The 55,822-nt window shown below is 67.6% G+C and carries 56 protein-coding genes (1 of these 56 cut by a window edge); 26 read left to right on the top strand and 30 right to left on the bottom strand.

Annotated elements, in window-relative coordinates:
• Positions 1-537: 537 nt before the first annotated feature.
• The 3 genes from BLW38_RS03485 to BLW38_RS03495 all read left to right on the top strand — a co-directional run bounded on the left by BLW38_RS03485 (position 538) and on the right by BLW38_RS03495 (position 4,047).
• Complete coding sequence (locus BLW38_RS03485; protein ID WP_092814297.1) at positions 538-1,698, top strand: M24 family metallopeptidase; 1,161 nt, start codon at positions 538-540, stop codon at positions 1,696-1,698.
• A 28-nt stretch (positions 1,699-1,726) separates the two neighbouring features.
• Positions 1,727-2,911, top strand: a complete 1,185-nt coding sequence (locus BLW38_RS03490; RefSeq protein ID WP_092814300.1) for an MFS transporter — start codon at positions 1,727-1,729, stop codon at positions 2,909-2,911.
• Positions 2,912-3,027: 116 nt separating this feature from the next.
• Positions 3,028-4,047 (top strand): ornithine cyclodeaminase family protein, encoded by a 1,020-nt coding sequence (locus BLW38_RS03495; RefSeq protein WP_092814303.1) that lies wholly within the window; start codon positions 3,028-3,030, stop codon positions 4,045-4,047.
• 44 nt (positions 4,048-4,091) lie between these two features.
• On the opposite strand, the gene BLW38_RS03500 is transcribed toward BLW38_RS03495, so the two are convergent.
• Positions 4,092-4,604, bottom strand: a complete 513-nt coding sequence (locus BLW38_RS03500) for a DUF5797 family protein (protein WP_092814307.1) — start codon at positions 4,602-4,604, stop codon at positions 4,092-4,094.
• A 99-nt stretch (positions 4,605-4,703) separates the two neighbouring features.
• Here BLW38_RS03500 and BLW38_RS03505 point away from each other — a divergent pair, with 99 nt between their 5' ends.
• Positions 4,704-5,108: a CBS domain-containing protein gene (locus tag BLW38_RS03505; protein ID WP_092814310.1), complete on the top strand. Its 405-nt coding sequence runs from the start codon at positions 4,704-4,706 to the stop codon at positions 5,106-5,108.
• 75 nt (positions 5,109-5,183) lie between these two features.
• Here the strand turns inward: BLW38_RS03505 and BLW38_RS03510 are convergent, their stop codons facing one another.
• Positions 5,184-6,509: an MFS transporter gene (locus BLW38_RS03510; RefSeq protein WP_092814313.1), complete on the bottom strand. Its 1,326-nt coding sequence runs from the start codon at positions 6,507-6,509 to the stop codon at positions 5,184-5,186.
• Between the two features lie 96 nt (positions 6,510-6,605).
• Between BLW38_RS03510 and BLW38_RS03515 the strand changes: the two genes are divergently transcribed.
• A complete protein-coding gene (locus BLW38_RS03515) occupies positions 6,606-6,932 on the top strand; it encodes a transcription factor S (RefSeq protein WP_092814317.1) in 327 nt (108 codons plus the stop codon).
• Positions 6,933-7,007: 75 nt separating this feature from the next.
• On the opposite strand, the gene BLW38_RS03520 is transcribed toward BLW38_RS03515, so the two are convergent.
• From BLW38_RS03520 to BLW38_RS03530, 3 genes are all read right to left on the bottom strand, one after another.
• Positions 7,008-7,853 carry a 50S ribosomal protein L11 methyltransferase gene (locus BLW38_RS03520; RefSeq protein WP_092814320.1) on the bottom strand — a complete coding sequence of 282 codons (846 nt, stop codon included), beginning with the start codon at positions 7,851-7,853 and terminating at the stop codon, positions 7,008-7,010.
• Complete coding sequence (locus tag BLW38_RS03525; RefSeq protein ID WP_092814323.1) at positions 7,850-8,260, bottom strand: nascent polypeptide-associated complex protein; 411 nt, start codon at positions 8,258-8,260, stop codon at positions 7,850-7,852. Before BLW38_RS03525 ends, BLW38_RS03520 begins: the two co-directional genes overlap by 4 nt.
• A gap of 78 nt (positions 8,261-8,338) precedes the next feature.
• Entirely contained in the window at positions 8,339-8,806 is a 468-nt protein-coding gene (locus BLW38_RS03530) for a DUF5796 family protein (protein WP_092814326.1), read from the bottom strand.
• A 189-nt stretch (positions 8,807-8,995) separates the two neighbouring features.
• Between BLW38_RS03530 and BLW38_RS03535 the strand changes: the two genes are divergently transcribed.
• Positions 8,996-9,892, top strand: a complete 897-nt coding sequence (locus tag BLW38_RS03535) for a shikimate kinase (RefSeq protein WP_092815606.1) — start codon at positions 8,996-8,998, stop codon at positions 9,890-9,892.
• Positions 9,893-9,987: 95 nt separating this feature from the next.
• Positions 9,988-10,284 carry a chorismate mutase gene (locus BLW38_RS03540; protein WP_245710039.1) on the top strand — a complete coding sequence of 99 codons (297 nt, stop codon included), beginning with the start codon at positions 9,988-9,990 and terminating at the stop codon, positions 10,282-10,284.
• 1 nt (position 10,285) lies between these two features.
• Here BLW38_RS03540 and BLW38_RS03545 read toward each other — a convergent pair whose 3' ends face one another.
• The 7 genes from BLW38_RS03545 to folP form a co-directional block, all read right to left on the bottom strand.
• Entirely contained in the window at positions 10,286-10,639 is a 354-nt protein-coding gene (locus BLW38_RS03545; protein WP_092814329.1) for a type II toxin-antitoxin system PemK/MazF family toxin, read from the bottom strand.
• Positions 10,632-10,868, bottom strand: coding sequence for a hypothetical protein (locus BLW38_RS03550; protein ID WP_092814332.1), 237 nt, complete (start codon positions 10,866-10,868; stop codon positions 10,632-10,634). The genes BLW38_RS03545 and BLW38_RS03550 overlap by 8 nt, the downstream gene beginning before the upstream one ends.
• A 76-nt stretch (positions 10,869-10,944) precedes the next feature.
• Positions 10,945-11,853 carry an FAD-binding protein gene (locus tag BLW38_RS03555; protein ID WP_092814335.1) on the bottom strand — a complete coding sequence of 303 codons (909 nt, stop codon included), beginning with the start codon at positions 11,851-11,853 and terminating at the stop codon, positions 10,945-10,947.
• A 90-nt stretch (positions 11,854-11,943) separates the two neighbouring features.
• On the bottom strand, positions 11,944-12,801 hold the full coding sequence (gene psmA / locus BLW38_RS03560) for an archaeal proteasome endopeptidase complex subunit alpha (RefSeq protein ID WP_092814338.1): 858 nt from the start codon (positions 12,799-12,801) through the stop codon (positions 11,944-11,946).
• A 6-nt stretch (positions 12,802-12,807) separates the two neighbouring features.
• The gene (locus tag BLW38_RS03565; protein WP_092814341.1) at positions 12,808-13,293 is read right to left on the bottom strand and encodes an Rpp14/Pop5 family protein; all 486 of its coding nucleotides are present in this window, start codon (positions 13,291-13,293) and stop codon (positions 12,808-12,810) included.
• Positions 13,290-14,057 carry an RNase P subunit p30 family protein gene (locus tag BLW38_RS03570; protein ID WP_092814344.1) on the bottom strand — a complete coding sequence of 256 codons (768 nt, stop codon included), beginning with the start codon at positions 14,055-14,057 and terminating at the stop codon, positions 13,290-13,292. Before BLW38_RS03570 ends, BLW38_RS03565 begins: the two co-directional genes overlap by 4 nt.
• Before the next feature lie 129 nt (positions 14,058-14,186).
• A complete protein-coding gene (gene folP / locus BLW38_RS03575) occupies positions 14,187-16,898 on the bottom strand; it encodes a dihydropteroate synthase (RefSeq protein ID WP_092815613.1) in 2,712 nt (903 codons plus the stop codon).
• Positions 16,899-17,074: 176 nt separating this feature from the next.
• Here folP and BLW38_RS03580 point away from each other — a divergent pair, with 176 nt between their 5' ends.
• Positions 17,075-18,145 (top strand): MBL fold metallo-hydrolase, encoded by a 1,071-nt coding sequence (locus tag BLW38_RS03580; protein WP_092814347.1) that lies wholly within the window; start codon positions 17,075-17,077, stop codon positions 18,143-18,145.
• Positions 18,146-18,239: 94 nt separating this feature from the next.
• On the opposite strand, the gene BLW38_RS03585 is transcribed toward BLW38_RS03580, so the two are convergent.
• The 3 genes from BLW38_RS03585 to trkA all read right to left on the bottom strand — a co-directional run bounded on the left by BLW38_RS03585 (position 18,240) and on the right by trkA (position 22,849).
• On the bottom strand, positions 18,240-19,781 hold the full coding sequence (locus tag BLW38_RS03585; protein ID WP_394327069.1) for a TrkH family potassium uptake protein: 1,542 nt from the start codon (positions 19,779-19,781) through the stop codon (positions 18,240-18,242).
• 159 nt (positions 19,782-19,940) lie between these two features.
• On the bottom strand, positions 19,941-21,494 hold the full coding sequence (locus BLW38_RS03590; protein WP_092814350.1) for a TrkH family potassium uptake protein: 1,554 nt from the start codon (positions 21,492-21,494) through the stop codon (positions 19,941-19,943).
• 14 nt (positions 21,495-21,508) lie between these two features.
• On the bottom strand, positions 21,509-22,849 hold the full coding sequence (trkA, locus tag BLW38_RS03595) for a Trk system potassium transporter TrkA (protein ID WP_092814353.1): 1,341 nt from the start codon (positions 22,847-22,849) through the stop codon (positions 21,509-21,511).
• A 280-nt stretch (positions 22,850-23,129) separates the two neighbouring features.
• Here trkA and BLW38_RS03600 point away from each other — a divergent pair, with 280 nt between their 5' ends.
• The 5 genes from BLW38_RS03600 to BLW38_RS03620 all read left to right on the top strand — a co-directional run bounded on the left by BLW38_RS03600 (position 23,130) and on the right by BLW38_RS03620 (position 26,439).
• Entirely contained in the window at positions 23,130-23,597 is a 468-nt protein-coding gene (locus tag BLW38_RS03600; RefSeq protein ID WP_092814356.1) for a 30S ribosomal protein S15, read from the top strand.
• A 118-nt stretch (positions 23,598-23,715) separates the two neighbouring features.
• Positions 23,716-24,993: a hypothetical protein gene (locus tag BLW38_RS03605; protein WP_092814359.1), complete on the top strand. Its 1,278-nt coding sequence runs from the start codon at positions 23,716-23,718 to the stop codon at positions 24,991-24,993.
• Complete coding sequence (locus BLW38_RS03610) at positions 24,990-25,409, top strand: KEOPS complex subunit Pcc1 (RefSeq protein WP_092814362.1); 420 nt, start codon at positions 24,990-24,992, stop codon at positions 25,407-25,409. Before BLW38_RS03605 ends, BLW38_RS03610 begins: the two co-directional genes overlap by 4 nt.
• Positions 25,406-26,047: a 30S ribosomal protein S3ae gene (locus BLW38_RS03615; RefSeq protein WP_092814365.1), complete on the top strand. Its 642-nt coding sequence runs from the start codon at positions 25,406-25,408 to the stop codon at positions 26,045-26,047. Before BLW38_RS03610 ends, BLW38_RS03615 begins: the two co-directional genes overlap by 4 nt.
• Positions 26,048-26,160: 113 nt before the next feature.
• Entirely contained in the window at positions 26,161-26,439 is a 279-nt protein-coding gene (locus BLW38_RS03620; RefSeq protein WP_092814368.1) for a DNA-directed RNA polymerase subunit L, read from the top strand.
• Positions 26,440-26,547: 108 nt separating this feature from the next.
• On the opposite strand, the gene hisF is transcribed toward BLW38_RS03620, so the two are convergent.
• Together hisF and BLW38_RS03630 are read right to left on the bottom strand one after the other, a co-directional pair.
• Positions 26,548-27,363 (bottom strand): imidazole glycerol phosphate synthase subunit HisF, encoded by an 816-nt coding sequence (gene hisF / locus BLW38_RS03625; RefSeq protein ID WP_092814371.1) that lies wholly within the window; start codon positions 27,361-27,363, stop codon positions 26,548-26,550.
• Between the two features lie 105 nt (positions 27,364-27,468).
• Complete coding sequence (locus tag BLW38_RS03630; protein ID WP_092814374.1) at positions 27,469-27,945, bottom strand: DUF5793 family protein; 477 nt, start codon at positions 27,943-27,945, stop codon at positions 27,469-27,471.
• Positions 27,946-28,083: 138 nt separating this feature from the next.
• Between BLW38_RS03630 and BLW38_RS03635 the strand changes: the two genes are divergently transcribed.
• The 4 genes from BLW38_RS03635 (at position 28,084) to BLW38_RS03650 (ending at position 33,099) form a co-directional block, all read left to right on the top strand.
• Positions 28,084-28,635: a DUF7549 family protein gene (locus tag BLW38_RS03635; RefSeq protein ID WP_245710040.1), complete on the top strand. Its 552-nt coding sequence runs from the start codon at positions 28,084-28,086 to the stop codon at positions 28,633-28,635.
• A 133-nt stretch (positions 28,636-28,768) separates the two neighbouring features.
• Positions 28,769-30,466: a type II/IV secretion system ATPase subunit gene (locus BLW38_RS03640; protein WP_092814377.1), complete on the top strand. Its 1,698-nt coding sequence runs from the start codon at positions 28,769-28,771 to the stop codon at positions 30,464-30,466.
• Positions 30,467-30,506: 40 nt separating this feature from the next.
• A complete protein-coding gene (locus BLW38_RS03645) occupies positions 30,507-32,669 on the top strand; it encodes a type II secretion system F family protein (protein ID WP_092814380.1) in 2,163 nt (720 codons plus the stop codon).
• Positions 32,670-32,775: 106 nt separating this feature from the next.
• On the top strand, positions 32,776-33,099 hold the full coding sequence (locus BLW38_RS03650; protein ID WP_092814383.1) for a DUF5789 family protein: 324 nt from the start codon (positions 32,776-32,778) through the stop codon (positions 33,097-33,099).
• A 112-nt stretch (positions 33,100-33,211) separates the two neighbouring features.
• Here the strand turns inward: BLW38_RS03650 and aglJ are convergent, their stop codons facing one another.
• A complete protein-coding gene (aglJ, locus tag BLW38_RS03655; RefSeq protein ID WP_092815621.1) occupies positions 33,212-34,123 on the bottom strand; it encodes an S-layer glycoprotein N-glycosyltransferase AglJ in 912 nt (303 codons plus the stop codon).
• A 151-nt stretch (positions 34,124-34,274) separates the two neighbouring features.
• Between aglJ and BLW38_RS03660 the strand changes: the two genes are divergently transcribed.
• From BLW38_RS03660 to purM, 3 genes are all read left to right on the top strand, one after another.
• Positions 34,275-36,128, top strand: a complete 1,854-nt coding sequence (locus BLW38_RS03660; RefSeq protein ID WP_092814386.1) for a TraB/GumN family protein — start codon at positions 34,275-34,277, stop codon at positions 36,126-36,128.
• The gene (locus tag BLW38_RS03665) at positions 36,125-36,793 is read left to right on the top strand and encodes a zinc metalloprotease (RefSeq protein WP_092814389.1); all 669 of its coding nucleotides are present in this window, start codon (positions 36,125-36,127) and stop codon (positions 36,791-36,793) included. The genes BLW38_RS03660 and BLW38_RS03665 overlap by 4 nt, the downstream gene beginning before the upstream one ends.
• 112 nt (positions 36,794-36,905) lie before the next feature.
• Positions 36,906-37,928 (top strand): phosphoribosylformylglycinamidine cyclo-ligase, encoded by a 1,023-nt coding sequence (gene purM, locus BLW38_RS03670; protein WP_092814392.1) that lies wholly within the window; start codon positions 36,906-36,908, stop codon positions 37,926-37,928.
• 186 nt (positions 37,929-38,114) lie between these two features.
• Here the strand turns inward: purM and BLW38_RS03675 are convergent, their stop codons facing one another.
• Both BLW38_RS03675 and BLW38_RS03680 read right to left on the bottom strand, forming a co-directional pair.
• Complete coding sequence (locus BLW38_RS03675; protein WP_092814395.1) at positions 38,115-38,654, bottom strand: CBS domain-containing protein; 540 nt, start codon at positions 38,652-38,654, stop codon at positions 38,115-38,117.
• Positions 38,655-38,787: 133 nt separating this feature from the next.
• Positions 38,788-39,147, bottom strand: a complete 360-nt coding sequence (locus tag BLW38_RS03680; protein ID WP_092814398.1) for a DUF555 domain-containing protein — start codon at positions 39,145-39,147, stop codon at positions 38,788-38,790.
• Positions 39,148-39,539: 392 nt separating this feature from the next.
• Here BLW38_RS03680 and BLW38_RS16130 point away from each other — a divergent pair, with 392 nt between their 5' ends.
• A complete protein-coding gene (locus BLW38_RS16130) occupies positions 39,540-39,713 on the top strand; it encodes a hypothetical protein (RefSeq protein ID WP_177167409.1) in 174 nt (57 codons plus the stop codon).
• A gap of 214 nt (positions 39,714-39,927) precedes the next feature.
• On the top strand, positions 39,928-40,647 hold the full coding sequence (gene psmB / locus BLW38_RS03685; protein WP_092814401.1) for an archaeal proteasome endopeptidase complex subunit beta: 720 nt from the start codon (positions 39,928-39,930) through the stop codon (positions 40,645-40,647).
• A gap of 85 nt (positions 40,648-40,732) precedes the next feature.
• On the opposite strand, the gene BLW38_RS03690 is transcribed toward psmB, so the two are convergent.
• Complete coding sequence (locus BLW38_RS03690; RefSeq protein WP_092814404.1) at positions 40,733-42,283, bottom strand: type 2 periplasmic-binding domain-containing protein; 1,551 nt, start codon at positions 42,281-42,283, stop codon at positions 40,733-40,735.
• A gap of 177 nt (positions 42,284-42,460) precedes the next feature.
• Here BLW38_RS03690 and ligA point away from each other — a divergent pair, with 177 nt between their 5' ends.
• Entirely contained in the window at positions 42,461-44,344 is a 1,884-nt protein-coding gene (ligA, locus tag BLW38_RS03695; RefSeq protein WP_092814407.1) for an ATP-dependent DNA ligase LigA, read from the top strand.
• 103 nt (positions 44,345-44,447) lie between these two features.
• Positions 44,448-45,161 (top strand): MBL fold metallo-hydrolase, encoded by a 714-nt coding sequence (locus BLW38_RS03700; RefSeq protein ID WP_092814410.1) that lies wholly within the window; start codon positions 44,448-44,450, stop codon positions 45,159-45,161.
• A 39-nt stretch (positions 45,162-45,200) separates the two neighbouring features.
• Here the strand turns inward: BLW38_RS03700 and msrB are convergent, their stop codons facing one another.
• Entirely contained in the window at positions 45,201-45,659 is a 459-nt protein-coding gene (gene msrB / locus BLW38_RS03705; RefSeq protein WP_092814413.1) for a peptide-methionine (R)-S-oxide reductase MsrB, read from the bottom strand.
• Between the two features lie 89 nt (positions 45,660-45,748).
• Entirely contained in the window at positions 45,749-47,092 is a 1,344-nt protein-coding gene (aroA, locus tag BLW38_RS03710) for a 3-phosphoshikimate 1-carboxyvinyltransferase (protein ID WP_092814415.1), read from the bottom strand.
• Positions 47,093-47,177: 85 nt separating this feature from the next.
• On the opposite strand from aroA, the gene BLW38_RS03715 reads away from it, so the two are divergent.
• Positions 47,178-47,720, top strand: a complete 543-nt coding sequence (locus BLW38_RS03715; protein ID WP_092814417.1) for a multiprotein bridging factor aMBF1 — start codon at positions 47,178-47,180, stop codon at positions 47,718-47,720.
• Between the two features lie 17 nt (positions 47,721-47,737).
• Here the strand turns inward: BLW38_RS03715 and BLW38_RS03720 are convergent, their stop codons facing one another.
• Positions 47,738-48,532, bottom strand: coding sequence for a DICT sensory domain-containing protein (locus BLW38_RS03720; RefSeq protein WP_092814420.1), 795 nt, complete (start codon positions 48,530-48,532; stop codon positions 47,738-47,740).
• Positions 48,533-48,651: 119 nt separating this feature from the next.
• Here BLW38_RS03720 and tpiA point away from each other — a divergent pair, with 119 nt between their 5' ends.
• Positions 48,652-49,296 (top strand): triose-phosphate isomerase, encoded by a 645-nt coding sequence (gene tpiA, locus BLW38_RS03725; protein ID WP_092815624.1) that lies wholly within the window; start codon positions 48,652-48,654, stop codon positions 49,294-49,296.
• A 31-nt stretch (positions 49,297-49,327) separates the two neighbouring features.
• On the opposite strand, the gene BLW38_RS03730 is transcribed toward tpiA, so the two are convergent.
• The 6 genes from BLW38_RS03730 to BLW38_RS03760 all read right to left on the bottom strand — a co-directional run.
• The gene (locus BLW38_RS03730; protein WP_177167410.1) at positions 49,328-50,218 is read right to left on the bottom strand and encodes a rhomboid family intramembrane serine protease; all 891 of its coding nucleotides are present in this window, start codon (positions 50,216-50,218) and stop codon (positions 49,328-49,330) included.
• 109 nt (positions 50,219-50,327) lie between these two features.
• Positions 50,328-52,649, bottom strand: coding sequence for an AAA family ATPase (locus BLW38_RS03735; RefSeq protein ID WP_092814427.1), 2,322 nt, complete (start codon positions 52,647-52,649; stop codon positions 50,328-50,330).
• A 145-nt stretch (positions 52,650-52,794) separates the two neighbouring features.
• Positions 52,795-53,073, bottom strand: a complete 279-nt coding sequence (locus tag BLW38_RS03740; RefSeq protein WP_092814430.1) for a UPF0058 family protein — start codon at positions 53,071-53,073, stop codon at positions 52,795-52,797.
• 604 nt (positions 53,074-53,677) lie between these two features.
• Positions 53,678-54,961 carry an amidohydrolase gene (locus BLW38_RS03750; RefSeq protein ID WP_092814436.1) on the bottom strand — a complete coding sequence of 428 codons (1,284 nt, stop codon included), beginning with the start codon at positions 54,959-54,961 and terminating at the stop codon, positions 53,678-53,680.
• Between the two features lie 54 nt (positions 54,962-55,015).
• Complete coding sequence (locus tag BLW38_RS03755) at positions 55,016-55,759, bottom strand: hypothetical protein (RefSeq protein ID WP_092814439.1); 744 nt, start codon at positions 55,757-55,759, stop codon at positions 55,016-55,018.
• 1 nt (position 55,760) lies between these two features.
• Positions 55,761-55,822, bottom strand: partial view of a DUF5058 family protein gene (locus tag BLW38_RS03760; protein ID WP_092814442.1) — the 3' portion only. It continues 649 nt past the right edge of the window; the window shows 62 of its 711 coding nt (coding positions 650-711); the start codon falls outside the window, past its right edge — the gene reads right to left on this strand; it ends in the stop codon at positions 55,761-55,763.

Below are 55,822 nucleotides of genomic sequence, written 5' to 3' on the forward strand. Positions count from 1 at the left end.
TCGTGTGTTTCCTCGTCGTGTGTTTCCTCGTCGTGTGTTTCCTCGTCGTGTGTTTCCTCGTCGTGTGTTTCCTCGTCGCTCTTGTGTGTCTTCTCCGCTGTCTCGTGCTCATCAACGTGTTCGTCGGGGTGTGTGATGGGGTGATTGCTCATTTGCTGGGATCAGGGGCGGTGGCCGCTCGGATCGAACGGATCCGCCTGATGTCGGATCCGAGAGATGCGTCTCGACTTCGTCGTCCTCACTATAGTATAGGGCTCAAGCACGTATAAATGTATTTATATATTCCATATATATCCAAATAGAAAATTGATAGTAGACGGTCCCTATCTGTTATTCGATCCATATCGGTGTGGATCTCACTGAACGAGACGATCCGACGGATGGTAACATATAATGGTTTCGCTGTAAAGGCGACTATCGGACGCCACCGGTGGGGCCGCGATCTGGTGCCGCGTGACCGATGACGATCGGGGATGTCCACAGGCTAACGCTGTCCGGAAGCCAACCACTATAGGCGACGCCGCCGCAGCGATCCGTATGACTCGGGATCTGCCGGCGCTTGCGGAGACGATCGCTGGACGTGACGTGGATGGATATCTGATCGACGCCGACTGGGAGGACCCCACCCAGCTGTATCTCTCGGGCTTTACCGGACCGGACCCGTTTCTCACGCTGTACGCCGACGGCGGCGTCCACCTGCTCGTGTCCGGGCTCGAGTACGCACGCGCCAAACGCGAGTCGCGTGCTGACACCGTTCGCCGACACGCCGAGTACGATTTCCAGTACGGCGGTCGTGAACGGCGGCTCGATATGTACGCCGACTTTCTGGCCGACGTCGGCGTCGAGTCGGTGTTGATGCCGGATCGTGCTCCCGTCGGAACCGCGGACGGTCTCCGCGATCGTGGGATCACGGTCGCGGTCGACCACGAGGACGCCGTTGCGTCACTTCGAGCCGTCAAGTCCGACGATGAGGTGAACCGGATCCGGACCGCCCAGCGGGCGACCGAGTCCGCGATGGCGGCTGCGGAGTCCCTGCTCAGCGAGGCCACGGTCGAGGACGGAACGCTGGTTCACGGGGGCGACGTCCTGACGAGCGAACGGGTTCGTGAGGAGATCGAGGTGACCCTGCTGCGACACGGCTGCGCCTCCGAGGAAACGATCGTCGCCGGCGGTGCACACGCGGCTGACCCGCACGACCGCGGGTCCGGTCCTCTAAGCGCCGGCGACGCCATCGTCATCGACGTCTTTCCGCGGGACACCGACACGAAGTACTTCGCCGACATGACTCGAACGTTCGTCGTCGGCGAGCCCGGGGACGCCCTCCGCGAACGATACGACCTTACCGTATCGGCGCTGGAAGCGGCCATCGATGCCGTCGAACCCGGCGCGACCGGCGAGGACGTCCACGTCGCGGCCTGTGAGGTGTATGAAGACGCCGGCTACCCGACGCTGCGAAGCGATCCGGACACCGACACCGGATACATCCACTCGACCGGCCACGGCGTCGGCCTGGCGGTCCACGAGCCGCCGCGGCTCTCGATGGGGGCCGGCGAGCTCGAGCCGGGGAACGTCGTCACGATCGAACCCGGACTGTACGACCCCGACGTCGGGGGCATCCGGGTCGAGGACCTCGTGGTCGTGACGACGGACGGATGTGAGGTCATCACCGACTATCCGAAGCGGTTCGTGATCGAGTGATGCCGGCGATCGAGAGGGTGTCGAACCGATGACGCGGCGATACGCGTACACCGTTCTGGGACTGTGTACCCTTGCGTTCAGCGCGACGATGGTCGCCCGGCTGGCGATCAGCCCGGTCGTTCCGCTCGTGGCCGACGATTTCGGAGTCTCCTACGGGACCGTCGGGCTCGCGCTCTCGGGAATGTGGGCGGCCTACGCGCTCACCCAGTTCCCCTCCGGCGTGCTCGGCGAACGGTACGGCGAGCGCCGGATCATCCTCGTCGCGATCGGCGCCACGGCGGTCGCGGCGCTGCTCGTGGCGCTGTCGCCTTCGGTGTGGGCGTTCCTCGCGTTCACGGTCCTGCTCGGCGCCGGTGCCGGACTCCACTACTCGGTCGCGACGACGTTGCTCGCCCGCGAGTTCGACAGTATCGGGCGCGCGATCGGGATCCACGTCTCCGGCGGACCGGCCGCGGGTCTGCTCGCGCCGCCGGCAGCCGCACTCGTCGGGGCTCGGTACGGCTGGCGAGCGGCAGTTCTGCTGGGTGTTCTGGTGGCGGTTCCGGTGTTCGTCCTGTTCGCGTGGCGGGTTCGCCCGACCGAGCCGCTCCGGCCGGATCAGGCGATCGCGGAGCGGTTCGCGCTCGGACCGCTGGTGGAGCTCGTCTCGCGTCCGCCGATGGCCTACACGACCGGCCTCGCGATGCTCGGGGCGTTCGCGTGGCAGTCGACCGCGTCGTTCCTCCCGACGTTTCTCACGGATGCGGCGGGGCTGTCGACGGCGACCGCGAGCCTCCTGTTCTCGCTGTACTTTCTGGTGCACGGCGGCATCCAACCGGTTCTCGGTTCGATATCCGACCGCGTCGGCCGGGACGCCGTCGCAACGCTGACGATGGGAATCGGCATTTTTAGCTATGGCGGCCTCGTCTACGCCGCGATCGCGGACTTGGGACCGATCGCCCTCGCGTCGGCAACGGCCGGCGTCGGCGTCGCGATGTCGTGGGGGGCGCCGGTCCAATCCCGGTTCATGGACCTCCTCGGCGACGCCGAGCGCGGTGCCGGCTTCGGGCTCGTTCGCACCGTCTATATGGTGCTTGGTGCCTCCGGAAGCGTCCTCGTCGGGACCGTCGCCGACGTTGCGGATTGGACCGTCGCGTTCGGGCTGCTGGCACTCGTGATGGCGATCGGGACGACCGCATTGACGGCCAACCGGCTGTTCCGGCTCGGCCTGTGACCGTCGGCTGTTCCGGCTCGGTCGGTCCGGATCGGCTGGAGCCGTGTTTCGACACGGGACGGTCCGTCCAGGTCGTCGAAACGGTTTAGGAACGAGAACGCGTCTCGTGGGACGAGATGCGCATCCTCTCCGACGACGACGTCGCGAGCGTCCTCGACATCGAGACGCTGCTTGCGGTGGTCGATGAGGCGTTCCGGAAACAGGGTCGCGGCGAGGTCGAACGACCCGACCGGCCGCACTTCCCAGTCGGGGAGGGATTGACGCTACCGGCACCAACCGGCCCAGGATCCGACGACGCGGACCGCCCCGATTCCGTCGAGGGACCGTTCGGCACGGCCCTCGTGATGCCCGCGTACGTCCACGGAGCGGAGACCTACGCCACGAAGCTCGCGGCGGTCCACGAGGGGAACCCCGAACGCGGGCTCGACACGCTCAACGCCACGATCGCGCTCACCGACGCGGCGACCGGGGTGCCGGCCGCCACCCTCGCCGGGTCCCGAATCACGAACGCCCGAACGGGATGTATCGGCGGCGTCGCCGCCCGTGCGCTCGCGACCGACGGTCCGGCAACGCTCGGCGTGATCGGCGCCGGCCAGCAGGCGCACTGGCAGGTCCGGGCCATCGACGCCGCGATCGATCTCGACCGCGTCCGCATCTACTCGCCGAGCGACTCCCGGCTCGAGTGTGCGGACGCGCTTCGTGCGGAGGGGATCGACGCGACGGCCGTCGACGCGCCCCGCGAGGCGGTCTCGGGCGCGACGATCGTGGTCACCGCCACGCCCGCACGGGAGCCGGTCTTCGACGGGACCGACCTCGATCCCGGCACGCTCGTGGTCGCGATCGGGGCCTACGATGAGTCGATGCGCGAGCTCGACGCCGACACGATCCGTCGCGCCGAGCTGCTGTTCGGCGACGTTCCCGAGGAGGCCGTGGAGACGGGCGACATCCCGGACGACGTGACTGCCGAGGACCTGATCCCGCTTTCGGCCGCGCTCGCGGGGGCGGTCGGTCGGGAGTCCCCGACGGACGTCATCGTCGTCGAATCGGTCGGCAGCGCGGTGCTCGACGCCGCCGCTGCGACGCACGTCTACGAGGAGGCACGGCGACTGGGCGTTGGGACCGAGGTCGATATCTGATCCGTCTCTCGTCGATCGCTACGTGCTGACCGATCGCTCGACCGTTACTCGGCGATCTCGACGTCGACCGCGTCGCGCTCGACGGCACGCCGAAACGTAGGGACCGTTCGATAGACCACGTCGACGACGTTCTTTCGACGAAGGCTCTGTAGCGCCGCCCGGACGTCGTCCACGTCGGGATCGACGTCGAACTCCGATCGAAGCCCGTTGAGGACGCTCACGACCGATTCGGACCGCTCGTCCGGCCCCGGGACGACCGCGAACACGCGCGCCTGCAGCTTCGGAACCCGGATCACGCTCGGGATACCGTCGCCGTTCCCGTCCGCACCGCCGGCCTCGATCCCGGGTTCGACGTCGACCAGGTCGGCCGCCTCCTCGGTCGCACGGATGAGGCTGTTGTCGTCCCGGAAGTAGTACTCCTTCAGGTGGGACTCGAGGTAGCCGTGGACCTCGCTGCCGGAGTCCAGCTCCCACGCCGACTGCAGCTCGGCGTTCTTAGTCGGCTGCAGCCGGACCACGTCGGCGAGTCGGTCCCGCTCCTCGTCGGTGAGACTCATACCGCCGGCTATCCCGTCCGCGAGTAAGGACGTTCCGAATCCCGACCGGAGACGGCCGGTGTCGACAGCCTTATTCGGTGTGCTACCACACGACGGTGTATGGACGACATTCTCGTTGGACGCGTTATGACGAGCGAGGCGATCACCGTACATCCGGACACCTTCGTCGAGGAGGCCGCCTCGCTGCTGCTCGAGAACGACATCGGATCGCTCATCGTCGTCGACGACGACGGCCGGCTCGAGGGCATCCTGACGACGACGGACTTCGTCCACATCGTCGCCGCCAGCAAGCCGAAAGCCAAGACGACCGTGGAGCGATACATGAGCACCGACGTCACGACCGCCAGCGCACAGGACGCGATCACCGACGTTGCCGACGTGATGATCGCCGAAGGGATCCATCACCTCCCGGTCATCGACGACGAGGGCAACGTGATCGGCGTCGTCTCCACGACCGATCTGACCGAGTACATCTCGGGATTGAAACCGCGTCGAACGGCCTGACTGGACGGGACCGCACGAGGGTGTGCGGACATCGACGGGGCTACCGGGTCCCGTTTCGCGCCGATCCGCCCGCACTCACGCGCTCACCCCGAGCGTCTCCTCGACTTGCGTCACCACGGCGAGGAGGGCCCCCACTGCCAGCGCCGCTCCGACCGCGAACGGAACGATGAAGCCGTATTCGACGAGGAATCCGGAGGTCAAGGGACCGATCGCAACCCCCAGTCCGAACCCCATCGTGAGTACCGACAGCGTCGACCCGGACTCCCCCTCCGAGGCGATGTCGCCGGCGATCGCCAGCGACGGCGGGAACGCGAACGCGACCGCGATCCCCTGCAGGAGCCGAACGGCAAGCATCGTCACAGGCGTCGTGACGACCCCTTGCAGCAGCGTCGACGGCACGAGCAGCACGAATCCCGCGAGCAGGAACGGCCGCCGGCCGAACCGGTCGGCCGCACGCCCGACCGGGACCTGAAAGACGACGTTCGCGATCGTCACCGCCGCGAACTGGATCCCGAACCAGATCGGCGCCTGGTCGAGCCGAAGGTTGATCTGGTTCTGTAATGTGGCGAAGAGCGCGACGCAGATGCCCATCGCGACGGTCGCGAGTCCGAGCGCGAACACCGGGTCGAGGAGTCGATCGTCCCCGAACACGCGGATCGAAACGTCCGTGTCGCTCGACGCCGCCGACTCCTCGGTGTCGTGAACCAGCCAGTACACGAGCGCGAACGAGAGGTACGCGCCCGCACAGGCCGCGAGGAACGCGGCGTCGAAGCCGTCGATCACCGCCGGTCGTCCCAGGACGGTCTCGATCCCGAGTCCCGACAGGTCGTAGGGGCCGCCCTCGACCACGACGCCGGCGAGGATCGGGCCGAATCCGTACCCGAACAGCCGAAACGTGTTGAACACGCCGAAGTTCTCTCCGCGCTCCTCCGCGCCGGCCGCGTACTCGTTCACGAGCGCGACGACCGCCGGAATCGTCAGCGCCGCACCCAGGCCCTGTGCCGCCCGGAGCACGACGAGCGTCCAGTAGTCCGTGGCGAAGACGTACAGTCCGCTTGCGGTCCCCAACAGCGCGATCCCCGCCAGGATGAACGGGCGACGCGCTCCGGCGCGGTCGGACAGCCGTCCCGTCCACGGCTGGGACAGGCTGTTGAGGAACCCGAACAGCGAGAGCACGAACCCAATGAGCAGGGGCTCGGTGACCGGAACCGTCGCCGCGCCGACGCCGATCTGCCCGCCGAGCAGCCCCTCAAGGTTGACGATGCCACTGGCGATGTACAGCGGGAGGACGACGATCAGAAACGAGTTACCGATCGCTCCGACCATCCGGGCCGATCCCAACACGATCACTCGTCTGTCGCCACCGACGATCGGTGCGACCAGCCGTCCGAGCAGTCCCATCCGTCGAGGCGTTCGACGGTTGAGTTGAAGGGTCTTCTGAACGACGAAGCTGTCCGATCCCGTCGTTTATATATCGTGACGTGGCATTCACCGGGTATGGAGTTTTGCGACGAGTGCGGTTCGATGATGAAAGCCGGCGAGGGCGAAGACCACTGGGTATGTACCGCCTGTGGCTTCGAGAAGGGCCGCAACGAACAGGAGGAGGCGGCGATGGTGACCACGCAGGGCCAGGAGGCCTCGGAGATCATCGACGTCAGCGACGCCGAGGACAAGGGTCTCCCGACCACGACGGTCCACTGTCCGGAGTGTGGCAACGACAGCGCCTACTGGTACATGCAACAGATTCGGTCGGCTGACGAGTCGGAGACGCGCTTTTTCGTCTGCACCGAGTGCGAGCACAAGTGGCGCGAGGACGACCACTAATCGCTGCGCCGTCGCGCCGATCGACGACCCACACCTGCACACTCGCATACCCCCACACCTGTACACCTGTCCCGTCTAGGGTCGCCGCGCGAACGTCAAATAGCCGGTGTGGCCGACCCCCGCGGTCGAGGGGCGTGAGCCGCGCTCGGAGAAGTCCATCTCCCGTTGGATCGTCTCCAGCGTCTCGACGTCATCGAGACCGGCCGCACGGGCGGCGTTGACGATCTCGCTCGTTCCCTCAACGAACGGCGAGTACGCGGCCAGAAATCCGCCGGGAACGAGCACGTCCGGCGCGTGGGCGACGATTTCGGGCGCATCACCGGTGTCGAGGGTGAGCACGTCGAACCGGTCGTCGATGGGATCGGCGTTGGGGTCAGCGTCGGGGTCGGCGTCGGCGTCGGGGGCTTCCACGTCGTTTTCGTCGTGCATACCGTCCTCGTCGACCGTCCCTTCCTCCCCGGTCGGCTCCTCCGACAGGATCGTGGCGAGATCGCCGGTCCGGACGTCGACCTGGTCGGTCACTCCCGCGATCCGCATGTTCTCACGCGCCACGTCGGCGAACTCCGGGTCCCGCTCGTAGGTTCGCACACGTGCACCCGTGCGTCCGAGCGCTGCCGCGAGAATGCCCGTTCCGGTCCCGGCATCGAGGACACGATCACCAGCGGCGACGCCGACGTGACCCATAATCAGTCCGACGTCTCGGGGCATCATCGGGGCGCCGGTTCGGTCGAGGTGGTCGAAGAGGTCCGGCAGGCGCAGCTCACGAACCTCGAACGCCTCGCCGAGGTGCGTCTCGATCACGTCGCCGTGTTCGGCGTCCGCGGGGACTTCGAGCACGCCGAGGTCGGTGCCGAACTCCGCGCCCGGTTCGAGCAGGTACTCCCGACCGTCCCCGATCAGGAGGTAGGCGGGGTCGGTCACTCCAGGCGGGCGATGGCGGCCGCGAGGTCACCCTCCTCGGCCTCGAGCGCCTCGATGGCGTCCTCCTCGCTGACGCCGGCACGCTCGGCGACGATCATCACGTCGTCCTCGGGGATCGCCAGACCGGCCGCCTCCGCATCGCCGTCGCCGTCACCGGCGTCCAGCTCGGCAGCCGGTCCCGCGCCGCTGCCGCCGGTTCCCGGATCGACGGACTCGGGCTCGCCGACGACCTGGTAGGTCTCCTGGCCCTGGGCGTCCATTCGCGTGACCTGAGGACCGTCGAAGACGAGGTCCTCGTCGTCGGTTCGGATGACGACCTCCTCGACGTCGAGTTCGGTGACGTCGATCCCCATCTGTTTCATCATCTGTTTCATCTTCCGTGGGTTCATACCGCCGCCTCCAAGCATACCTTCGTCTCGCGCTCGTGGCAGCAAAAGGGTGACGAACGTGCGAAAGGTGGATCGACCGTCGACCGCCGATCGGCGTCAGTCGTCCGGCTCGAAGCTGCCGATCCCGGCCGCGGGCGGCGAAACGATCTCGAAGCTCCGCTCGCTCCAATCGTCCTCGACGAACACGAAAACGCGGCCGCCGGCGGTCTCGGGATCGGCCTCGATCTGCGTGCGTTCGCCGGCGCGTCTGGCCGCCACGCCCGGGAACAGTTCCTCGCCCTCGCCGGGTTCGAAGATCACGCGCCCGACGCCGGTGTCCTCAAGGATCTCGTCGTGCGTCTTCAGGTCGTTCACGTAGGTCATCACGCCCTCGGTCTCGGTCGGGTCGGTGACGAGCACGTGCGTCTCCTTGCCGGGACCGGCCGTCAGCGTCCCCTCGACGGTCGTGGGAACGCCGCGATAGAGCGTGGTTCGGCCGTCGAGGTACTCCACGACGACGCCCTCCTCCCGAAGCTCGATGCCGAGGGTGGTGGGCGGGATGTCGGACCGCGCTGACGAGGACATACCGGTAGGTGTGGTCGCGGCGGCAAAAAGGGACGCGTTCCGGCCGTGACTCCCGGCCTGGTCGCCGACCGGGACCGCCGATCGCGGCCGCTGACCGGGACCCCCGCCCGAAACCACCGACCGGGACCGCCGATCGAGACCGTCGACCGAGACCGCCACACCTATGGCCCCGCTCGGGAGTCCCTCGATATGGAGGGACGGGCAGCCGCGCTGGGCGCCGGAACGATTCTCAACGCGCTGGCGACCGGCACCGGGTCCGCGTTCGGCATTGACGTCGAGACGCGTGCGACCGTTACGCTTGATCCGGACGCTGACGGCGTGACGGGCACCATCGCCGAGGCGCCGGATGCGGACACGCGACTCATCGAACGCTGCGTCGACCTCGCGACCGAACGCTGGGGCGCCCGCGAGGGTGGCACGGTGCGGACCGACAGCGACGTCCCGCTTGCGGCAGGACTGAAAAGCTCCAGCGCCGCCGCCAACGCGACCGTGTTGGCCACCTGCGCGGCGCTCGGGCTCTCGGTGGGCGACGCGGACGATCCCACGACGGACGTCACCCGTCTGGAGGCGTGTCGGCTCGGCGTCACCGCCGCCCGAGACGCCGGCGTCACCGCCACCGGCGCGTTCGACGACGCCTCGGCGTCGATGCTCGGCGGCGTGACCGTCACCGACAACACGGCCGATGAGCTCTTCGACCGCGATACCCTCGAGTGGGACGTCCTCGTCTGGACCCCGCCCGAGCGAGCCTACAGCGCCGACGCCGACGTCGAGCGATGCGGCGCCGTTGCGCCGATGGCGGACCTCGTCGCGGAACTCGCGCTCGATGGCCGCTACGCCGATGCGATGTCGGTCAACGGCCTCGCGTTCTCGGCCGCGCTCGGGTTTTCCCCGGAGCCGGCCGTCGAGGCGATGCCCCACGTCACCGGCGTCTCCCTGTCCGGCACCGGCCCCAGCGTCGTGGCCGTCGCCGACCCGGCGGACCCCGAGACCGACCTCGACCGCGTTCACGATCTGTGGGCCGCCCGCGACGGGACCGTTCGAACCACGAGGACGCGCTCCGACGGCGCGACGATACATTCCCCCTGAAGACCGATGTGTCACGCCATTTCACCCACGCGATCGCCGATCGTGACCGTCCGGAACCAATCACTTCAAACTCCCCGACCCCGATCCACCACACAATGAGCACTGACGACATGAATCCCGAAGAGATGGACCTTGCGGAACTGCGCGCGGAGATCGAGGACATTGACCGCGAGATCGTCGAGCTGATCGCCCGGCGGACGTACGTCGCCGACACCGTCGCGGCCGTCAAAGACGATCGGGATCTGCCCACGACCGACGAGTCACAGGAGGCCCGCGTGATGGAGCGCGCCGGCGAGAACGCCGAACAGTTCGACGTCGACGCGAATCTGGTGAAGGCGATCTTCCGACTGCTGATCGAGTTGAACAAGGTGGAGCAACGGGAGAGCCGGTAGCTCAGTTGAGGCCGAGACTCAGTGTTAACGCCTCGTCGACTGCAGCCATCGTGGGTCCGTCGAGTGAACCGACGACCGAGTGAATCCGTTCCGGAACCGAGACGGTTCGAATCTGGTCGAGCCGGATTGACGAGTCCTTTTCGAGCGGTGACCCGTCCGCCTCGACGAACACCTCGAACGGATACTCTCGGTAGGTCCCCGTGACGGGCGCGACGATGGTCGTACTGGAGTTTCGGTTTCCGATATCGTTTTGAATAACCACGGCCGGCCGCGTCTTCTTCATCTCGTGTCCTTCGGCGGGGTCAAGCCGAACGATAACCACATCGCCCCGTCGCACATCCGTGCCGTCACTCATCGAGGTGCTCCCACGCTTCGCCGGACGCTTCGCTCCACTCCTCGGCGAGTTCCTCCGCGCTCTCGGAGGCCTTCCGATACGCGGTCGCTAGCTCGTCGTCGTCCGGCCGGTCGGACTCTACCTCAACGACGGCGACGGTTACGCGCTTGTTCGCGTACTCGGTGCCGAGGTAGACTCGACCCCGGTCGTCCGTCTCGTTCGTTTTGAGGTCTGTCGCGTCGACTTTCATCGAGGAACAGTACGGACCCGCGGCTGATATGTGTTGCCCACTATTACCCACGGATTTCCCTAGCAGTCACGGGCTGTCAACGGTCCGTCCCAGGAACGCGTCCGAGGTCGTCGTCGACGAGGCTGGGATGCGTTCGCTGGCGGTCCTCGTGTGGCGTCGCGAAGTACTCCTGCATCGCGGCGATCGACTCGCGTTCACGGGCGCGCCGCTCGGTCTCCGAGACCTCCTCACACCCCGGTGGAACCTCGCGGCCGCGGTCGGTGAAGTAGCCCTCGGGAGCCACCCAGTCGTGGTAGAAGGGGATCTCCGCGTCGTGGATCAGCGTGATCGCCGTTCTGGCGCCGTCACCGGCTGCAACCACCGCTTGGTGGTAGCGCTCGGCGAGTCGACCCGCGGCGTACAGCCCCTCGACGGTCGTTCGCCCGTCGCCGTCGTCCTCGAGGTACGTCTTCGAACCCGCCTCCCGGCGGTCGGGATCGACCGGATCCAGATAGCTCGCGTCCGCCCAGGAGGCCGCGATCACGCGCTCTGCGGCGATCGTCCGATCGGTCGCGGCGGTGGCTCCCGACCCAGCGTCTCCGGCCGCATCGTTCCCGGCCGCGTCGGCGTCGGTGTCCGCGTCCCCGGCGATCGTCGCGAGGAAGCGAGCGTCATCGCTCACGTCGAGATCCCCGTCGGCGGTCCCGACGTGTTTCAATCGCGTGACGCGGCCGTGCACCATATCGGCCCCGTTGCGGGTCGCCTGGGACCGCTGCATATCGATCAGGAGTCGCGGATTCACGCCCGCCGGGAAGCCGGGGTAGTTCTCGACGTGTGCGTTCCGTTTGAGTATCGACTCGCCGGCGGTTATCACGGCGGTGTCGAGACTCGCCCGCGCGGTGAAGGTCGCCGCCGATAGCCCGGCGACGCCGCCGCCGACGATCAGTACCTCATAGGTGTCGATGGCCGACTCGTCCGTGTTCGTGGGGTCCGTCGTCGTGCCCATACGACTCGCTGGAGGAGTTGCACCAAATAGTCCCGGATCCACGTCGAACGTCGGTCCCGGTGCGTTCGACACGGGACCGGTTGTTCCTCGTTACTCCTCGGCGTCTGCGTCGTCGGTGTCGTCGGTGTCGTCGGTATCGTCGGCGCCGGTGTCGTCCGCGGCGTCTGCCTCGTCATCGGCATCCTCCCCATCCGCGGCCTCCTCGTCTTCGTCCGTCGCGAGGAGGTCGTGTTCCTCGAGGATCGCTTCCTTCTCGGCGGCGGAACGCTCGTGGAACGTCGGGTCGTCGACGGTCACGGTGGCGACGCCGACGCCGTCCGGCGTCAGTCCGTCGTCCTCGTTCACCTCGGCGAGCGCCTCGAGCGCGAGGCCGACCGCCGCATCGATCGAGAGGTCCTCCTCGTAACGCTCCTCGAGGTATTCCCGGATGTCGGTTCGGTTCGACCCGATCGACAGCGCCTGCCACTCGTAGGGCGTCCCCGAGGGGTCCGTCTCGAACAGGCGCGGCTCGCCGTTCTCGATCCCGCCGACCACCAACGCGACGCCGAACGGGCGCGCGCCGCCGACCTGGGTGTACTGTTGGATGTGGTCGGTGATGTTCTTGGTCAGCGTCTCGATGCCGATCGCCTCGCCGTACCGCAGCCGGTTCACCTGCGCCTGGCGGCGGGCGAAGTCGATGAGTTTGCGTGCGTCGGCGACGTGGCCGGCCGACGCGACGCCGACGTGGTCGTCGGCCTTGTGTATCTTCTCGACGCTTTTCGGCTCCATCAACGGCGATCGGGCGCGCTTGTCCGCCACGAGGACGACGCCGTCCTCGGCGCGGACGCCGATGCTTGCGGTGCCGCGTTTGACGGCTTCACGAGCGTATTCGACCTGGTAGAGCCGACCGTCCGGCGAGAAGATCGTGATGCCGCGGTCGTACGCCTGCTGTTGGGCTTGTCCCTGCATATGGTATCACTCGAGATCGAGTCGCGTCGCGCCGACGTGGCCGGACTCCGCCGACACGTCGACCGCGTCACCGCGGATGACGGCCGGTCGGTCCGCCCCGTCGAGCGCGACGTCTCTCTGCCGTGACGGTCCGCCCGCGCGACCCATATATCTTTCTTCACACGCCCGGACCGTCCCCGAAACGCCGCGAACCCGTATGCCGACCGGGTCGTCATCGATCGCGGAGACGCAGGCGACCGCGGCACGCGCCGGCTCGACGTGGGCTCGTCGCACCTGAACCACCGCCTCCCCCTCGCCGACGGCGTCGTCGAAGGTGAACGACAGCACTGACAGCTTCGCGTCCGCGCTGCCCGGATCGCCGAGGAGGTTCCCCGCGGCGTACCACAGCGCCCGCTGGAAGTCGCGCCGACCGATGGATGTGGTCGGCCACGTCTCGAGCCCCACGCCGAGGTACCGCCACCGCGGCCGGAGGTGTTTCGGGAGGTGCTTCACCGGTCCACCCCCGATCCGGTGTCACCCTCACGTCCGTCACCCTCACGTCCGTCACCCTCACGTCCGGCGTCGTCGCCGTACCGGCCGCGTCGGACGCCCGGTTCGACGAACGACTCCGAGAGTCGGTGTCGGTTCCGCTCGGCGATCCGCTTCCACGCACGGAGCCCGTCATCGATCGCGTCCGCGTCGAACCCGATCGCCTCGCCGACGGCCCGCAGCTCCCGCGGCGCGCGAAGCTCGAGGTGTGACGCCGCGGTCGCGCTCACCACGTAGGGCGCGTCGTAGTGGTCGACGATCTCCCGGAGCTTTCGAAGGTCCGACAGCGCCTGCACCCGGCGGCCGCCGGTCGCCCGGAGGACCGGTCCGAGGTCGAACTCGAGGGCGACGCCGTGGTCGGCCGCGGCCTTCACGAGCACGTGGTTGACGTCCCCACGACCGGCCATCGGCTTCGAGAGCACGTCGATGCGGTCGGACTCGACGGCGAACCGGTTGAGCGCGTTCGATCCGCCCCGGAGCGTGAGCACCGTGAAGTCGGGGCGGAAGTTCCCGACCGACCCGCTCGCGGCTGACGGGTCGTCCGCGTCGATCTCGACGCCGGTGACGACGTCGATCCCGTATTCGTCGCCGATCGCCGTCGGCTCCATCGCGCGCGAGGCGGACCGGGTCCGGATCACCAGTCCCGAATAGCCGAGCCGGGCTGCCGTGCTGGCGAGCCTGGCGACGGTGCTGTCGCCGGCCGGATACGCCTGGACCGCCTCATACATACGCCGGGATTCGCCGGCCGGGGTTTTGGAGATTGCGCTTGGTGGACCACTGCGTGTGTGGGGTATGTCCGTGCTGAACCGACTGCGCCACCGTGATTGCCGGCCGCTCCCGCCAGAAACACGTCCTGTTCACTCCCCGACGCTATCGGGATCGTGAACCGCCGTGACGACGTCGACGGCGGCCCGGTTCGTCGCCACATCGTGCACGCGGATAATGTCCGCCCCGCGGTCGACGGCGACCGCCGTCCCGGCGACGGTCGCGGCACCTCGCTCGTCGGCATCGTACCCGAGTGCGCCGAACATCGACTTGTGGGAGTGGCCGACGAGGACCGGACAGCCGAGCGCGGCGAACTCCTCGATGCGGGACAACACCGCGAACTCCTCTGACGGTGACTTTGCGAACCCGAGTCCCGGATCGACGATCACGTTCCGGCGGTCGATCCCCGCGGCCTCCGCGCGCAGGATCCGTTCCTGGAGGGCGTCGAGAACGTCCTCGACGACGTCCTCGTACTCGATCTCCGTGTCGGGATCGACCGGAGCCTCGACGCTGTGCATCACGACCACCGGGCAGCCGGCCTCTGCGACGACCTCGCGCATCCGTGGGTCCTCGAGCCCGGTCACGTCGTTGATGACGTCCGCACCCGCCGCGATCGCGGCGTCCGCGACGTCGGGTTTGCGCGTGTCGATCGAGATCGCGACGTCGCCGTCGGCGATCGCCGGGAGATCCTGGAGCGCCTCCACGACCGGTACCACGCGGTCGATTTCGTCGTCGACGGGAACCGGGTCGGCGCCCGGTCGCGTCGACTCGCCGCCGATGTCGATGATCCCGACACCGGCGTCGATCATCCGCCGTGCGCCCGACACCGCGTCCGCGAGCGTCCCGTGCCGGCCGCCGTCGTGGAAGGAGTCCGGCGTGACGTTGAGGATCCCCATCACCGTCGGGCCGTCGGTCCAGGGCCAGGACGTCGAGGGGTGGGCCGATTCGCCGGCTGTCGTAGACGGATCGGCTGTGGTCGACGAACCAGGTGTGGTCGCCGGATCGACGACGTCACCGCTTTCCGCACGATCGCGGATGGTCTCGGCCAGCCCGGGAAGACCGATTCCGCGATGGGTCAGTTGGTCGTCGGTGTGGGCACCCTGGTCGTCGGTGTGAATCCTCGGGTCGGCGGTGTGAATCCTCGGGTCGGCGGTGTGGGTGTCCGCATCGTCGATCACGTCGGCCAGCTCGTGGAGTCGGTCGACGGTCCCGCCGATCACGACCGCGATCGATTCGCCGCCCGTCCCGACGTCCGAGACCGCACACTCGAGCCCGCAGTGGAGTGCCGCCCGCCGCAACGCCTCGGCCTGGCTCGGATCGAGTCGCGTGCGAAGGACGCGATGGACCAGTCCGTCGCGAACGCGGTCGCGTTCGGGGTCGCCGACGTCGGCATCCGTGAGCAGGGTCTCGGCGTCCGCCGGCGTGTCAACCTGTGTGGGAACGACGCGTCGTGTGTATCTCGCGCGTCCCTCCGCGACCGCGAACAGCGACCCGGTCAGGAGCACACAATCGTCGGCGTCCGCCCGGTCGATCGCCGCCTCGAGCGCGTCGGCGACCGCGGGCACGACCGTCGTCCCCTCGATCCCCGCGTTCCGAAACGCGGCCGCCAGCACGTCGGGGTCCGCCGCCCGTGGGTGGTCGGGTTGGCAGGTGTGGACCGACTCGGGCGTCGGCAACGCATCGATCGTTCCCTCGTGGTCCTTGTCGTGCATCGCGGCGAACGCGAGATGAAGGTCATCGTACTCGTACTCCGACAGCGTTCCCGCCAACGTTCGACAAGCGGCGGGATTGTGTGCCCCGTCGAGGACGACGAGGGGATCGGTTCCGAGGACCTCGAAACGCCCGGGCCAACTCGCGGTTGCAAGCCCGTCGCGAACCGACTCGGCGGGAATCGGCGCGCTCGCCGATGATGCGTTTCCTCCGTCGCTCCGGGCGACGGCTTCGTGTGCGATCGCGACCGCGATCGCCGCGTTGGTCGCCTGATACTCACCCACGAGCGGGAGTCGCGCGTCGTAGCTCCATCCCGAGCCGGTGACCTCGATCCGCGAGTCCGTCGGACTGCGTCGCCCCGAACGCGTTTCGATGCGGCCGTGGTACGTGGCCGTCACGTCCGGGTTCGGATCCGGGTCGGATACGGTCGGTCCGTCGACCGTCCGGACGTCCTCGCCTGCGTCCGTGACGACTTCCCGGATGACCGACAACGCGCTGCCTCCGCAGGCCGTGATGACGGGCGTCCCCTCGTCGGCGATCCGCGCCTTCGTTCGAGCGATCTCCTCGACCGACTCGCCCAGTACCGCGGTGTGTTCGAGCGAGACGTTCGTGATCGCGGCCGTCACGGGATCGACCGCGCTCGTCGCGTCGTACTCGCCGCCCATTCCGACCTCGAGCACCGCGACGTCGACGTCGCGGCGGGCGAACTCCCAGATCCCCATCGCGGTGACGACCTCGAAGAAGGTGAGCGGCTCGCCGGCGGCGGCGCGGTCGACGAGCCAGGGGCGTGCCCGCTCGATGAAGGTCGCGATGGCGTCATCGCTCATTGGGTGCCCGTCGACCCGGATGCGCTCGGAGAGGTCATCGAGGTGGGGCGAGGTGTACAACCCCACCGTTCGGTCGGTCTGCCGAAGGATCGACTCGGTGATCCGGGCGGTGCTGCCCTTCCCGTTCGATCCGGCGATCTGGACGAACTCGAGCTCCGTCTCGGGGTTCCCGAGGTGATCGAGCAGCGCCTCGACGGCGTCGGTACCGGGGCGAACCGAGAAGCGGCGGAGGTCGAACAGGAAGTTCGCCGCCTCGTGGTAGTGCATATACGATGACGCTCGGGCGGGGCATCGCTTGAGGGTGACGATGTCGACGATCGAGTCGGCCGCCAGTATCCGAAACACGAACCGATCGCCGGTACGCGAATCGATGCCGGTACACGAGCCGGCAGCCGCGGCCGCAGGAGGAACGTTGAAATCGACCCGTCACACAGGGATCCAACGTGAAGCGAATCAGGCTCGGGAATGCGGTCTTCGAAGGACTCAACAACGTCTACGTCCTCGACGGCGAGACGACGGCCCTCGTGGACACGGGGATCTCAACGCCGGCGGTCGAATCGGAACTGGCGGACGGGCTCGCGGAATTCGGGCTCGAGTTCGCCGACGTCGACGAGATCCTTCTCACCCATTGGCACCAGGACCACGCCGGGCTCGCCGGCGTGATCCAGCGGGAAAGCGACTGCATCGTCCGCGCCCACGAGGCCGACGCGCCGCTCGTTTCGGGCGCCGAACTGCCCCCGTCAAGCGACTCGGCGGGACGACGAGCGGTCTTCGACCGCTGGGGAATGCCCGATGCGGCGCGCGAGGAGCTCGAGGAGGTGCTCGACGCCAACGAGTCCTACCGCGAGGTCGGCGCCGACGTCACGCCGTTCGCCGACGGCGACCGGTTCGCCGTGAACGGGATCGAGTTCGAGGCGGTGCATCTCCCCGGCCACGCGGCGGGGCTCGCGGCGTTCGCGTTCGACCTGACGGCCGCCGACACCGCGGCGCTCGATGATCACGAAACGGGCAGCGGGCGTGGCGATCGCGGCGACACCGCCGCCTTCGTCGGCGACGCGATCCTCCCGCGGTACACGCCGAACGTGGGCGGCGCGGACCTGCGGATGACCGGCGCGCTCGATCAGTACGTTCACAGCCTCGTTCGGGTCATCGATCGGGACTGGTCGGTCGCGTATCCCGGCCACCGGGACACGATCACGGCGCCGAGCCGACGGGCCGCAGTGATCCTCGAACACCACCGCGAGCGCACCGATCGCGTCATCGACGTTCTCCGCGAACACGGCCCGCTCGACACCTGGAGCGTCTCCGCACACCTCTTTGGCGACCTCTCGGCAGTCCACATCCTTCACGGCCCCGGCGAGGCGCACGCACACCTCGAGCACCTCGCGGACGCCGGCATCGTCGATCGCGACGGGACGGAGTACGCCCTGGTCGACGCGGATCCCGACGTCAGGTCGCTGTTCCCCGAGACGCGGTTTTGCGGCCGGGTCGAGGCTGAAACCGAGGGTCAGTGACGCGGTCGGGGCGACGGGTCAGCGGTGACGATCGTCTTCAAGAAGTGACCGTTTGGTCCCAATGGTGACCGTTCGACGGCCCGACCGGCCGCGCTCACCGACGCCAGAAGCTGCCCGTGAACACGACGAGGACGGGCAGGATCTCGAGCCGGCCGAACCACATCAACAGGACCATCACGAGCTTCGAGGTGGCGGGGAGATCGAGGTAGGACCCGAAGGGGCCGAGCCGACCGAACGCCGGGCCGATGTTGCCGATCGCCGCAAGGCTCGCGCCGATCGCCTCGAGCGCGGTCAACTCGAGCCCGATCCGGGCAGCGTCGAGCGCGATAACGAGCACGCCGGCGCCGAACAGCCCGAGGTACAACAGCGTGAACACGACGACACCCCGGATGGCGTTCTCGTCGACGACGGTCCCCGCGAGCCGGATCGGCTGGACCGCGTCGGGGTGGGCGGTCCGGAACAGCTCGCGATGGAGCGCCTTACAGACGATCAGCCAGCGAACCACCTTGATCCCGCCGCCGGTCGATCCGGCCGAGCCGCCGACGAACATCGCGAACAGCAGCGTGAGCTGTCCGTAGGTGCCCCACTGCGCGAAGTCGCTCGTGGCGAACCCGGTCGAGTTCAACAGCGAACCGATCTGGAAGGCGGCGTGCCGGAGCGCGGGTTCGGCGGTTCCCTCGGTGGTGCCGCCGATCTCGAGCGGCGGCGCGACGCCGGCATACAGCAGGCCGAAGACGAGCGCGACGAAGGCGGCGACTGCGCCGGCGTAGGTCCGCAGCTCCGTGTCGTCGAACAGGTCGCGGGTGTCGCCCGCGAGGACGTGCCAGAACAGCGCGAAGTTGACCCCGGCGACGACCATGAACGGGATGATCGCCCACTGGACGGCGGCCGAGAACGCCGCAATGCTGTCGGCCTTCGTGGAGAACCCGCCGGTCGGCATCGTCGAGAAAGCGTGTGCGATCGCGTTGAACAGATCCATCTTCGGCGCGACGCCGACAAGATGGAGGCTATAGAGGACGATCGCGAGCAGCAACGTGAACGCGAAGTAGACCTTCCAGAGAACCCTGGCGGTCTCCTGGATGTGAGGGGTGAGCTTCTGGAGCTGCGGGCCGGGGGCCTCCGCCTGGATGAGGTCGGCGCCGTTGACGGCCAGCTCGGGAAGGATGGCCACCATCAGGACGATGATCCCCATTCCGCCGAGCCACTGGGTGAGCTGGCGCCACAGCAACAGCGCGTGGGAGTGTTGGTCCGTCGAGATCTCGCCCATCACGGTCGCGCCGGTGGTGGTGAATCCCGACATCGACTCGAAAAAGGCGTTGACTGGGTGGGCGAGCGTCGAGGCGGTTCCGTAGCCCGCCAACAGATACGGGATCGTCCCGACGACGCCGACGGACAACCAGGCGAGCGCGACGAGGAGGAGGGCCTCCCGCGGCCCCAGATCCGGGTCGGGGTCGGCCCGCTCGAGCAGGATGCCGGCCCCGAGTACGCAGAAGATCGACGCGCCGAAGACGAGCAGGTCCTCGCCGTACACGAGCGCGACGACGAGCGGGATCGCCATCGCGACGGCGGTGTATTTGACGACCGTGCCGGTGACGGCGACGCTCGTCCGCCAGTCGACTCTCACCGACGTGGACACGCGGCGTCACCTCCCGATCGGCGTCCCCGACGACGCGTGACCGTCCCGGTCCGCATTCGAGACATATCCCAGCCGAGACGGGGATCCGGCAAGAATCCACCGGGTTCATCGCGCGTCCGGTCGCCGTATTCGGCGAACCCGATCGTCGCTCTCGGCGCCTCACGACCGCCAGTACCCGGGCGTCAACAGTACGAATACGGGGATGATCTCGATCCGGCCGACCCACATCAACACGATCATCGCGAGCTTCGTGGCGTTCGAGAACGGGTGATAGCTGCCGAACGGTCCCGCGATTCCGAACGCCGGCCCGATGTTGAAGAAGGTCGCCGCGGCGGCACTCATCGCCTCGAACTCCGAGAGGACGAGTCCGGTCCGGGCTGCATCGACCGCGATGAACGCGGTGAGCGCGAAGAAGATCACGACCGACACGAGCGTGTACGCGTAGACGTCACGGACTGTCTCCTCCTCGACGACGGTCCCCGAGAGCCGGATCGGGCGGATCGCGTCCGGGTGGACGGCGGTGAACAGGTCCCGCCGGAACCCCTTCAGCACGATGATCCACCGCAGGAGCTTGATCGAACAGGTCGTCGAGCCGGCCATCCCGCCAAGGAACATCAACAGGAACAGCACGTGTTTCGCGGCCGGGGACCAGCCGTTGAAGTCGACGGTCGCGAAGCCGGTCGTCGTGAGGATCGACACGACCTGGAAGGTGGCGTGTCGGAGCTTCGCCTCGAGGGGGAACGAGACGCCGGGATCGGTGAGCAACAGCAGCGCGACCAGGATGACCGCACCGACCACGACGCCGACGTAGTACCGGAACTCCTCGTTTCGAACCGGCCGGAGCCAATCGCCGCGCACGAAATAATAAATGAGGATGAAGTTGGTCGCCCCGATGAACATGAAGGGCACGATCGTCCACTGCGCCGCCCGCGAGAACGCCCCGACGCTGCCGGGGTCCGGCGAGAATCCCGCGGTCGCAACCGCCGTGAGTGCGTGGGCGATCGCGTTGAACGGCGTCATTCCCGGTGCGACGCCGATCAGGTGGAGCACGTAGAGCGCTCCCGCACACGTCAACGTGATCCCCGCGTACAACGACCAGAGCATCCGGGCGGTCTCCTCGATGTGTGGCGAGAGCTTGTGGACGTCCCGGGTCTGTGTCTCGGTCTCCATCAGCTGTGTCCCGCCGATCGACAGCTGTGAGAGCACCGAGATCGCCAACACGAGCACCCCAAGCCCGCCGAGCCACTGGATCACCTGTCGCCACATCAGGATCGACCGTCCGTGAACGGAGAAGTCGACGAGCACGGTCGCGCCCGTCGTCGTGATCCCCGACATCGACTCGAAGAGCGCGTCGATCGGATGGGAAACGACCCCCTCGCCGGCGACGAGGAAGGGGATCGCGCCGATCACGCCGACGAACAGCCACGCGAGCGCGACCATCAGGAACGCCTCACGGCCGCCGAGGTCTGCGTCGCCGGACAGCCGCTCGAGCCATCGTCCGATCCCGAGGGTAACCGCGATCGTGACGAGGAACGGGAGGAGCGGTTCGTCGTAGTACCCGGCGAGCACGAGCGGAAACGACAGCGGGACGGCGAGCCAGACGAGAATGCTGCCGACTAACCCGAGGCTGGCCCGCCAGCGAACCCGGACGGGACGGCGTCGCCACCGGTCGATCCGGTCGGCGATCCCCGTGGGGTCCGGGAGCGAGAGCATTGCTGAGTCGGGGGTTACAGCAGCGCCGTGACCTCGTCGACGACGGGCGTCTCGACGAAGACGACGACGTGGTCGCCGGCGCGGAGCTCGGTGTCGCCGCGCGGGACGATGAACTCCCGGTCGCGGGTGATGGCGCCAATGACGACGCACTCGGGGAGATCCGCCATCGCGTCCCGAATCGTTTTGCCAGCGAGCGCGCTGTCAGCGCCGATCTCCACCTCCAGTACCTCGGCCTTATCCGACTCGATGAACGCGACGTTCTCCGCGGCACCTGACTGGGTGAACCGCGTGATTTCCTCGGCGACGACTTCCCGAGGTGAGACGCCGACGTCGACGCCGACCGTCTCGAAGAGGTCGACGTAGGAGGTCCGGTCGATGACCGCGACCGTTCGCTCGACGCCGAGCCGCCGCGCGAGCAGGCACTCGAGGAGGTTCTTCTCGTCGGAGTCGAGCGTCGAGACGAGGATGTCCGCGTCGCCGACGTGCTCCCGCTCGAGAAAGCCCATATCGGTCGCATCCGACTCCATCACGAGCGTCTCGGGGAGGTTCTCGGCGAGGGTTCGAGCGCGCTCGTGGTCCTGCTCGACGAGACGCGGCGAGAGGCCGCGTTCCTCGAGCAGGCGGCAGACGTGATAGCCGATCTCGGAGCCGCCGATGACCACGACCTCGGCCGATTCTTCCGGAGACTCCTTGGGAGCGATCGTGCGGGCGAACGTCTGGACGCTGTGTGGCGACCCGATGACGACCACGCGGTCGCCCGCCAACAGACAGGAGTCTCCGCGTGGCACCTCGACGTCGCCGTCCCGGAGGATCGCGGCGAAGGTGAGCGAGTCGAACCGGTCGGCCTCCTCAACGGTCTGGTCGACGATCGGCGACCCCTCGCCGATCTCGAACTCGGCCATCTGCACCCGGCCGCCGGCGAAGACGTCGGCGTCGCGAGCCGCCGGCAACCCGACGACGCGCACGATCGACTCGGCGGTGAGGAGGTTGGTACAGACCATCAGGTCGATGCCAAACGCGCCCTCGTCGTGTTCCCACGTCCGGAGGTATTTCGTGTTCTTGATGCGAGCGATGGTGAACGCCGCGGGAGTGATCGCCTTCGCGGTCGAGCAGGCGACGATGTTCGTCTCATCGTCGTCGGTGGTGGCCAAAACCATGTCGGCCTCCTCGATGCCGGCCTCCAGAAGCGTGTTCAGATCCGTTCCGTCGCCGGTTATCGTCAGGACGTCCAGCGCGTAGGTCAGTTCGTCTGCTCGGTCGGCGCGACTCTCGACGACCACGACGTCGTGGTCGTGTTGGAGATCGGCGGCGATGCTCTCGCCGACCTGGCCCGCCCCGATGATGACTACGTGCACGGGGCGATCTCCTCGTGTCTCATACGCCGGCGTTCTCGGAGGAACGATAAATGGGTTGTGTCCCGGACACCGTCGCAACCACCGCTGCGATCGTCGATCCGGCGGGTGAAGAGAACACCCTTAAGAGGCTCGGCGGGAACTCACTCGTGGGAACAGCACAGCCGTAAGTCTGACTCGCCGGGGCGATCGCCCACGGCTCGGGATTGCGGCAGTGCACCGTGAGTCCCCGATGGGGGCTCGCGGTCACGCTTTTGCGGTTGTGCCGTTCCAACGACAGACAATGGCACGAATGCATACACGCCGCCGTGGCTCGTCCGGTTCGGACAAGCCCGTGGCAGACGACCCGCCGGAGTGGAGCGACGTCGACGCCGAGGACATCGAGGCTCGCGTCGTCGAACTGGCAGAACAGGACTACGACCCCAGCCAGATCGGAATGAAACTGCGCGATGAGGGCGTGACCGGCACGCCGATCCCGGACGTCAAGCTGGCGACCGGGAAGAAGATCACCGAGATCCTCGAGGAGCACGACGCCGCCGCGTCGGTCCCCGAGGACTTCCGGAACCTCGTCGAACGCGCGGTCCGGCTGCGCGAACACATGGCGGAGAACCCGCAGGACCACCAGAACAAACGGGCGCTTCAGAACACGGAGTCGAAGATCCGCCGGCTCGCCGACTACTACCGCGGCGACCAGCTCGACGAGGACTTCACGTACACCTACGAGAACGGCGTCGAGCTCCTCGAGGAGTGATCGACTCACGATCCCGATCCGACGGACCCCGATAACCGACGCCCATCGATCCAACACACGTCCCGATAGATAACCCACGTCCCCCGATCCGACACATCCCGACCCCACACACGTCCCGATGACCGATTCCGTGATCGCACCCGACGCGACGCCCGACACGATCGCCGGCGTCGTCCGTGACGCGCCGTTCGTTCGGCTCGTCGCTCGCGACGACGGCGATTCCCTCGCAGCGGCGTCGCTGCTTGCAGGGGCCGCACGCGGCGTCGACACGCCGTTCCAGATCCGGATCCATCCGGATCCCGCCGGGACGATCGACGGTACGACCGGCGACTCCGGGTCGGGCCCGTCCGCAGGAACCGATGACGAGGTTCACGTGCTCGTCGGCGTCGAGGGGATCGAAACGACGACCGCGTCCGCGGACGGCGGATCGGCAGACGACGGAGCGGCGGACGATAGGTCGACGGCAACCGAGTCATACGTCCTCCGGAGCGACGGTCGTCCGGCAAGCACCGCGGCCTTCGCGGTCGGAACCGAGCTCGGGGTCGACCCCGATCCGGTGCTCGCGCTTGCCGGCGTGGTCGCCGCCGGATCCGTTCCGGGAACGGACGGATCCGGAACCGCACTCGACGTTGCGACCCAGCGTGGACTCGTCGAACGGCAGCCAGGTCTTGCGGTCCCGTCCCCGGAGACGGATGACGGGCTCGCGACCGGGATCGCCGCCTCGACGCTGTTCCACGCGCCCTACTCGGGCGCTCCCGACGACGTTCGGGCCACGATCGGGGCGGACGTCCTCGCGGACGCCGACCGCCGCCGGGTCGCGTCGACGGTCGCCGTCGACGTGGTCGCGCCCGCGGCAGCGACGCCACGTGCGTCGTCGGCCGTCGAACGCGCGCTGCGACCGTACGCGACGACCGGTCCCGTCGGAACCGTCGGCGGCTACGCCGACGTTCTCGACGTGCTTGCACGCGAGTCGCCCGGAACCGGGATCGCGCTCGCGCTCGCCGGCACCGACGTGAACGATGACCTGCGATCGGCCGCGATCGAGACGTGGCGGATCCACGGGACCGCCGCCCACGCGGCGATCGCCGAGACGACGATGGCGCGATACGACGGCGTGTCCGTCGCTCGCGTGTCCGCACCGGCGGCCACGCTGCCCACCGTCGCTCGGCTGCTTCGGGAGTATCGATCGCCGGAGCCCGTCACCCTCGTCCTCGAACCGGATGCGGGGCGCGTCGCCGCGGCGGCGACGGACCCGACCGGTATCGGGACCGCGCTTCGGCGCGTTGCGACCGAACGTGACGGCACCGGCTGGGGCGGACCGACCCGTGGCGGCGCACGAGTACCGATGGACGACGACGGTTCGGCCGTGATCGCGGCCACGAGGGAGGCGTTATGAACGGGATCGACGACGGTGCCGGCGGCGACCACGCCGGTGACACCGATGCCCACCCTGGCGACGGCGCCGGGGGTCGCCCCGCTCGGACGGCGACCGTCCGGACGCGCCACGACGATCCCGAACTCGTTCGGGACGCCCTGGCGCCCGACAACACCGACTCGATGGACGCCCGCGTCGACGACGACGCGGTCGTCTGTTCGATCGAGCGGGAAACGACCGGCGGCCTGCAGTCGACGGTCGACGACTATCTCGTCAACCTGCAGGTGGCCGATCGCCTCGTCGATCGCGGCGCGGAACACCGGCATATGGCCGGGGAGACGCGGGATGAGGGGCGGAGTCGATCTCGGGATCGGGATCGAGACGTGGACCCGACGAACAGACAGACGACCGACACAGACACGACACACCAGACATGAGCGAACGATCCGTATCAAAACAGACGCAAGAGAAGCGATGGTACTCGGTGCTCGCCCCCGAGCAGTTCGACCGGGACGAGATCGGCGAGACCCTCGCGGAGGAACCCGAGCAGGTCGTCGGCCGGACGATCACGACAACGCTCGGCGATCTGAACCAGGACAGCAGCGGCAACAACACCAAGCTGACGTTCAAGATCACCGACGTCGGCAGCGACACGGCCTACTCCGAGTTCGTGAAGTACGAGCTGACGCGGGATTACCTGCGCTCGCTCGTGCGGCGCGGCTCCTCGAAGGTCGAGGCGTCGATCACGGTCCTGACGACCGACGACTACCGCGTCCGGCTCCAGCCCGTGTCGCTCACGACGAAGAAGGCCGACCGCTCCCAGGAGCAGGCCATCCGTCGCGTGATGATCGACCAGGTCCACGAGGCTGCCGCCGACCGGACCTTCGAGGAACTCGTCGACTCGGTCGTCGAGGGGCGACTCTCCTCGGCGATCTACGGCGACGCGAAGACGATCTACCCGCTCCGCCGCGTCGAGGTCCAGAAGCTCACCCTCGAGGCCCGACCCGAGGAGGTCGCGGCCGAGGAGGAAGCGTCCGTGGACGTCGACACCGAGGACGTCACCGTCGACGAGTAGGCCGGCGCGCCGTTCGACCGACCGACGCTTTTTCGAGCCGTCCGCGGCGGATGGCATCCGACCCGTCCCCCCGAGACGAAACGTTGAAACGCGGCTCGCACGAACCGCTGGCTATGGAACTGCGGGTCATCGACAAGAGCGAGGCGGAACTCCGCATCGAGATCGCGGGCGAGGACCATACCTTTATGAACGTCCTGAAGGGCGCGCTGTTGGAGCACGAGGACGTCGCCGCCGCGACCTACGACGTCAACCCCGAACAGTCGGGCGGCCAGACGGACCCCGTCTTGACCGTCAAGACCGAATCCGGAGATCCCCTGGACGCGGTCGAGGACGCCGCCGCCGCGATCACGGACAAGACGGCGGCCCTCTCTGACGTGGTTCGCGCGGCCTGAGGCGGTTCGCACGGCCTGAACGGAGACGCGACGTGAGCGTGGCACGGTCTGAGACCTGGTGCGGCGTGATCGTGCGGTGGGGACGTCTCGACGTGCTGGCACCCGTCGTTACAGCCGAACCGGCACGCCGCGGTCGTCCAGGTACTCCTTGAGTTCGGTGATCGTGTACTCGCCGAAGTGGAAGATCGACGCCGCCAGCGCCGCGTCCGCGTCGGCCTCGGTGAAGACCTCGTAGGCGTCCTCCGGCCCGCCACAGCCCGAGGAGGCGATCACGGGCGTCGAGACGGCCTCACAGACGGCGGTCATCAGCGGGACGTCGTAGCCGTCCTTGGTGCCATCGCGGTCGATGGAGTTGATGAACAGCTCGCCGGCGCCGCGCCGTTCGGCCTCCATCGCCCACTCGACGGCGTCGATGTCGGTCCCCTCGCGGCCGCCCTTCTTCGTGCACTCGAACCAGACCGACTCCCCGTCGGCCTCAACGTAGTGTTCGCCGGCCTCGTCATACCGCCGCCGAGCGTCGATCGAGATGACGATACACTGCGAACCGAACGCGGCCGCCCCCTCGTCGATCAGGGCGGGACGGTCGAGCGCGCCGGTCGTGATCGATACCTTGTCGGCTCCAGCTCGCAGCGTCTCCTTGATGTCGTTGGTCGTGCGGATCCCGCCGCCGACCGTCAGCGGGATGAAGCACTCGTCGGCGACGCCGCGGACGACGTCGAGCATCGTCTCGCGGCCGTCGGCCGAGGCCGTGATGTCGAGGAAGACGAACTCGTCGGCGCCCGACTCGTTGTACTTGCGCGCCAGCTCCACGGGGTCGCCGGTGTACTCCAGGTTCTCGAAGTTGACCCCGGTGTAGACGGCCGCGGTGCCGTCCTCGTCGAGGTCGACGTCGATACACGGGATGATGCGTTTGGTGAGTCCCATTCGCTGTCGAGTCCTTGGCCGCGGACGGTACTAAAACCACCCGGGGCGGCGATCGGCAACCGGCTGCCGGCCGCCACGTCCGGGCTGGCGATCGGGTCGCGCCGGCTACAGCTCGACGCCGGACGGGATCAGGCTCTCACCGCGAAGCAGGTTGCCGTCGGGGTCGTACACGAGGAAGGTCCGCTTCTCGTAGGTGACCAGATCCTCGTCGTCGACGGTGATCTCGACCCGGTAGCGTCCCTCCTCGTCGTCGGCCGACGAGCGGCCGTACTCGCGAGCGGCGCGGATGAACCGACGGACGTCGTCGGCCTCCTCGTTCAACTCGAGGACGAAGTCGCCGGTCACGCGGTTCGTGACCGCCACCACGCCCTCGGCGTCGGGGCCGTCCTCGAGCGAGTCACGGAGTCGGAAGGCGACGTCCGTCTCGTCGGCCGCCAGCAGTTCGCCGTCGGGCCCGGTCAGTCGTTCGGTCAGCAAGCCGTCGGGGCCGTGAAACGCGATCCGGACCAGCGGCTTGTGGTCGTCGCCCTCGGCGTCCGGCTCGACGTTCTCAACCGTCAGTTCGAAATACTCCCGCCGCATCAACTGTCTGATCCTTATCGGTCAGCCCGTATGAACGTAACGCCCCCGGATCATCCGGTCGGCGCCGATCGATTCGGAGCCGGCGGCCGTCTCGCCATCGACGGACGTTTTTAAGTGATCGCGAGGGTGCCTACACGTATGGTCTGGGTCCGATCGGAGTATGCCGGGGAACTGGCCGTCGTCTCGGCGTGGCTCGCCGCACTCATTCCCTGGAACCTGACGTACGCCTCTATCCCGGGATACGGGACGATACTGTACCTCCGCTACCCGTTCCTCGAGGTGCAGTACCTCGTCGGCTGGACGATCGACGATCGGTCCTTTTTCCTGCATTCGATCCCCGCCGCGCTCCGCAACCAGGCAGGGCAGGTCGTCGCCGACGCGTATCTCGCGTGGGCGGCGGGGTCGACGCTGATCGCCGTCGCCGTGCTCACCGCGATCGCCTACTACCTCGCCGAGGAACGCGTCGAGAACGGGCCAGTTGACCCCGTCAGACTCATCGGCGGGCTCCTGCTGGCCGCGGGGATCGTCCTTCTCGCCGCAACGTATCTCCTCGTCACCCTCGGCGTGCCGGGGATCCCGCTCCCGGTCGGAACCCTCCTCCTCGGCGCTCTCGGCGCGATTCTGCTTCTGGCCGATCGACGCGAGGACGCGGTGGATGAGACGGAATACCGAGCCGACCACGCCGAATGACCGGTGGTGGACGACGCGGAATGACCGGTGGTGGATGACGCCGAATGACCGGTGGTGGCGAAACGGGCTCCGGCGTGATCCGGCGACGGTACAGCATTTAAGTCGACGCGGGTCGACGACCGGATAGGAACCGATGTCCGGACCTTCGGATGCCGATCGAGAACCCGACGGGCGGCTCGAGACGCTTCGCCGCCGCACCGTCCGAACCTGGGAGATGCTTCGCGGCTCGGACATCGCCGTTCGCCCGTTTCGTCCCGGCGAGGACGGCCCGCTCGGTACCTTCACCGTCCCGGACGGCCACGAGGAGATCGACCGATACTGGGTGAACGCGCCGTTCGCGTACGTCGTCGTCACCTACGACGACGAGGAGAGCCAACACCGCTATCACGCCGTCGAGCCCGATCTCGACCGGTTCACCACGTCGCTGTTGCGTCGCGTCATCGACGACATCAGGGATCCGCTGCTGTTTCAGGACGGAGCGGGAACGACCGCGGAAAAAACGCTCAAAGCGGAACTCGAGACGCTGCTCGAACAGTACGGGGTTGACGCCGATATGGCGACCTTTCACGCCCTGGCGTACTATCTCTACCGTGATTTCCGCGGGTTCGGAAAGGTCGACCCGCTGTTGAACGACTCCCACATCGAGGACGTCTCCTGTGACGGCTATGACCTTCCGATCTTCGTCTACCACGACACCTACACCGACATCGAGACGAACGTCTCCTACGGGAAAGAGGAGCTCGACAACTACGTGATCCGGCTGGCACAACAGTCGGGACGTCACATCTCCGTCGGGGAACCGATCGTCGAGACGACCCTTCCGGACGGCTCCCGTGCGGAGCTGGCGCTCGGTGAGGAGGTGACCCCGCGTGGGTCCGCGTTCACGATCCGCCAGTACGCCGACGAGCCGTTCACGCCGATCGACCTGATCAATTACGGGACGTTCTCGATCGACCAGATGGCGTACTTCTGGCTGTGTATCGAGCACAACAAGTCGCTCATCTTTGCCGGCGGGACCGCCTCGGGAAAGACGACGTCGATGAACGCCGTCTCGATGTTCATCCCACCGCGCGCGAAGGTACTCACGATCGAGGACACGCGCGAACTCTCGTTGTACCACGACAACTGGCTCTCCTCGGTCACTCGCGAGCGTCTCCACGAGGGTAGCGACATCGACATGTACGACCTGCTTCGCTCCGCGCTCCGGCACCGCCCGGAGTACATCCTCGTCGGCGAGGTCCGTGGCGAGGAGGCCGTCACCCTCTTTCAGGCGATGAACACCGGCCACACCACGTTCTCGACGATGCACGCCGACTCGATCGAGACCGTCATCAACCGGCTCGAGAACGAGCCGATCAACGTTCCCCGGGCGATGGTCCAGTCGCTCGATATGCTGTCGATCCAGACGCTCGCCAGGTTCGGCAACGAGCGCGTCCGGCGCGCGAAGGTGATCGGTGAGATCGGCCAGATTGACCAACGAACCGGCGAGCTCGACTACTCGTCGGCCTTCGAGTGGGTTCCGGAATCCGATACGTTCACAATGAACGATTCGGAGCTGCTCAGCGAGATCCAGGAGGAACGCGGTTGGGACCGTGCCGAATTGCTCACGGAGATAGATCGTCGGGAACGGTTCCTCGAACTCCTCCGCGAACTGGGTATCACTGGATACAAGCGATTTACGGCCCTCGTTAACGAGTATTACGCCGATCCCGAACGCGTGATGGAGCGTCTCGAGGGCGAGTCGGAGACGGCCGACACAGCCGACACGGCCGACACGAACTCGATGGGTACGGACGCGACCGAATCCGGGACGGAGGTGCCGGACGCGTGATCCGTCGTCCCGACGACTCCTCCGGCGAGGCCGACGATCGATGATCCAGGTGCTCCCGCTGGTCGCGCTGGTTCTCGCGGTCGGCATTCTCCTGGCACCGGCGGTAAACCGGCGGTCGAATCTGATCGTCACGCGACTTGCGCTGTCGCTGTTCGGCGAGTACGTCGCCGACGAGAGCCCGCGGAAACAGGACCAGAGAGAGCTGTTGCGGGCCGCCCATGCCGCAACGACACACCGAGTGTATGCCTCGAAGACGCTGTTGTACGCCGGGACGGCCGGGATCGCGGGGGCGATCATCGGAACCTATCTGGCCGCTGGCGTCCTGTATGCGCTCGAAGTCGGCGCCGACCGGATCGAGGCGGCACTCCCGACCAGCCTCGCGTTCCTTGCGGACCTCGCGCGGCTGTCGACGATCGGTGCCGGCGAGCTGTTCGTTCTTCTGCTGTTCTTCTCGGGAACGATCGGCGCAGCGCTTTCGATAAGCGTGTACTACGTCCGGTGGTTCCTGTTGGACCAACGCGCCCACACTCGCGGCGCACGGATCGACGCGACGCTGCCGCGAACCGTCGCGTTCGTCTATGCGCTATCCCGGTCCGGAATGACGTTTCCGACCGTGATGGATACCCTCGCGGAGAACGAGGACGTCTACGGCGAGGCGGCGACCGAACTCGGCGTCGCGGTCAGGGACATGAACACCTTCGGGACCGACGTGCTGACCGCGTTGCGTCGCGTCTCACACCACACACCGAGTGAAAACCTCGAGGAGTTCGCTGAGAATCTGGCGTCGGTCCTCGGGTCGGGGCGTTCGATCTCGGCGTTCCTCAACGACCAGTACGAGCGCTATCAGGAGGAGTCGGAGGCCCAGCAGGAACAGTACCTCGAGCTGCTGTCGACGTTCGCGGAGGCGTACGTGACCGTGTTGGTGGCTGGACCGCTGTTTTTCATCACCATTCTCGTCGTGGTCGGCTTGGTCATTCAGGATACCGTTCCGATCCTCCAGATCGTCGTGTATGCCGGGATTCCGCTCGCGAGCATCGGCTTCATCGTGTACGTCGACAGCGTCACACAGCCCGTCGACGACGCCACCGGTTCGGCAGTCGGCGACGACGCCGACGATGCCGACGCCCAGGTGGTTTCCGGCACCTCGGCGACGACTACCGGGACACGCTCGGACGGCGGCGGCATCGGAATTTCCGGGGAGACGGAGGCCGACCGATGGCAGGCCAACCGGGAACGCCTCGAGCGATACGACAGGTTCCAGCGGTTTCTCGGATGGATCAGGGAGCCGAAGCAGCTGTTGCTGTGGAACCCGCTCACGTCGCTTGCCGTAACGGTACCGCTGGCGCTCGTGTGGATCTGGTCGGCGTCGGCCCCGATCCCGACGTCGTCGATCGACGCAGCGGTTCGCGGCGTCGATGACGCCGTCGTTCAGTCGACGACGTTCGTGCTTGCCGTCTATGCCGTCCTCTATGAGATCCAGAGCCGACGAACGTCACGGATCGAGGCCGCAGTGCCGGACTTTCTCGACCGACTCGCGTCGATCAACGAGGCTGGGATGACCGTCGTGGAGAGCCTCGAGCGCGTCCAGCAGTCGGATCTCGACGACCTCACCCCCGAACTCGAACGAACGTGGCGGGACATCGAATGGGGATCGGACGCGGAGTCGGCGCTCTATCGGATGGAACGCCGGATCAAGTCGCCGCTCATCTCCCGGTCGGTCGCGTTGATCGTGAACGCGATGCAGGCAAGCGGCGACATCGCCCCCGTGCTCAACATCGCCGCCGACGAGGCACGAGCAACCCGCCAGCTCCGCCGCGAGCGCAAGCAGGTGATGCTCACGTACCTGATCGTGATCTACATCTCGTTCCTGGTCTTTCTCGGGATCATCGCCTCGCTCACGCTCGCGTTCATCCCGGCGATCGAACAGGCCGGACAGGCGGGTGGCGCAGCCGGGATCGGCGGTGGAGGTGCCGGTGGCGTTGGCGGCGTCGGCGGCGGTGTCGGCGGAATCGCGGGCGGACTCGGCGACGCGAACATCGAGGGATATGAGTTGATATTCTACCACGCCGCGGTGATACAGGGGATCTGTTCCGGGATGATCGCCGGACAGCTCGGCGAGGGTGATCTCCGGGACGGCGTCAAACACGCCGTCATCCTCCTGGGAGTGACGTACGTGTCCGCGGTCGCGATGGGTCTCATTTGATCCGAGGGTCGTCCGTCTGTCCATCCATCCGTCCGTTCGGATCGCCGTGAACTCCCCGAATCCGAGTCGCCTGGGTTTTTGAGGGACGAACCCGAACGATGTCACGATGGCAGTACGCCCCCCGAGCAACGACGCCGACGAACCGGACGTGATCGAGTTCGGGATCGCCGCACTCGATGCCCGTCTCGACGAGTCCGACGTCGAGTTCCCCGCGACCCGGCAGGAGGTGCTCGCGGGGCTTTCCTCGACGGCGATCCCCTACGACGCCTCGGGACGGTCGCTGGAACTCGCGGACGCACTCGAGCGCGTCGACGCGGAGCGATTCGAGACGCGTGGGGAACTGATGAACGCGGTGCATCCGGTCTTCGAGGAGCGTCGGCGCCAAGGCGGATCGGTTCTCGACCGGATCCGCGAGGCGCTTCCGTTTTGATCGACAGTTCCGTTTTGATCGACAGTTCCGTTCCGAGCGACAGTTCCGTTCCGAGCGACAGTTCCGTTCCGAGCGACCGTCTCGACCACCCACGGCCTTTCGACGGGGTAGTTCACTCCCGCTCGTGTCCGTCGATCCCTTCCCGATGCAGGGTGAGGATCATGTCCGCCAGGAACCCGAACATCAACAGCTGGAAGCCGAGCAGGATCCCGGCTGCGGAGACGATCGCCAGAATCTCGTGGCCGACCCCGTTCGCGATCCAGTCGTAGAGAACGTAGATCGCCATAAGGACGCCACCGGCGGTCGCGGTCGCCCCGACGCTGCCGAAATAGAACAGGGGATTGTTCGTCTTCGCCTTCCGGTACAGCTCCAGAAAGATGATCCCGCCGTCCCGGATCGGATGGAGATTCGTGTCGGAACCCTCCGGACGCGGTCGGTACGTGATGGGGACGACCTCGACCGGAACGCCGCGCTTGACACACTCAACCGCCATCTCGGTCTCGATGCCGAACCCCTCCGCGGCCAGCGAGAGCTCCTCGAACGACTCCCGCGTGAACGCGCGATACCCCGACAGGATGTCCCGGTAGTCTCGGCCGTGGATCCGGGCGAACGCCCGGTTGATCAGTCGGTTGCCGATGCGGTTGAGCCGCGTCATCGCGCCGGGGCGCATATCCGCGAATCGGTCGCCGATGACGTGTTTGGTCCGCCCGTCCCGGAGGGGTTCGAGCATCGCCGTCGCATCCGCGGCGTCGTAGGTCGCATCCGCGTCCGCGAGCAGTACGAACTCGGCGTCGACGTGCTCGGCGACCGCCTCACGGACCGCCTGTCCCTTTCCCTCGCCCGACTGTTCGACCACCCGTGCGCCCGCCTCGGCCGCGAGCTGCCGGGTCTCGTCGGTTGACCCGCCGTCGACGACGAGGACGTTCTCGAACCCCGCCTCACGGTAGTCGGCGACGACGTCCGCGATCGTGGCGGCTTCGTTCATCGTCGGCAGGAGGACACATACCTCGGGCGACCCGGTCATCATCGAGTGGTGGTTGACCAGTGTGGTTAAGTATGGGGGTTTCACCGCTCGATCGCCGCCTCCACACCGATCGACGGGCTCCGATCACCGTTCGAACGTCCGCGCCCCCGACACACAACCACTATACGCGGGGATCGACTAGCGGCTCCCAATGCCCGATACGCCCGAGGAACCGGACGATCGATCCGGCGGATCGTCCGGCACCCCGTCACCGTCCTCGACCTCGTCCGTCCGTGAGCCGGACGTCGGGGACGACGCTGATGCGGACCATCCACACGCATCCACGTCGAACGCCGACGGCGACGGCGATATCGACGGCGACTCCGGGTCCATAGCCGGATCCGGATCGGTGACCGTGGTCGGTACGGCCCACGTCTCGAGCGAGAGCGTGACTGAGGTCGAGGAGACCATCGAGCGCGAGCGGCCGGACGTCGTCGCGGTCGAACTCGACGAAGGACGCTACCGACAGCTGCAGGGTGAAACCCCCGACGATCTGGACGCGAGCGACCTCCTCAAGGGGAACACCGTCTTCCAGTTCCTCGCCTACTGGATGCTGTCGTACGTCCAGACACAACTCGGCGAGCGGTTCGACATCGAACCCGGCGCCGATATGATGGCGGCCGTCGAGACCGCCCAGTCGTTGGGGATCGACGTCGCGCTCGTCGACCGCGACATCCAGACGACGATGCAACGCTTCTGGGCCCGGATGACGATCACTGAGAAGCTCCGGATGGTCGGCGGGCTCGCGTTCGGCGTGACGGACTCCCGGATCGTGGGGCTGCTCGTCGGCCTCATCGCGGGGCTGCTCGTCGGTCCGGCGATCGGACTGTTCGGCGGTGCGATCGGCGTGACGGACGCGATGCTGCTTCGGACGGCCGGCGGGGTGATCGTCGGCGGGATCGCTGCATACCTCGTCACAACGATCGGGTCCCGATCCCTCGACCCGGAGACATGGATGATTACCGCGCTCGCGACCGGACTCTCGGTCGCAGGGATCGCCGCGCTCACCGGCGTCCTCGACGGCGTTCTGACCGCGTGGCTCAGCCCGTTTGCGATCCGCGCGCTCGGGAGCCTTGGCCTGGGTCTGTTCGGTGGCCTGACGCTCGGTCTGTTCGTCGCCGGCGTGCTCAGCCTGTTCGGTGGCCTCGAACCGACCGAGGAGGGCGGGATCGAGGAGTTGGAGCTTTCCGAACTCACCGACGCCGACGCCGTCACGATGATGATGGAGGAGTTCCGCCAGTTCTCCCCTGGCGGTGCGGAGGCACTCATCGACGAGCGGGACGCCTACATCGCACACCGGCTCGTGGTGCTTCGTGACCGTGGGTTCGACGTCGTCGCGGTCGTCGGCGCGGGCCACCGGCAGGGGATCGAGTCGTACCTCGCGAATCCCGCGACGCTGCCGCCGGCGGAGACGCTGGTCGGGACCGAACGCACGAGTGCCCGCCGCATCCCGTGGGGAACGATCCTCGGGTACGGGATCACGATCGCGTTCGTCGCCTTCTTCGTCCTGCTGGCGATGGCGGGCGTAAGCAACGGATTCCTCTTCCGGGTGTTCGCCGCGTGGTTTGCGATCAACGCCGTCTTTGCGTTCGCGTTCGCGAAGCTTGCCGGCGCCAGATGGACGTCCGCCGGCGTCGGCGGCGCCGTCGCGTGGATGACGTCGATCAATCCGATGCTCGCGCCCGGCTGGTTCGTCGGCTGGGTTGAACTGCGGACGCTCTCGGTCAACGTGAGCGACATCGCCACGCTGAACGAACTCCTCTCCGACGAGACGAAACCCGTATCGCAGATCCTCTCGGAAATGTTCGATGTCCCCCTGTTTCGACTCATCATGGTCGTCGCGATGACGAACATCGGCAGCATCGTCGCGAGCTTCCTGTTCGCGACCTATCTGGTTCCGCTTTTCAGCGCCGAACTCGGCGGCGTCGCCGACGTCTCGCAGTTGATGGTCGATGGCGCTCGCCGGAGCGCACGGACGATCTGGGAGGTGTTTGTGACCCGATGACCCGCCGCTCCGTCGATCGTGGGCTCCGGATCGCCGGGCTCCAGTTTAGTCGGACGGAGCTGCGCGATCTCCTCGTCGCCTGGGTCGCACTCGGCGTGGCGTTCGCCGTGTTCTTCGAGGGTGGAGCGGGGGCGATCGGCGCGCTCGTGTCCCCCGCCGGGATCGTGTTGGTCGGCATCAGCCTGGCGACGGCCGGCGTCGCGTTCCTCCTCCACGAGGTCGCACACAAGGTCGTCGCGGTCCACTACGACCAGATCGCCGAGTTCCGGGCAGACCACGGGATGTTGTTCCTCGCGGTGATGTCGGCGTTCCTCGGGTTCATCTTCGCGGCACCCGGCGCGGTCCACCACCGCGGTCGGTTGACCCCGCGGGAACACGGCCACATCGCTCTGGCCGGCCCTGCGGTGAACCTTGCGCTCGGCGTGCTCTTCGCGCCGATTCTGGGGATCGGCCTCGCCACCCAGTCGACGATCGTCTCGGTGCTTGGCGCGCGCGGCGTCGCGATCAACCTCTTTCTCGCGGCGTTCAACCTGATCCCGTACGGTCCCCTCGACGGGAAGACCGTGATCGGCTGGAACAAGCCGGTTTGGGCGGTCTGTTTCGTCGTCTCAGCGCTCGCGACGGTCGGGTTCCTGCTCGGCGGTGCCGGCGCGTACGCGTTCTGACCAACTGACCGTCGTCGGGGATGGGGCGCCACCGGACCTCGACGCCGACGACCCGGAACCGCTGCGGCCGGCAAGCGGTGTCCTTTTGGACCGGCGAGCCGCCTGCACGAGTATGACCGACGAGGATTCCGGACCGGACGCCGCGGCGGACGATGTGGCGGATGGCGACGGCGACGACGCGGAACTCACCTACGCGGACTCGGGCGTCGACATCGACGCGAGCGAGGCCGCGACGGCGGCCCTCATCGGAGCCGTCGGCGACTCCGAGGGCGACTACGCCGGCCTGCTCGACATCGGCGACCGCTATCTCGCGCTCGCGACCGACGGGGTCGGGACGAAGCTGCTCGTCGCCGAGGCGCTTGGCGACTACTCGACGATCGGGATCGACTGTATCGCGATGAACGTCAACGATCTCGTGGCGGCCGGGGTCAGACCGGTCGCGTTCGTCGACTATCTCGCGGTCGAGGATCCCGACGAGGACGTCTCCGAGCAGGTCGGACGCGGACTCGATCGCGGTGCCGACCGTGCCGACATCGAGCTGGTCGGCGGCGAAACGGCGGTGATGCCCGAGGTGATCCAGGGACTCGACCTCGCCGGAACGGCCGCCGGGCTCGCGGGGAAGGACGACGTCTTCGAGGGGGTCGCTCAACCGGGAGACGCCATCGTCGGGTGGCGATCCTCGGGGATCCACTCGAACGGGTTGACTCTCGCCCGGACGGCGGCGACGCGGACCCACGAGTACACCGACCCGTATCCGTACGACGACTACGAAACGATCGGTGACGCGCTCCTGGAGCCGACCCGGATCTACACGGACCTGCTTGACCCCCTGCGCGCCCACGGTGTCCACGGGGCGGCCCACGTGACCGGCGGCGGCTGGACCAATCTCAAGCGGCTCGGCGAACACCGGTACGTGATCGACGATCCTTATGAGGCGCAGTCGGTCTTCCGGTTCGTTCAGGAGGAGGGGAACGTCTCGGACGAGGAGATGCACCGGACGTTCAATATGGGGACCGGATTCGTCGCCGCCGTCGATCCGGATCGGGCGTCATCGCTCGCCGACGCAAGCGGTGGTCGCGTGATCGGGCACGTCGAGGACGGCGACGGCGTCGCGATCCGCGGGCTGGAGCTGTAGGCGATCGGAAGCGGTAAGTCGGGATCGCTGATGGACCGTCGACGGGTCTTGATGGCGAACAGGGTACGCGTCGCGTGGATCCACTCCGGCGCGTACCGCACCCGTCCGGACCGGGAGTGAACGATTCTCACCGCACAGGTGCGCTGGTTCGTAATGGCTTTTAAATGACGGGGCGATCCCGGATCGCTACGAGAGATGCGCCGCGATGTCGGCTTCGGTGATGATGCCGACGGTCTCGCCGCCGTCGGTGACCATCACGGCCTTGTAGTGGTCGAGGAGGTTGCGCAGTTCGTCGACGGTGACGTCGCGGGCGACCGTGGGGAACGACTCGCTCATCACCTCGCTCACCGGATAGTTCCCGACGTCCTCGCCGGCCTCGTTGATGTCCGAGAGGCTGAGGGATCCGACCGGGATCCCGTTTTGGAGCACCGGGACCTGCGAGTACGCCTCCTCGTCCATCAGATCGAAGGCGTCGCTGACGGCGTCGTCGGGCGCGACGCTGACCACGGTTTCGTGCATCAGGTCCTCGGCACGGACGACTTCGCCTTCGGCCTCCTCGAGCGCGTTGACGATCCGACGAAGCGTCGAGAGTCGCGGGTCGACGTCGCCGCCCTCGATCCGGGCGATGAGGGGCTGTGAGACGCCGGCCGACTCCGCGAGGGCGCTTTGGGTCAGTCCCAGGGAGGTGCGGCGTTCCCGAAGGTCCTGTGGCGTGGGTAGGTCCATGGGGAGGGATAACTATGGGTTATACGAAAAGGTTTCGGCGCCGGTCGATCTCGCCCGCGAGATGGGTCGGAGATGGGCCGGCGATCGGGACTCCGTCGGCGATCGGGGATCGGTCCGCGATCGGCGTTCCCAGCTACTCGTCCTCGTCGGCCTCAGTCTCGACGATCTCGATGACCTCGAGGGGAACGTCACGGAGCGCGCCGCCGACCTCGCTTTTCGCGATCCGGGACGCGTGCTCCTCGCTGTCCGCGTTGAAGATCTCGATCTCCAGAAGGAGGCCGACGAGCGCGGTGCTGGCGGCGATGAACGCGGAGTCAAAGGGCTCGCCGCAGGCGGGACAGGGGGTCGCGCCGACCTCGACCTCCACGTACTGTTTGTCGGTCTCGTTGAGTCGCTTGCCGGCCTCACTGACCGCGACGCCGATGGCGTCATCGATGTCCTCGACGTCACGAACCAACCAGGCGGCCTCCATCGCGACCAGGTAGTTGCTCATACCCGTAACTGGATGCGGGAACACACGTGCTTTGCGGTTTGGGCTCGCCGTTCCGGCGGGGATCGATCGTCGGTACAGTAACGAGCGAGACCGACCGCGGAGTGGTCTTCACGGCGATCGGAACGTGTCAGAGACACCCACGATGAAAGTGAACATATCAGACACACTCACGATCGGATCCGTTGATACGCGCACGACTCGACGTGCTTTTTCATACGTTATGAGAATAATACGAGGCGCCCAACCGTTCTATCGGCGTGGATCCGCCCACGGAGTGGTCGCGCGATCACCGTCGCGGTCAATCCGATAATCGGCAGACTGCGGCGTGGTCCGGTCGACCCGCCGGTGGGAAGGTTTATATATGCCCTCCGTCTGGTCCGGAGCGAAGATCGATGCTCAGTCGCACCCGACACGCCATCCGATTCGGACTCCATCAGCTCACCATCACTCTCGGTATCGCCCTGTTCCCGATCATCCTCGCGGCCCGCCAAGCCGGGATCCCGATCCCCATCGCGATCAGCCGGCTCGTCCGCGCAACGGGTGCGGCATCGGACGCGGCGAAGTGACGCCACCGATCGGTCTGCCGGACCGCTTCCGCGATCGACGATCGGCGCTCCCCGCTCGATTCACCCGTATGGATTCTGCTCCATCTAGCGCCGGCTGTGCTCCGCCATCGGCGTCGCATCGTTCTCCAGCTGTGTCGGACCGTGGTCTCGCTCGTCGTGGTCGCAGGGGACCGAAGGGTTGCCTTTATCAGCGCCCGTGGCGAACCGGTACCTAATGCGAACACCGACAGGCGACCTCTCGATGGAACCGTCGAGCGACCAGCCGGTCTTCGGTCCTGAGCTCGGCGAGTTTACCGATCGTGAGCAGCGAGCCGCCGAGGCGAACGACGGCGAAGGGATGAAGACCGGAACGACCACGGTCGGGCTCACGACCGACGAGGGCGTCGTGCTGGCGACGGATATGCGCGCCTCGATGGGGCACATGGTCTCCTCGAAGGACGTCCAGAAGGTCGAACAGATCCACCCGACCGGCGCGTTGACGATCGCCGGGTCGGTCTCGGCCGCCCAGTCGCTCATCTCGACGCTGCGTGCCGAGACGAACCTCTATGAGGCGCGTCGCGGCAAGGAGATGTCGATGCAGGCGCTCTCGACGCTTACCGGGAACCTGCTCCGCTCGGGCGCGTTCTTCATCGTCCAGCCGATCCTCGGCGGCGTCGACGAGGAGGGTGCCCACATCTACTCCATCGACGCCCTCGGCGGAACCACCGAGGAGGAGTACACGGTCACCGGTTCGGGATCGCAGTACGCGCTCGGTGTCCTCGAACAGGAGTTCGAATCGGGCCTCTCGATCGACGGCGCAAAGACCGTCGCCACGAAGGCCATCAAGTCCGCGGTCGAACGCGACCTGGCCTCCGGTAACGGGATCAACGTCGCAGTCGTCACCGACGAGGGCGTGGAGATCACGCGCCACAAGGACATCGACGGCCTGCTGTAGGTCGACAGTTGCGTCGGCGACGAGTTTGCTGTACAGCCGGGTTATGACTTAACTGATCGACGGGCACCACCCGTGAGCGACGGCGTTACCACTCCGTGAAGCTCCCGTCAACGAGCGTCTCCGCCTGCTTTTGAATGTACTCCCGTTGCGTCTCCACGACGGCGTCCACAAAGGACGCGCCGTCGTCGAGTCGGTTGCGAACGCGCTCGCGCTTCCAGCGAGCCGGCGTCATCCGTTCGGTTGCCCGCCACCGGAGCGGTGCGATCCATCGTTCGGCAGTCGAGGGCGAACAGCCGGCCGACTCCAGGCCCGCGACCGCGTGGTCGAGGAGGTCGGTGAAGAGCTCCTCGTGGTCGTAGGTGAGCTCCCCGTGGTTGCCGATCCACGTCAACTCCGCGTCGATTCCGTCGGCGACGGCGGCGTCGAAGTTCTCGCGGGCCCGTTCCCACGGGAGATCGATGACGGGGTGTTCCCGGCGGGGCAGTTCCTCGAGCAAGCCGGCAAAGGCGGCCTGAAACGCGATCGAATCGCCGACGGTCGGCTGTGCGGGGATCGGACGGAATTCGATCCGCGCGTTCGCCGCCGATCGCGTTGCGCCGTCGAAGACCGGCCGAACCCACCGCCAGTAGGTGCCGTGTTTGCTCCGGAAAGTCGCAAAGTCGTCGTCGAATCTGGTTCCCGTCTCCGGATCGACCGGAACGAACGACTCGTCGGCGGCGATCCGGTCGACGGCTTCTTCGACCGTGTCGAAATCGCGCGGGAATCGGACCTTGGGCTCGGCCGTACGGCTGTTCAACACCGACTCGAAGACGTGGATCCGGTTTTCGTGTGCGCCCTCGGCGAGCACTCGCTCGCCGTCCCAGTCCTCGTCGTACAGCGACGGCGGGAAGAACGGCGAGTTGACCCCGAGCGCCAGCAGCGGTCCCGCGATCCGCAGCGCATACCTGAAGTGAACCGGCAACATCGCCGCCTGCGAGACCTGGTAGTGGGGCTGGATCGAGGTGATCAGACTCTCCGGCATCACCGTTTTCGTGGTCAGCGAGACGCCCGGCGCCTCGAGTTCGGTCTGCCGGCCGCTGGATCCGTCGGCGGTCGCGTTCGCCATCGCGTGATACCGGACCGCGTTGCTCATGTTCGTCGCGATGTGGACGCCGTCGATCTCCACGCTGTCGGTAAGATACTCGGTGGCGGTTTCGCCGGTCGGCGGAATCGTCCACAGGCCGTCCGAGACCAGCCGCATCCCCTCGGCGGAGGCGCACTCGAGTGCGGCCTGCAGACGGGCGCGCACCTCCGAGAGCTGCGCCTCGAGCCCGTGGTTCGAAAGCGGCTGCGGGCTCGTGGACATCTCGGCGTTGTGGAGGCCGAGCTCCTTTTCGAATCCCATCAGCTCGAGCAGGCGTCGCGGCACGCGCATCAGGGAGAACTCGCCGTCGTGGGATTCCGCGTTCCATCGGCCGTCGCCGACTGCGTAGAACTCGTACTCGAAGCCGACGATCGACTGATGATTGTCGAAGGCGCCGTCGCGGAGCCGCTGCTTGACGACCTCGGCGTCGGCCTCCGCCCGTGCGTGAAACGCCTCGATGTCGATGTCGAGGGCCTCACGGACGCGTGCGGAGAGCTCGTGGTCGGTGTCCATACAGGGTCCACACACCCACGACGGTATAAATGTCCACGACCTGCGGCGCTCATCCCGGTCGACGCTCGAGTCGATCCACTACCGACCCGCCACCGACCCGTCACCGACCCGCCACCGACCCGTCACCGACCCGCCGCCCATCGGCGCGTTTTTCACCGGGACCGGCGGATCCGGCGTATGGAGTTCGCCACGTTCGCCACCCGTGCCGAGGCGATCGAGAGGACCGAGGCCGACCACGCGACGACCTGGATCGTGGCGGATCTGCTCGCGGACGCCGACGAGGACCTCGAGACCGTCGTCCGGTTTCTGCTCGGTCGTGTCTTCCCGGCTCACGAAACCTGCACGATCGACGTCGGTCCGGCTCTCTGTCGGGAGGCGATCGCCAAGGCGGCCGGCCCGAACGTGGACACGGCAGACGTCGAGGATCGGCTCGCCGACCGCGGCGAGATCGGTGCGGTCGCTGCCTCCTACGACTTGGGCGGCCAGCGTGGGCTCGCGGCGTTCTCGACGGATGGGGCCGACGCGACCGTGGCCGTTGCCGACGTCGACGACACGCTTCGGGAGATCGCTGCCGTCGAGGGTGACGGCAGCGAGGGAACGAAACTCGACACGCTGTTCGGCTTGTTCAACCGACTCGACCCGCCGGAGGCCACGATCCTCGCCCGACTCGTGCTTGGCGAAATGCGGCTCGGCGTCGGCGAGGGGACGATTCGGGATGCGATCGCGGAGGCGTTCCTGGCGACGGAGTCGGAATCGGGATCGGCTGGTGAGGCGCCCGACGATGTCGACGGAGCAGCGTCCGGTGATGGCGAGGCGGAGGCGACGGAGGACGGCAAGGTTGTAGTACGCGAGTCGGACGACGTGCTCGCCGCGACCGATGCGGACGTCGCGGCGGTCGAACGTGCCCTTCAGGTCACCAACGACTACGGACGCGTCGCGACGATCGCTCGCGATCGCGGCCGGTCCGGACTCGCGGAGCAACGATTGGTCGTGGGTCGGCCGGTGCAGGCGATGCTCGCGCAGGCTGGGACGGCCGCTGACGCGCTCGAGGAGTGGGACCGGGCGGCGGTGGAGACCAAGTTCGACGGTGCGCGCGTGCAGGTCCACTATGCGCCGCCGGCGAACGGCGATCCGCCGACGGACGAGAACACGCCGTCAAACGGCGACGTCGGCCCGAAACTCTACTCGCGGAATATGGACGACGTCACCGAACCGCTGCCCGAGGTCGTCGAGCTGATCGAGGACCGCGTCGACGTCCCGGTCATCCTCGACGGCGAGGTCGTCGCGGTCGACGCGGACGGCGATCCGCTCCCGTTTCAGGAGGTGCTCCGGCGGTTTCGCCGGAAGCACGACGTCGACCGGATGCGCGAGGAGGTCGACCTCCGGTTTCACGCCTTCGACTGCCTCCACCACGACGGCACGGACCTCCTCGACACGTCGCTTGCGACGCGTCACGACCGGCTTCGCGAGGCGGTTCCGGACCTCGCGGCAACGCTTACCCTCGCCGACGACGTGGAGACGATCGAGGCGATCGAACGCCGGGCGTTGGAGGCGGGCCACGAGGGAATCATGCTCAAAGACCCCGAATCGCCGTACACGCCGGGGGATCGGGGACGAAACTGGCTCAAGCGGAAGCCGGACGTGGAGACGCTCGATCTCGTCGTGACCGGCGGCGAGTGGGGTGAGGGGCGGCGGGCATCGCTGTTCGGCACGTTTGAGGTCTCGGTCCGCGTCGACCGTGACGACGACGACGGGAACGGAACCACACACACGGACCCGCGGCTCGAGCCGGTCGGCAAGGTCGCCACGGGGATCACCGACGAGCGGCTCGCGTCGCTCACGGACCGGTTCGATCCGCTCGTCCGGTCCGAGGAGGGGACGACGGTGGCGTTCGATCCACAGGTCGTCTTCGAGGTGGGCTACGAGGAGATCCAGCGGTCGCCCACCTACGGATCCGGCTACGCGCTCCGGTTCCCACGATTCGTCGGCGTCCGCGAGGACAAGGACGTCGGGGATGCGGATACGCTTGCGCGCCTCGAGCGGTTCGCCGACGCGCAGTGATCCGCGATCGATGTCGAGTGCGTCGGTCGACGGCGATCCGTCCTGCCGCTCCGTGCAGCCCGTGACGGTAGCCTCAAGGCTGCGGCCTCCCGATCGCGATCCAATGACGGTTCGGTACGGCGACCTGACGGTGGAGTGGCTCGGCTACGCGACCGCGCGGCTGGAGACGGCCGACGGGCTCGTGGCCTACACCGACCCCGGCCGGTACGGGGTGCTCGACGACTACTGGGCGCGGGACGGTGACCTCGTCGTGGTCACCCACGACCACCACTACGACCCGGACGGGATCCGGTCGGTCGCGGCCGCGGACGCGACGATCGTGGTCTACGACGGCGTCGACGCGGACCGGATCGACCGCAACGTCGAGTCGGTGGCCGATCTCGCGGCCGACTACGAGGTCGTCCGCGTCGACGAGACCGACCGGGTGACCGCCGGGGACGCGACGGTCTGGTCGGTGCCCGCCTACAACGAACCGGACGGTCCCCGTGCCCGGTCGGACGGGACGCACCCGGAGGGGTTCGGCTGCGGCTACCTGCTGTCGCTTGCGGGGACGACCGTCTTCTGGCCGGGTGATTCCGACGCACTCGATGGATTCGCCGAGCTCGATGTCACGGTATTCCTCGCGAACATCGGCGGCGGGGTGGTCGCGGACCGCCACGAGGCGGCCGACCTCGCGGAGCGACTCGATCCCGAACTGGTCGTGCCGATCCATTACGACACGATCGAGACGCTCGCTGCGGACGGCGGCGCCTTCGCCGCCGACGTCGCCTCGCGGTCGATCCCCGTGGCGCTCGACGAGCGCTCGGCGACCCAGTAGCGGGCGGATTCGCCGCCGGTCCTGTGAGACCTCGTCCACTCACTCGTCGTCGAACGCCATCGCGACCGAGTTGATACAGAACCGCTTCCCGGTCGGCTTCGGCCCGTCCTCGAAGACGTGGCCGAGATGGGAGTCGCAGTTCGCACACCGGACCTCGGTGCGGCGCATCCCGTGGCTCGTGTCGCGGTGGGTCGTGACCGCGTCGTCCTCGGCGGCGTAGAAGGCCGGCCAGCCGCAGCCGGAGTCGTATTTCGTGTCGGCATCGAACAGGACCGTCCCGCAGGCGCCACACCGGTAAACGCCGTCGGCGTCGTGGTCGACGTACTCGCCGGAAAAGCGCGCCTCGGTGCCGGCTTCCCGGAGGATCCGGTACTCCTCCTCGGAGAGCCGGTCGCGCCACTCCTCGTCGGTCAGTTCGCTCGGGTCAACGGTCTCCGTCGGATCGGACTCGGTCGGCTCGGGATCGGTCCGATCGGGGTCGGCAGCGGAATCGCTCATACCCATCGTACTCGTCGGACGCCGAAGGGCGTTTCGGCGGCGTCCGGACCGACGACGACCCCGGATCGACGATGACCTCGGATCGGCGGCTATCCCAGATCGACGTCGACGCCCAGATCCGCGAGCGTCCGGAAGAAGTCCGGGAACGAGACGTCGACGTGTTCGGCGCCCTGAACGGTCGTCTCCCCGTCCGCGACCAGCGCCGCGACCGAGAGGGCCATCACCAGCCGGTGGTCCCCGCGGCCGTCCACGGTCGCGCCGTGGAGGTCGCTCTCGCCGCCGTGGATCGTCAGCGTGTCCGGGTCCTCGGTGACGCTTGCACCCATCGCCGAGAGCTCCTCGACCATCGCCGACACGCGGTCGGTCTCCTTGTACCGGACGTGTTCGCAGTTCACGATCCGGGTCTCGCCGTCGGCGACCGCGCCGAGCGCCGCGATCGTGGGGAGCAGATCGGGCGTGTCGCCGACGTCGACCTCGACCCCGGAGAGGTCGCTGCGGCGAGCGTGGATGGTCGCGTCCGCGCGATCCCACTCGACGTCGGCGCCCATTCGCTCGAGGACGTCGACGATCGCCGTGTCGCCCTGCGCGCTCTCGACCGCGCCCCGGACCGTGACGGCGTCGTCGGGGGCTGCCGCGACGGCGCCTGCCGCGGCGAGGTAGGAGATCGACGAGAAGTCCCCCGGAACCGTATACGTCCCGTCGTCCGGGGCGTATCGCTGGCCGCCGGCGACCCGGAACCCGTCAGCGCCCGCGGCCGTGTCGCTGCCGATCGGCCCGGCGTCGACGCCGAAGTCCGCGAGCACCTCCAGGGTGATGTCGACGTAGGGTGCCGACTTGAGGTCGGTCGTGAGGTCGATCGTGATCCCCTCGTCGCTTGCCGCCCCGGCAAGCAGCAGCGCGGTGATGTACTGCGAGGAGACGTCTCCCGGGATGGCGACGTCCCCGCCCGATATGGGGCCGAACACCACGAGTGGCGCCTGCCCGTTCCCGCGGGTCGAGTCTGCTCGCGCACCGAGCTGCTCGAGCGCGTCGAGGAGCGGTCCCTGCGGGCGCGACCGGAGCGACGCGTCGCCGGTGAGGACGGTCCCACCGTTTGCGAGCCCCGCGGCGCCGGCGACGAGTCGCGTCGTCGTTCCGGAGTTGGCACAGTCGATGACGTCGGCGGGGACGGCCGGGTCGCCGGCGAACCCGTCGATGGCGAACGCCACCTCGTCGGTCCCACCGGATGCCTCGGCGTCCGGGTCGCGATCGACCGTGCCGCCGAACGCCTCGACCGCGCGGGCGGTCGCACGCGTGTCGGCGCTGTCGAGTGGCGACCGAACGACCGCACCGTCGCTGTAGCCCGCCGCGAGGATCGCCCGGTGGGTGTAGCTCTTCGAGGGGGGTGCCCGGACGGTCCCGCCGACGTCGCCGGGCGTGATGTGTGCGTCCATATCCGTCCGTTCGCCCCCGGCCGTATCAGCGTACGGTTTCGATCGCAGCGTACGGTTTATAACACCGGACGCGTTAGCCGGAGGTATGCCACAGTGTGAGATGTGCGGCGCCGAGCAGGCCTCGCTGACGACGACGAAGGTCGAAGGCGCCGAACTGGAGCTCTGTGACTCCTGTACGGACTTCGGGACGGAGGTTCGCCAGGAGCCCGACTCCACGACCACGAGCAAGTATTCGACGTCCTCCAGCTCGGGCAAGTCGTCCGGATCCTCCGGATCCAGCTCCGGCTCCGGTTCGGGATCCGGCTCCGCCGGCTCCTCTGGCGGCGGCCGCCGTCGGGACATGTTCGACGAGATGGACGAGGTCGCGGCCGATTACGACGATCGGATCCGGAAGGCTCGGGAGGAACGCGGACTCAGCCAGGAGGAGCTCGCCGACCAGCTCAACGAGAAGGCGAGCCTCATCCGCAAGCTCGAGCGCGGCGACATCCTTCCGCCGGACGACGTCCAGCGGAAGCTCGAACGGACGCTCGAGATCTCGCTCGTCGAGGGGACCGATGTCGACGAGGAATGGGACTCCGGGGACTCCTCGTCGATGACGCTCGGCGACGTCGTCAAGCGGAAGGATTGATCGAGGACGGGACCGGGTCACTCGTCGGCGCCGCCGGGTGCGGTGACGCCGTACGTTTCTGAGACGTGCGCGATCGCCCCGTCGACGGTTTCGTGGTCGTAGGTCCAGAACCCGAAGAATCGGTTCGGTTCACGCTCCTCGGCAAGCAGTAGACACGCGTTCTCCTCGAGACCGCCGCCGTCGTAGGCCACGAACCACGCCTCCCGAATCTCGGGTGCGCGTTCGACGTGGACCTCGAAGTCGGCATCCGGAACCGGCCCCTCCGGCGCGGCGTAGGCGTGGACGGCCAGCCCCTCGCGCTCCGCCAGTCGGTTGTACGTCTCGACGGCCCCCCCGAGCGTCGCAAGCGTTTGAAAGCCCGCGTGAAGCTCCCCGGAGCCGACCCGCCACGCGCGGTCCTCGATCTCCCGGGAGGCCGCCACCATCTTCCGCTTCGAGTAGGAGGTGAACGTCGTCTCATCGAGCGCGTCGAGGACCGAGGCGTACGATCGCCGATCGAACTCCGGGGCCGTTTCGTCCGATGACGGGCCGCCCGATGACGAGTCGTTCTGCGAGGTCCCGGGTGACGAGTCGTTCTGCGAGGTCCGGGATGGGGACAGGAGGTCGTCGATCGCCACAGCGGTGACGAACTCCCCGTCACGAGCGAGCACGGCGAACCGGTCGGGTGCTCCGGGGAGCGTGGCCTCGGTCACCACGAGGTTGCGGTCGGCGAACGTCTCCGCCAGCTCCTCGCGTGCCGTGGCGTTCGCATTGACGACCAGCAGGGTTGCTGCGGTCGCCTCCACCCGGGCAATGAGTTCGATGAGTGACATACGGACGGTACGTATACGCCGACAGGGCGGTCGAACGCTTGTAGTTTTCGGCGATGCGGTTTCGGCGACCGTCGATGCCGAGTATCAAACTATTTGCGCGGGCACCGTCGACTGCGGGTATGTTCGTTCTCGTCAACCTGAAGGCGTATCCCTGTGACTCGATCGCGGTCGCGACGGCCGCACGAGACGTCGCCGACGACGCCGGTGTCCGGATCGCCGTCGCCCCGCAGGCGGCCGACCTCGCGCGCGTCGCCGACACCGGCGTCGAGACGTGGGCCCAACACGTCTCGCCGATCGACCACGGGTCCCACACCGGATCGACACGCCCGGCGACGGTCGCCGACGCCGGCGCGGTCGGCACCCTGATCAACCACTCCGAGCGCCGGCTCACGCTCGCGGACATCGACCGCGCTCGCGAGGTGGCCGCCGACAACGGTCTCGAGACGATCGTCTGTGCCAACAACCCCGCCCAGGCCGGCGCCGCGGCGGCGCTCGGACCGGACGCGGTCGCGGTCGAGCCGCCGACACTCATCGGCGGCGACGTCTCGGTCGCGAGCGCCGACCCGGACATCGTCACGGACGCCGTCACGGCGGTGACCCAGGTCGACGACTCCGTCGACGTGTTCTGTGGAGCCGGCGTCTCGACCGGGTCGGACGTCGCGGCGGCCGCCGACCTCGGCGCCTCGGGCGTCCTGCTCGCCTCCGGCGTCGCGAAGGCCGACGACCCGAGCGCGGCCCTCACGGACCTCGTTTCGAAGATCTGAGGCACGACCGCGGCGCACGGCGGGTGGCTGGCTACCGTTCGACACCGACGAGCGGGAGCGCCGCCGCCAGCCCGACGAGATAGCCGGCCAGGTGGGCCCAGACGTTCGATCCCGGCGGGACGAGGAGCATCGATCCGACGATCCCGGAGACGACGACGCTCGCGCCGAGGACGAGGAGGAACTCCCGAACCGGGTCGATCGGGGCGGAAGACGTCGGGGACGCGACCGAGTCCCGACGGCCGGATCCCGCCGGCCGTCGCAGCCGGATCCGGGCGAACGCGAGCGCGCTCACCCCGGCCGCGACCGCCGCCGCGGCCGGATATTGGGGGAAGTACCACACCGACGAGGGTGTCGCAAGGATGACGGCGACCGATGTCGGCGCCGCAACCGATACCCACTCCCGCGGGATCCGGCCGTGGGTCGACCGATCGGCGGCGACGAACCACACGACGAGGAGGTACCCCAGGAGGGCGGTATTGACGTCGGAAAACCCGATCGACGGCGCGTCAGTGATCGGGCCGAGTGCGGTCAGCGTCGCCCACGCCGAGACGACCGGAACCACGAGTAGGCACGCGATCGTGACGCCGACGAACCGGGATCGCCATCCCGCCACCGCCGACAACGGGTACGCCACGCCGACGATCATCCAGTAGACGGCCACGTTGTGAAGCAGGTGGTTCACGTCCGCGTGGACGTAACTCGAGGCGAACGCCGTCCAGAGCGTCCATCGGCTCGTGAGGACGCCGTCGTTCGCGAGCGAGAACGCCCACGCCTCGCTGCCGGGCAGGAGGTGTGCGACGACGAGCACGCTCGGGACGGCGAGAAAGACCGCGGCGAGTTCGACGCCGCCGACGGTGCGCGCGCCGTCCATCGCCGCGGCCCCGATCCGACGGGCGACCTCCCGGGCCCCGGGCCGATCCATACCGTCTACAGGCACGCGATCGACAAAAACGATCGTTCCCCGGAAGCGGAGTGCACGGGAGCATCTCGGGGGGAGCGGAGCAGGGGATCGGTTCCCGGGAGCGGACCGCTCAGGATCGGGAGTCGACGACCGACGCCACCGCCATCCGGTAGTGGTCGGCGGTGATCCGAACCGCATCGGAGTGGTCGACCGCGGACTCGCCGTAGGTTTCGGTCACGTCCTCGATCGCGGCGAGGGCGGCCTCCCGACAGATCGCGGCGAGTTCTGCGCCCGATAACCCCGCGGTCTCCGCGGCGATCGCGTCGAGGTCGACGTCCTCGGCGAGGGGCTGGTCGGTCGTGTGGACCTCCAGGATCGCGACGCGGGCCTCCCGATCCGGGTTCGGGACCTCGACGTGAGTCTCCAGCCGTCCCGGACGCAACAGGGCGGGGTCGAGGGCCTCCCGCCGGTTGGTGGCCGCGATCACCACGAGCGAGGGGTTCTCGGCGGCGCGGTCGAGTTCGGTGAGCAGCTGGGAGACGACACGCTCGCCGACCGCGGATCCGCCACCGGAGCCCCCGGCTGCGCCACCTCCGCTGCCACCTCCGCCGCCACCACGCGCCGTCGCGATCGCGTCGATCTCGTCGAAGAAGACGATCGTCGGGGCGGTCTGGCGGGCGCGCTCGAACACCTCGCGGACGGACTTCTCGGACTCGCCGACGTAGCGGTCGAGCAACTCGGGACCCGCGACCTGGATGAAGTTGACCCCGCTTTCGCCCGCGATCGCCCGCGCAAGCAGCGTCTTGCCGGTTCCTGGTGGCCCGTGCAGGAGGACCCCGGTCGGCGGATCGGCCGCTGCGGCCTCGAAGAGGGGCCCGTACGAGAGCGGCCAGGTGACGGCCTTTTCGAGGGCTCGTTTGGCCGGTTCGAGCCCGCCGACGTCCGCGAAGGTGGTTTCGGGCGTCTCCGCGACGTACTCGCGCATCGCGCTCGGCTCCACGGCGGTGAGGGCGTCCTCGAAGTCACCCCGCGTCACCGTTACCTCGGTGAGGTCCGCGCCAGCCTCCCGCGCGCGCCGCAGCGCCGTCATTGCCGCCTCCTGGGTGAGGCTCTCGAGGTCGGCGCCGACGAACCCGTGCGTGCGGGCGGCGATCGCGCCGAGGTCGACGTCCTCGGCGAGCGGGGTGCGTCGGGTGTGAACGTCGAGGATCTGTCGCCGACCGGCCTCCCCGGGGACGCCGATCTCGATCTCGCGATCGAACCGACCGCCCCGGCGAAGCGCCGGATCGAGCGCGTCGACGCGGTTCGTCGCGCCGATCACGATCACGTCCCCGCGGGCATCGAGCCCGTCCATCAGCGAGAGGAGTTGGCCGACGACCCGGTTCTCGAGGTCGCCGCCGTCGTCTCGCTCGCCGGCGATCGAGTCGATCTCGTCGAAGAAGACGATCGCCGGGGCGTCCTCCCGCGCACGCTCGAACACCTCGCGGAGCCGCTTTTCGCTTTCGCCCTTGTACTTCGAGGTGATCTCGGGGCCATCAACCGTGATGAAGGTAGCGTCGACCTCGTTGGCGACCGCGCGTGCGATGAGCGTCTTCCCGGTCCCCGGAGGGCCGTACAGCAGCACGCCCTTGGGCGGGTCGACGCCGAGCCGGGTGAAAAGCTCCGGCGAGGAGAGCGGCAACTCGACCAGCTCTCGAACCAGATCGAGTTCCTCGTCGAGGCCGCCGATGTCCTCGTAGGTTGCGCCGGCTCGAGGGGGCTCCTCGGTGCGGACGGGCTCGGGACCCGACGCTCCGGTGTCGGGTGCTCCGAGATCGGACGCTCCGGTGTCGAGTGTCCTGGGCTCCGACGTCCCGGAGCTGCCCTCCCCGGAATCGGGCGTGGTGTCGGCGTCCGTCTCGGCGGTCGATCCGCCCGATCCCTCGGTGGTCGATCCGCCCGATCCCTCGGCGGGGACGACCGAGACGTCGGTCCGATCGGTGAGGCGGATGGTTCCATCGGGATCGGTCGACGTGACGGTGAACCGGAGCCCGCCCAGGCGCTCGACGTGGACCGACTCCCCGGCGGTGAGCGGGCGGTCCCGGAGGTCGCGGGCGATCGACCGCTCGATCGTCTCACGGTCCACGTCGACGGTCTCCAGGCTCCCCGGGGCTTCGAAGGTCACGGCGGTGGCGTCCGCGACCGCGACCGGCGAGACGCGGACCGTTTCGCCCACCTTGACGCCGGCGTTGGCACGGGTGTCCGCATCGATCCGGACCGCGCCGTCGGGGACGTCGTGGCCGCCGGGCCACACCTTCGCGACCGTCGCTCGGTCACCCTCGATCCGAACGGTATCGCCGCTGAGGACGCCGAGGCGTGTACGAGTCGACTCCGAGAGACGTGCGATCCCGCGGCCGGCATCGCGCTTCTCGGCGGCGCGGACCGTCAGGTCGACGTCCGCGGTGTCGTTCATACCCCCCGTTTCGTCCGGGACGCCTTGAGGGTTGCTTGCGGGCCATCCTGCCGGAGGGCCGGATCGAACGGACGAACGGAGATGGCGGCGTTCCGGTGCTGCAGCTCACGCTCGTGGCGACCGGTGCACAGCAGAATCCTCGTCGTCAGATCTTGCTCTCGGCGTCGTCGGCGAGCTCCTCCATCCGCTTGCCGACGCGGCCCGCCGCCGAGAACTCGTCCTCGCTCATCGCCGTCGCCAGCGCGTTGCCGAGAACGAACACCGCATGTTTGTGTTCACTCTTCGACTTATGAACGTGGGACGGATCGATGTCGAGTTCCTCGTAGGGATCGAACAGCTCCGATCGGACGTCCTCGCGCTCGCGAAAGTGCTCCATGATCGTTACCATCTGTTCGTGGAGTTCGAGGAGTTCGTCTTTATGCATAGATATGGGTACGTTCGAGACGCTTTTAAGGGTTTTTGCGATCCGGTCTCCAACATATCCGGTCGCCGCAGTCGTGGGGTCGATCGACGCGATCTTCACTTGGTACGAGGCGTCCCCCACGTCGATCCGTCACCCCACGTGGTCTTCCGAAATCGTGTTTTAATACATTATATGATATGTAAATGTATATGACTATCCGTCTGGATTTGCATCCGGACGACCCGCAGATCTGGTCGATCATCGGACAGAGGTTCGTCGACGTCCGGCTCGGCATCGGGGACGGAATCGAGGGCGGAACCGGGACGGAATCGGGAACGGAATCGGGAACGGAATCGGGGACTGAGTGGCGGTGGGATGGCGAACGGAACGCGACTGGGTTTGCAACGAGCTATCGCCCTCTGGATCGGAACGACCGTGTGAACGTATCGAACGCAGATCCACGATCGGGAGTCAGCCGAGAGGTTCCTGGTGTGGTTATATAATTGATCCGAGAGAGGATCCGGATCGTGTCAAACATATTAGAACCCCATCCGATTCGGCTGCCGCGATCGAACCGGCCGCCAGCCGCGGCGCGCGGCGTCAGGCGACGGCCGTTCGATCGGCGCTAGGCGAGGAGCCTCAACGCGGAGTCGGATAGCACCGACACGCCGATCGAGAGACTCCGCTCGTCGATATCGAAGGCGGGGGTGTGGTGACCGCTCGGGTTGCTGGCACCGATGCCCAGATACGTCGCCGTGCCGCCGTTCTCCGAGACGGCCTGCATCAGGTACGTGGCGTCCTCGCTCGCCGCCAGCGCGTCGCGGCGGACCAGCGAGAGCGAGTCGGGGTGGTCGGTCACTATCCCGCTCACCAGCTCCACGAGCTCCTCGTCACTGTCCTGCCGGATCGACTCGCCGGTGAGCTCGACCGTGGCCTCACACTCGTGCATCTCCGCCGCGGTCTCGACGTACCGATCGACGGCATCGCGCATATACTCCATCAGCTCGGTGGATTCGCCGCGGACCTCGACCGACGCGGTGACGCGATCGGCGATGACGTTGGCGGCGTTGTCGGCGTGAATCCCGCCGACGTTCACGCGCGTGTTCCCCTCCCGATGGCGCGGGATCGCGTAGATGTTGTCCGCGGCGGCGATGAACGCCTGCACCGCGTTCCGGCCTTCGTTCGGCGCCAGCCCGGCGTGGGCGGACTCGCCCTCGAAGGTGACGTCCATCCGGGAGAGGGCCAGCGCCTCGTCGAGCCCGGCCACGACCGTTCCGACCGGCGTGTCCAGGCCGACGTGGGCGCCGAACAGGTGGTCGACGTCGTCGACGTGCGGACCGGCAGCCATCGCCTTGCCGCCGCCCAACAGCTCCTCGGAGGGCTGGAAGAAGACCTTGAACGTCCCCGAGAACTCGCTGTCAAGCACCGTTCGGAGGACCCCCAGCCCGAACGTGATGTGGGCGTCGTGGCCGCAGGCGTGCATATACCCCTCGTTCGCCGACCGGAAACCCTCCGCGACGGGTCGATGGTCGTCGTCGGTCGACTCGGTGATCGGCAGCGCGTCGATGTCCACACGCAGGCCGACGGTCGGGCCCTCGCCGTTCTCGACGACGGCGACCGCGCCGGTGTGACCGCCCTCGAGCCGTTCGAGAACGTCCGTCCGGTCGGTCTCTGCGGCCGCCTGCTCGAACCACTCCGCGAGGACGTCGTCGTCGGGCACGCCCAGCCGCTCCTCGGAATCGAGGGCGTCAGGGCCGACGTGGATCTCGTCGACGCCCATCCGTTCCAGTTCCTCGACGATCCGCACCGTCGTTCGGAACTCACACCACCCGGGTTCGGGGTGGCGGTGGAACTCGCGTCGCAATTCCGTCAACTCCGCGTCCGATGGGCTCGTCGTTTGTGTCGTCATGGGGTATCGGTCGTTGTCTATAGATTCGCTCGCAACCTCTTGATTCTTGCTGCTTCAGGAGTCGTCCGGGGCCTCGATCATCCCCTGTTCCCACATCCATCGGGCGATCAGGATCGTTCCGAAGACGGAAACGATGATCACCACGTACAGCGGGTAGCCCGGGAGGAAGTTGAGCAGGCCCTGCTCCAACAGCAGCGTCATCGCCAGCGCGAGCACGAACCCGACGGCGGCGACCTTCGGGTAATCGCGTCCGAACTGCGCGAAGATCGCCCCGAACACCGCGGGAACGAGGTAGGATTCGAGCGCGTTCTGCCACAGCTCGGGCATCGCCTGGAACGCCGACACGAGCGCGAAGGCGCCGACGCCAAGCAACGTCGTGTTCACGACGATCGACGCCCCGATCGCGATCGTGGAGATGATGCTCCCCTGCGGCGTGCCGGTTTGGACGTCGGCGCTCTCCTGGGCCGCGGCGGCACAGGGTAGCCGGAGGTTCGAGATGTTCCCGGAGAGGAACGCCATATAGGTGCCCGGGATCCCCAGCACGGGGTAATACGAGATCGGCTCGACCACCCAGAAGATGCCGAACGTCGCCGCCACCGAGACGAACGCGCCGATGACCGCCTGTGACGGCGGCACGATGTCGAAGACCGTAAGGAGGACGACTGCGGGCCCCAGCGACAGCAGCACTGCGAGGAGATTCGTCCGGCGCCCCCACGTGTTGATGTACGGAATGAAGCTGTCCTGGTAGACGTCCGAACCGGCGTCCGATCCGTCGGCTGCAGCTGATTGCTCGGACATCTTACCACCCTCCTCCCACGGTGACCTGCAGCGCGACGCCGACGAAGAGGCCGACGATCATCG

The sequence above is a fragment of the Halopenitus malekzadehii genome (assembly GCF_900108505.1).
GTDB lineage: Archaea > Halobacteriota > Halobacteria > Halobacteriales > Haloferacaceae > Halopenitus > Halopenitus malekzadehii.

Coding starts and splice junctions, on each gene's coding strand:
- BLW38_RS03485 (WP_092814297.1), top strand. CDS start 538: ATGACTCGGGATCTGCCGGCGCTTGCGGAGACGATCGCTGGACGTGAC.
- BLW38_RS03490 (WP_092814300.1), top strand. CDS start 1,727: ATGACGCGGCGATACGCGTACACCGTTCTGGGACTGTGTACCCTTGCG.
- BLW38_RS03495 (WP_092814303.1), top strand. CDS start 3,028: ATGCGCATCCTCTCCGACGACGACGTCGCGAGCGTCCTCGACATCGAG.
- BLW38_RS03500 (WP_092814307.1), bottom strand. CDS start 4,604: ATGAGTCTCACCGACGAGGAGCGGGACCGACTCGCCGACGTGGTCCGG.
- BLW38_RS03505 (WP_092814310.1), top strand. CDS start 4,704: ATGGACGACATTCTCGTTGGACGCGTTATGACGAGCGAGGCGATCACC.
- BLW38_RS03510 (WP_092814313.1), bottom strand. CDS start 6,509: ATGGGACTGCTCGGACGGCTGGTCGCACCGATCGTCGGTGGCGACAGA.
- BLW38_RS03515 (WP_092814317.1), top strand. CDS start 6,606: ATGGAGTTTTGCGACGAGTGCGGTTCGATGATGAAAGCCGGCGAGGGC.
- BLW38_RS03525 (WP_092814323.1), bottom strand. CDS start 8,260: ATGCTTGGAGGCGGCGGTATGAACCCACGGAAGATGAAACAGATGATG.
- BLW38_RS03530 (WP_092814326.1), bottom strand. CDS start 8,806: ATGTCCTCGTCAGCGCGGTCCGACATCCCGCCCACCACCCTCGGCATC.
- BLW38_RS03535 (WP_092815606.1), top strand. CDS start 8,996: ATGGAGGGACGGGCAGCCGCGCTGGGCGCCGGAACGATTCTCAACGCG.
- BLW38_RS03540 (WP_245710039.1), top strand. CDS start 9,988: ATGAGCACTGACGACATGAATCCCGAAGAGATGGACCTTGCGGAACTG.
- BLW38_RS03545 (WP_092814329.1), bottom strand. CDS start 10,639: ATGAGTGACGGCACGGATGTGCGACGGGGCGATGTGGTTATCGTTCGG.
- BLW38_RS03550 (WP_092814332.1), bottom strand. CDS start 10,868: ATGAAAGTCGACGCGACAGACCTCAAAACGAACGAGACGGACGACCGG.
- BLW38_RS03555 (WP_092814335.1), bottom strand. CDS start 11,853: ATGGGCACGACGACGGACCCCACGAACACGGACGAGTCGGCCATCGAC.
- psmA (WP_092814338.1), bottom strand. CDS start 12,801: ATGCAGGGACAAGCCCAACAGCAGGCGTACGACCGCGGCATCACGATC.
- BLW38_RS03570 (WP_092814344.1), bottom strand. CDS start 14,057: ATGTATGAGGCGGTCCAGGCGTATCCGGCCGGCGACAGCACCGTCGCC.
- folP (WP_092815613.1), bottom strand. CDS start 16,898: ATGCACTACCACGAGGCGGCGAACTTCCTGTTCGACCTCCGCCGCTTC.
- BLW38_RS03590 (WP_092814350.1), bottom strand. CDS start 21,494: ATGCTCTCGCTCCCGGACCCCACGGGGATCGCCGACCGGATCGACCGG.
- BLW38_RS03600 (WP_092814356.1), top strand. CDS start 23,130: ATGGCACGAATGCATACACGCCGCCGTGGCTCGTCCGGTTCGGACAAG.
- BLW38_RS03605 (WP_092814359.1), top strand. CDS start 23,716: ATGACCGATTCCGTGATCGCACCCGACGCGACGCCCGACACGATCGCC.
- BLW38_RS03610 (WP_092814362.1), top strand. CDS start 24,990: ATGAACGGGATCGACGACGGTGCCGGCGGCGACCACGCCGGTGACACC.
- BLW38_RS03615 (WP_092814365.1), top strand. CDS start 25,406: ATGAGCGAACGATCCGTATCAAAACAGACGCAAGAGAAGCGATGGTAC.
- BLW38_RS03620 (WP_092814368.1), top strand. CDS start 26,161: ATGGAACTGCGGGTCATCGACAAGAGCGAGGCGGAACTCCGCATCGAG.
- hisF (WP_092814371.1), bottom strand. CDS start 27,363: ATGGGACTCACCAAACGCATCATCCCGTGTATCGACGTCGACCTCGAC.
- BLW38_RS03630 (WP_092814374.1), bottom strand. CDS start 27,945: ATGCGGCGGGAGTATTTCGAACTGACGGTTGAGAACGTCGAGCCGGAC.
- BLW38_RS03635 (WP_245710040.1), top strand. CDS start 28,084: ATGGTCTGGGTCCGATCGGAGTATGCCGGGGAACTGGCCGTCGTCTCG.
- BLW38_RS03640 (WP_092814377.1), top strand. CDS start 28,769: ATGTCCGGACCTTCGGATGCCGATCGAGAACCCGACGGGCGGCTCGAG.
- BLW38_RS03645 (WP_092814380.1), top strand. CDS start 30,507: ATGATCCAGGTGCTCCCGCTGGTCGCGCTGGTTCTCGCGGTCGGCATT.
- BLW38_RS03650 (WP_092814383.1), top strand. CDS start 32,776: ATGGCAGTACGCCCCCCGAGCAACGACGCCGACGAACCGGACGTGATC.
- aglJ (WP_092815621.1), bottom strand. CDS start 34,123: ATGACCGGGTCGCCCGAGGTATGTGTCCTCCTGCCGACGATGAACGAA.
- BLW38_RS03660 (WP_092814386.1), top strand. CDS start 34,275: ATGCCCGATACGCCCGAGGAACCGGACGATCGATCCGGCGGATCGTCC.
- BLW38_RS03665 (WP_092814389.1), top strand. CDS start 36,125: ATGACCCGCCGCTCCGTCGATCGTGGGCTCCGGATCGCCGGGCTCCAG.
- purM (WP_092814392.1), top strand. CDS start 36,906: ATGACCGACGAGGATTCCGGACCGGACGCCGCGGCGGACGATGTGGCG.
- BLW38_RS03675 (WP_092814395.1), bottom strand. CDS start 38,654: ATGGACCTACCCACGCCACAGGACCTTCGGGAACGCCGCACCTCCCTG.
- BLW38_RS03680 (WP_092814398.1), bottom strand. CDS start 39,147: ATGAGCAACTACCTGGTCGCGATGGAGGCCGCCTGGTTGGTTCGTGAC.
- BLW38_RS16130 (WP_177167409.1), top strand. CDS start 39,540: ATGCTCAGTCGCACCCGACACGCCATCCGATTCGGACTCCATCAGCTC.
- psmB (WP_092814401.1), top strand. CDS start 39,928: ATGCGAACACCGACAGGCGACCTCTCGATGGAACCGTCGAGCGACCAG.
- BLW38_RS03690 (WP_092814404.1), bottom strand. CDS start 42,283: ATGGACACCGACCACGAGCTCTCCGCACGCGTCCGTGAGGCCCTCGAC.
- ligA (WP_092814407.1), top strand. CDS start 42,461: ATGGAGTTCGCCACGTTCGCCACCCGTGCCGAGGCGATCGAGAGGACC.
- BLW38_RS03700 (WP_092814410.1), top strand. CDS start 44,448: ATGACGGTTCGGTACGGCGACCTGACGGTGGAGTGGCTCGGCTACGCG.
- msrB (WP_092814413.1), bottom strand. CDS start 45,659: ATGAGCGATTCCGCTGCCGACCCCGATCGGACCGATCCCGAGCCGACC.
- aroA (WP_092814415.1), bottom strand. CDS start 47,092: ATGGACGCACACATCACGCCCGGCGACGTCGGCGGGACCGTCCGGGCA.
- BLW38_RS03715 (WP_092814417.1), top strand. CDS start 47,178: ATGCCACAGTGTGAGATGTGCGGCGCCGAGCAGGCCTCGCTGACGACG.
- BLW38_RS03720 (WP_092814420.1), bottom strand. CDS start 48,532: ATGTCACTCATCGAACTCATTGCCCGGGTGGAGGCGACCGCAGCAACC.
- tpiA (WP_092815624.1), top strand. CDS start 48,652: ATGTTCGTTCTCGTCAACCTGAAGGCGTATCCCTGTGACTCGATCGCG.
- BLW38_RS03730 (WP_177167410.1), bottom strand. CDS start 50,218: ATGGATCGGCCCGGGGCCCGGGAGGTCGCCCGTCGGATCGGGGCCGCG.
- BLW38_RS03735 (WP_092814427.1), bottom strand. CDS start 52,649: ATGAACGACACCGCGGACGTCGACCTGACGGTCCGCGCCGCCGAGAAG.
- BLW38_RS03740 (WP_092814430.1), bottom strand. CDS start 53,073: ATGCATAAAGACGAACTCCTCGAACTCCACGAACAGATGGTAACGATC.
- BLW38_RS03750 (WP_092814436.1), bottom strand. CDS start 54,961: ATGACGACACAAACGACGAGCCCATCGGACGCGGAGTTGACGGAATTG.
- BLW38_RS03755 (WP_092814439.1), bottom strand. CDS start 55,759: ATGTCCGAGCAATCAGCTGCAGCCGACGGATCGGACGCCGGTTCGGAC.